50 protein-coding genes, 4 tRNA genes and 1 pseudogene (1 of these 55 running past the window's edge) are annotated in these 57671 nt (G+C 70.9%); 42 read left to right on the top strand and 13 right to left on the bottom strand.

What is annotated here, in order from left to right:
- The 11 genes and pseudogenes from AC02VZ_RS23730 to AC02VZ_RS23680 form a co-directional block, all read left to right on the top strand.
- A protein-coding gene (locus AC02VZ_RS23730; RefSeq protein ID WP_476476343.1) for an NADH-quinone oxidoreductase subunit B crosses the window boundary here: on the top strand, positions 1-664 show its 3' portion. 206 nt of this gene lie to the left of the window's left edge; 664 of the gene's 870 nt are visible here — the last part of the coding sequence; its start codon lies off the left edge, out of view; its stop codon occupies positions 662-664.
- The gene (locus AC02VZ_RS23725; RefSeq protein ID WP_476476342.1) at positions 661-2667 is read left to right on the top strand and encodes an NADH-quinone oxidoreductase subunit C; all 2007 of its coding nucleotides are present in this window, start codon (positions 661-663) and stop codon (positions 2665-2667) included. The genes AC02VZ_RS23730 and AC02VZ_RS23725 overlap by 4 nt, the downstream gene beginning before the upstream one ends.
- A complete protein-coding gene (locus AC02VZ_RS23720; protein WP_476476341.1) occupies positions 2664-3632 on the top strand; it encodes a complex I subunit 1/NuoH family protein in 969 nt (322 codons plus the stop codon). The genes AC02VZ_RS23725 and AC02VZ_RS23720 overlap by 4 nt, the downstream gene beginning before the upstream one ends.
- Positions 3632-4312, top strand: a pseudogene (locus AC02VZ_RS23715) (NuoI/complex I 23 kDa subunit family protein); the annotation flags it as partial. The gene AC02VZ_RS23720 and the pseudogene AC02VZ_RS23715, both read left to right, overlap by 1 nt.
- Positions 4313-4521: 209 nt before the next feature.
- Complete coding sequence (locus AC02VZ_RS23710) at positions 4522-5364, top strand: NADH-quinone oxidoreductase subunit J family protein (RefSeq protein WP_476476340.1); 843 nt, start codon at positions 4522-4524, stop codon at positions 5362-5364.
- Positions 5364-5795 carry an NADH-quinone oxidoreductase subunit NuoK gene (gene nuoK / locus AC02VZ_RS23705; RefSeq protein WP_432056029.1) on the top strand — a complete coding sequence of 144 codons (432 nt, stop codon included), beginning with the start codon at positions 5364-5366 and terminating at the stop codon, positions 5793-5795. The genes AC02VZ_RS23710 and nuoK overlap by 1 nt, the downstream gene beginning before the upstream one ends.
- On the top strand, positions 5792-7786 hold the full coding sequence (locus AC02VZ_RS23700; protein ID WP_476476339.1) for an NADH-quinone oxidoreductase subunit 5 family protein: 1995 nt from the start codon (positions 5792-5794) through the stop codon (positions 7784-7786). The genes nuoK and AC02VZ_RS23700 overlap by 4 nt, the downstream gene beginning before the upstream one ends.
- Positions 7787-7792: 6 nt before the next feature.
- Positions 7793-9367 (top strand): complex I subunit 4 family protein, encoded by a 1575-nt coding sequence (locus AC02VZ_RS23695; RefSeq protein WP_476476338.1) that lies wholly within the window; start codon positions 7793-7795, stop codon positions 9365-9367.
- Positions 9364-10863, top strand: a complete 1500-nt coding sequence (locus tag AC02VZ_RS23690) for an NADH-quinone oxidoreductase subunit N (protein ID WP_476476337.1) — start codon at positions 9364-9366, stop codon at positions 10861-10863. Before AC02VZ_RS23695 ends, AC02VZ_RS23690 begins: the two co-directional genes overlap by 4 nt.
- 273 nt (positions 10864-11136) lie before the next feature.
- Positions 11137-12000 carry a zinc metalloprotease HtpX gene (gene htpX / locus AC02VZ_RS23685; RefSeq protein WP_476476336.1) on the top strand — a complete coding sequence of 288 codons (864 nt, stop codon included), beginning with the start codon at positions 11137-11139 and terminating at the stop codon, positions 11998-12000.
- On the top strand, positions 11997-12392 hold the full coding sequence (locus AC02VZ_RS23680) for a YccF domain-containing protein (protein ID WP_432056034.1): 396 nt from the start codon (positions 11997-11999) through the stop codon (positions 12390-12392). The genes htpX and AC02VZ_RS23680 overlap by 4 nt, the downstream gene beginning before the upstream one ends.
- Before the next feature lie 112 nt (positions 12393-12504).
- Here the strand turns inward: AC02VZ_RS23680 and AC02VZ_RS23675 are convergent, their stop codons facing one another.
- Positions 12505-12939 (bottom strand): VOC family protein, encoded by a 435-nt coding sequence (locus tag AC02VZ_RS23675; RefSeq protein ID WP_476476335.1) that lies wholly within the window; start codon positions 12937-12939, stop codon positions 12505-12507.
- A gap of 476 nt (positions 12940-13415) precedes the next feature.
- Positions 13416-14666, bottom strand: a complete 1251-nt coding sequence (locus AC02VZ_RS23670) for an APC family permease (RefSeq protein WP_476476334.1) — start codon at positions 14664-14666, stop codon at positions 13416-13418.
- Between the two features lie 121 nt (positions 14667-14787).
- Between AC02VZ_RS23670 and AC02VZ_RS23665 the strand changes: the two genes are divergently transcribed.
- Entirely contained in the window at positions 14788-15054 is a 267-nt protein-coding gene (locus AC02VZ_RS23665; protein ID WP_432056037.1) for a GlsB/YeaQ/YmgE family stress response membrane protein, read from the top strand.
- Positions 15055-15243: 189 nt separating this feature from the next.
- Here the strand turns inward: AC02VZ_RS23665 and AC02VZ_RS23660 are convergent, their stop codons facing one another.
- Complete coding sequence (locus AC02VZ_RS23660; RefSeq protein ID WP_362090530.1) at positions 15244-15732, bottom strand: YajQ family cyclic di-GMP-binding protein; 489 nt, start codon at positions 15730-15732, stop codon at positions 15244-15246.
- A gap of 233 nt (positions 15733-15965) precedes the next feature.
- Here AC02VZ_RS23660 and AC02VZ_RS23655 point away from each other — a divergent pair.
- The 3 genes from AC02VZ_RS23655 to AC02VZ_RS23645 all read left to right on the top strand — a co-directional run bounded on the left by AC02VZ_RS23655 (position 15966) and on the right by AC02VZ_RS23645 (position 17248).
- Positions 15966-16047, top strand: a tRNA-Tyr gene (locus tag AC02VZ_RS23655).
- Between the two features lie 363 nt (positions 16048-16410).
- A complete protein-coding gene (locus AC02VZ_RS23650; RefSeq protein ID WP_432054983.1) occupies positions 16411-16815 on the top strand; it encodes a hypothetical protein in 405 nt (134 codons plus the stop codon).
- A 220-nt stretch (positions 16816-17035) separates the two neighbouring features.
- Entirely contained in the window at positions 17036-17248 is a 213-nt protein-coding gene (locus AC02VZ_RS23645; RefSeq protein ID WP_432054984.1) for a hypothetical protein, read from the top strand.
- Between the two features lie 364 nt (positions 17249-17612).
- On the opposite strand, the gene AC02VZ_RS23640 is transcribed toward AC02VZ_RS23645, so the two are convergent.
- A complete protein-coding gene (locus AC02VZ_RS23640) occupies positions 17613-18269 on the bottom strand; it encodes an NAD(P)H-binding protein (RefSeq protein ID WP_432054985.1) in 657 nt (218 codons plus the stop codon).
- A gap of 323 nt (positions 18270-18592) precedes the next feature.
- A complete protein-coding gene (locus tag AC02VZ_RS23635; RefSeq protein WP_432054986.1) occupies positions 18593-19855 on the bottom strand; it encodes an amidohydrolase family protein in 1263 nt (420 codons plus the stop codon).
- Between the two features lie 733 nt (positions 19856-20588).
- Here AC02VZ_RS23635 and AC02VZ_RS23630 point away from each other — a divergent pair.
- From AC02VZ_RS23630 to AC02VZ_RS23590, 9 genes are all read left to right on the top strand, one after another.
- A tRNA-Thr gene (locus AC02VZ_RS23630) sits at positions 20589-20661 on the top strand.
- A 46-nt stretch (positions 20662-20707) separates the two neighbouring features.
- Positions 20708-20780: transfer RNA gene (locus tag AC02VZ_RS23625), tRNA-Met, on the top strand.
- An 89-nt stretch (positions 20781-20869) separates the two neighbouring features.
- The gene (gene rpmG / locus AC02VZ_RS23620) at positions 20870-21034 is read left to right on the top strand and encodes a 50S ribosomal protein L33 (RefSeq protein ID WP_003948671.1); all 165 of its coding nucleotides are present in this window, start codon (positions 20870-20872) and stop codon (positions 21032-21034) included.
- A 130-nt stretch (positions 21035-21164) separates the two neighbouring features.
- A complete protein-coding gene (locus AC02VZ_RS23615) occupies positions 21165-21617 on the top strand; it encodes an FAS1-like dehydratase domain-containing protein (protein ID WP_432054987.1) in 453 nt (150 codons plus the stop codon).
- An 8-nt stretch (positions 21618-21625) separates the two neighbouring features.
- Positions 21626-22054, top strand: coding sequence for a MaoC family dehydratase (locus tag AC02VZ_RS23610; RefSeq protein ID WP_362092460.1), 429 nt, complete (start codon positions 21626-21628; stop codon positions 22052-22054).
- Between the two features lie 264 nt (positions 22055-22318).
- Positions 22319-22918 carry a TetR/AcrR family transcriptional regulator gene (locus AC02VZ_RS23605; RefSeq protein WP_432054988.1) on the top strand — a complete coding sequence of 200 codons (600 nt, stop codon included), beginning with the start codon at positions 22319-22321 and terminating at the stop codon, positions 22916-22918.
- Between the two features lie 252 nt (positions 22919-23170).
- The gene (locus AC02VZ_RS23600) at positions 23171-24607 is read left to right on the top strand and encodes a DHA2 family efflux MFS transporter permease subunit (protein ID WP_432054989.1); all 1437 of its coding nucleotides are present in this window, start codon (positions 23171-23173) and stop codon (positions 24605-24607) included.
- Positions 24608-24765: 158 nt separating this feature from the next.
- On the top strand, positions 24766-25146 hold the full coding sequence (locus tag AC02VZ_RS23595; RefSeq protein ID WP_432054990.1) for a DUF3291 domain-containing protein: 381 nt from the start codon (positions 24766-24768) through the stop codon (positions 25144-25146).
- Between the two features lie 84 nt (positions 25147-25230).
- Positions 25231-26286 (top strand): UDP-N-acetylmuramate dehydrogenase, encoded by a 1056-nt coding sequence (locus AC02VZ_RS23590; protein ID WP_432054991.1) that lies wholly within the window; start codon positions 25231-25233, stop codon positions 26284-26286.
- Positions 26287-26468: 182 nt separating this feature from the next.
- Here the strand turns inward: AC02VZ_RS23590 and AC02VZ_RS23585 are convergent, their stop codons facing one another.
- Both AC02VZ_RS23585 and AC02VZ_RS23580 read right to left on the bottom strand, forming a co-directional pair.
- Positions 26469-27512 (bottom strand): adenosine deaminase, encoded by a 1044-nt coding sequence (locus AC02VZ_RS23585; RefSeq protein WP_362090562.1) that lies wholly within the window; start codon positions 27510-27512, stop codon positions 26469-26471.
- Positions 27513-27737: 225 nt separating this feature from the next.
- A complete protein-coding gene (locus AC02VZ_RS23580) occupies positions 27738-28964 on the bottom strand; it encodes a pyridoxal phosphate-dependent aminotransferase (protein ID WP_362090564.1) in 1227 nt (408 codons plus the stop codon).
- Between the two features lie 271 nt (positions 28965-29235).
- On the opposite strand from AC02VZ_RS23580, the gene AC02VZ_RS23575 reads away from it, so the two are divergent.
- The 18 genes from AC02VZ_RS23575 (at position 29236) to AC02VZ_RS23490 (ending at position 50958) form a co-directional block, all read left to right on the top strand.
- Positions 29236-29308 (top strand) — tRNA-Trp (locus AC02VZ_RS23575).
- Positions 29309-29416: 108 nt separating this feature from the next.
- Positions 29417-29704 (top strand): preprotein translocase subunit SecE, encoded by a 288-nt coding sequence (secE, locus tag AC02VZ_RS23570; RefSeq protein ID WP_432054992.1) that lies wholly within the window; start codon positions 29417-29419, stop codon positions 29702-29704.
- An 80-nt stretch (positions 29705-29784) separates the two neighbouring features.
- Positions 29785-30630, top strand: a complete 846-nt coding sequence (gene nusG / locus AC02VZ_RS23565) for a transcription termination/antitermination protein NusG (RefSeq protein WP_432054993.1) — start codon at positions 29785-29787, stop codon at positions 30628-30630.
- 181 nt (positions 30631-30811) lie between these two features.
- A complete protein-coding gene (gene rplK / locus AC02VZ_RS23560) occupies positions 30812-31246 on the top strand; it encodes a 50S ribosomal protein L11 (protein WP_164334178.1) in 435 nt (144 codons plus the stop codon).
- Positions 31247-31331: 85 nt separating this feature from the next.
- A complete protein-coding gene (gene rplA / locus AC02VZ_RS23555; RefSeq protein WP_362090569.1) occupies positions 31332-32057 on the top strand; it encodes a 50S ribosomal protein L1 in 726 nt (241 codons plus the stop codon).
- A gap of 175 nt (positions 32058-32232) precedes the next feature.
- Positions 32233-33201 (top strand): SCO4651 family lipoprotein, encoded by a 969-nt coding sequence (locus AC02VZ_RS23550; protein WP_476476345.1) that lies wholly within the window; start codon positions 32233-32235, stop codon positions 33199-33201.
- A gap of 330 nt (positions 33202-33531) precedes the next feature.
- Positions 33532-34362, top strand: a complete 831-nt coding sequence (locus AC02VZ_RS23545; RefSeq protein ID WP_432054994.1) for an SCO4651 family lipoprotein — start codon at positions 33532-33534, stop codon at positions 34360-34362.
- A gap of 324 nt (positions 34363-34686) precedes the next feature.
- Positions 34687-35217 (top strand): 50S ribosomal protein L10, encoded by a 531-nt coding sequence (rplJ, locus tag AC02VZ_RS23540; RefSeq protein WP_432054995.1) that lies wholly within the window; start codon positions 34687-34689, stop codon positions 35215-35217.
- A gap of 114 nt (positions 35218-35331) precedes the next feature.
- On the top strand, positions 35332-35718 hold the full coding sequence (rplL, locus tag AC02VZ_RS23535) for a 50S ribosomal protein L7/L12 (protein ID WP_192229761.1): 387 nt from the start codon (positions 35332-35334) through the stop codon (positions 35716-35718).
- Between the two features lie 600 nt (positions 35719-36318).
- Positions 36319-39804, top strand: coding sequence for a DNA-directed RNA polymerase subunit beta (gene rpoB / locus AC02VZ_RS23530; protein WP_432054996.1), 3486 nt, complete (start codon positions 36319-36321; stop codon positions 39802-39804).
- A 111-nt stretch (positions 39805-39915) separates the two neighbouring features.
- The gene (locus tag AC02VZ_RS23525) at positions 39916-43827 is read left to right on the top strand and encodes a DNA-directed RNA polymerase subunit beta' (RefSeq protein WP_362090578.1); all 3912 of its coding nucleotides are present in this window, start codon (positions 39916-39918) and stop codon (positions 43825-43827) included.
- Between the two features lie 345 nt (positions 43828-44172).
- Complete coding sequence (locus AC02VZ_RS23520; protein WP_432054997.1) at positions 44173-44730, top strand: DUF1707 and DUF4190 domain-containing protein; 558 nt, start codon at positions 44173-44175, stop codon at positions 44728-44730.
- A 271-nt stretch (positions 44731-45001) separates the two neighbouring features.
- Positions 45002-45373 (top strand): 30S ribosomal protein S12, encoded by a 372-nt coding sequence (rpsL, locus tag AC02VZ_RS23515; protein ID WP_003948652.1) that lies wholly within the window; start codon positions 45002-45004, stop codon positions 45371-45373.
- Positions 45374-45375: 2 nt separating this feature from the next.
- Positions 45376-45846, top strand: a complete 471-nt coding sequence (gene rpsG, locus AC02VZ_RS23510; RefSeq protein WP_003998848.1) for a 30S ribosomal protein S7 — start codon at positions 45376-45378, stop codon at positions 45844-45846.
- Positions 45847-45884: 38 nt separating this feature from the next.
- Positions 45885-48011, top strand: a complete 2127-nt coding sequence (gene fusA / locus AC02VZ_RS23505) for an elongation factor G (RefSeq protein ID WP_432054998.1) — start codon at positions 45885-45887, stop codon at positions 48009-48011.
- A gap of 170 nt (positions 48012-48181) precedes the next feature.
- Positions 48182-49375 carry an elongation factor Tu gene (gene tuf / locus AC02VZ_RS23500; protein WP_476476333.1) on the top strand — a complete coding sequence of 398 codons (1194 nt, stop codon included), beginning with the start codon at positions 48182-48184 and terminating at the stop codon, positions 49373-49375.
- A gap of 193 nt (positions 49376-49568) precedes the next feature.
- On the top strand, positions 49569-50495 hold the full coding sequence (locus AC02VZ_RS23495; RefSeq protein WP_476476332.1) for a hypothetical protein: 927 nt from the start codon (positions 49569-49571) through the stop codon (positions 50493-50495).
- 58 nt (positions 50496-50553) lie between these two features.
- Complete coding sequence (locus tag AC02VZ_RS23490) at positions 50554-50958, top strand: hypothetical protein (RefSeq protein WP_476476331.1); 405 nt, start codon at positions 50554-50556, stop codon at positions 50956-50958.
- 93 nt (positions 50959-51051) lie between these two features.
- Here AC02VZ_RS23490 and AC02VZ_RS23485 read toward each other — a convergent pair whose 3' ends face one another.
- From AC02VZ_RS23485 to AC02VZ_RS23460, 6 genes are all read right to left on the bottom strand, one after another.
- Positions 51052-52440, bottom strand: a complete 1389-nt coding sequence (locus AC02VZ_RS23485) for an alpha-lytic protease prodomain-containing protein (protein ID WP_476476330.1) — start codon at positions 52438-52440, stop codon at positions 51052-51054.
- A 137-nt stretch (positions 52441-52577) separates the two neighbouring features.
- Positions 52578-53501 (bottom strand): LysR family transcriptional regulator, encoded by a 924-nt coding sequence (locus AC02VZ_RS23480; RefSeq protein WP_476476329.1) that lies wholly within the window; start codon positions 53499-53501, stop codon positions 52578-52580.
- Positions 53502-53593: 92 nt separating this feature from the next.
- Complete coding sequence (locus AC02VZ_RS23475; RefSeq protein WP_476476328.1) at positions 53594-54271, bottom strand: toxin glutamine deamidase domain-containing protein; 678 nt, start codon at positions 54269-54271, stop codon at positions 53594-53596.
- A complete protein-coding gene (locus tag AC02VZ_RS23470; RefSeq protein ID WP_432055070.1) occupies positions 54268-55344 on the bottom strand; it encodes an ADP-ribosylglycohydrolase family protein in 1077 nt (358 codons plus the stop codon). The genes AC02VZ_RS23475 and AC02VZ_RS23470 overlap by 4 nt, the downstream gene beginning before the upstream one ends.
- Positions 55345-55959: 615 nt before the next feature.
- Positions 55960-56580: a TetR/AcrR family transcriptional regulator gene (locus tag AC02VZ_RS23465; protein WP_476476327.1), complete on the bottom strand. Its 621-nt coding sequence runs from the start codon at positions 56578-56580 to the stop codon at positions 55960-55962.
- A gap of 205 nt (positions 56581-56785) precedes the next feature.
- On the bottom strand, positions 56786-56998 hold the full coding sequence (locus AC02VZ_RS23460) for a hypothetical protein (protein ID WP_476476326.1): 213 nt from the start codon (positions 56996-56998) through the stop codon (positions 56786-56788).
- Positions 56999-57671: the final 673 nt, after the last annotated feature.

Below are 57671 nucleotides of genomic sequence, written 5' to 3'. Positions count from 1 at the left end.
CCGCTACTCGCTCTGGGTCTTCAACTTCGGCCTCGCCTGCTGCGCGATCGAGTTCATCGCCGCGTCGATGGCCCGCCACGACTTCATCCGCCTCGGGGTCATCCCGTTCGCCCCGGGACCGCGCCAGGCCGACCTGATGGTGGTGTCCGGCACGGTCACGGACAAGATGGCGCCCGCCGTGAAGCGCCTGTACGAGCAGATGCCGGAGCCGAAGTACGTCATCTCCTTCGGCGCGTGCAGCAACTGCGGCGGCCCGTACTGGGACTCCTACTCCGTCACCAAGGGCGTGGACCAGATCATCCCCGTGGACGTCTACGTCCCCGGCTGCCCGCCCCGGCCGGAGGCGCTGCTCCAGGGCATCCTCAAACTCCAGGAGAAGATCGCCCGGGAGTCGCTGGGGGAGCGGTACGCGGCGCAGCGTCCCTCCGCGGCGGCCCTGCAGAGCGGGCTCGTACGGCCGCCCGCACCCGAACCGGGGGCGCCCGGAGCCACCGGATCGGCGGGGGCAGCGGAGGCCACGGGTGCGGTGGGGGCCACCGAGGCCACCGGTGCCGCGGGGGCTGCCGATGCCAGGGGTACGACGGGGGCTGCGGGCGCGTCGGGTGCTTCGGGCGGCGCGTCGGGTGGCGCGTCGGGCGCGACGGATGCGGAGGGTGACCGATGACGACGGTCGGCTGGCTCCCCGACGGCACCGAGGCGTTGTTCGGCGCGGACGCCACCGCCGAGGAGTCGTACGACGTCCTCACCGTCGACGTGCCGCCCGCATCCTGGATCACCGCGCTGGAGACGGCGCGCGACCGCCTCGGCTGCACCTACTTCGACTGGCTGAGCGCGGTCGACGAACCCGGCACGGGGTTCCGCGTCGCCGCCCACGTCGCCGCGCTGTCACCGGTGCGCCGACTGCTGCTGCGCACCACCGTCCCGCACGATGCCCCGGCCCTCCCGACCGCCGTGGACGTCTACGCGGGCGCCGCGTGGCACGAGCGCGAGACGTACGAGATGTTCGGCATCGACTTCACCGGCCACCCCGCCCTGGACCACCTGTTGCTGCCCGAGGGCTTCGAAGGCCACCCCCTCCGTAAGGACTTCGTCCTCGCCGCCCGGGTCGCCAAGGCGTGGCCGGGCGCGAAGGAGCCCGGCGAGTCCGAGCACGGTGGTCCGCGCCGCCGTCAGATGCTGCCCCCGGGCGTCCCCGACCCCAACGAGTGGGGCCCGCTGAAGGGCCGGCTCCCCGCGGCCCCGGCCCGCCCGGCCAGGGGAGCGGGCAGGGCTGCCGGTGCCACCGGTGCGACCGGTGCGGCCGGACGTGCGGCGGGCGACCGTCCGGTCCGCCGCACCCGCTCGGCCGCGGACGGCTCGGTCGGCCAGTCGCCCACCCCGCCGAGCAGCAGCACCGGCCGCGCCGTGGGCACGGGCACAGGCGCGAACGCGCAGGCGGACGCGGGGGCGCGTCCGGTCGAGGGGGCCCCCGCCGGTCCCGCCGGTCCCTCCGGGGGCGGCCGACGGCCCCGGCGGATGCGTTCCGCGGCGGAGGGATCGGTGAGCCAGTCGGCCGGACAGCCGTCGGCACCCCCCGGCGCGCCCCTCTCCGACACATCGTCACGCACCCCGTCCGAGGCACCCGGGACGTCGGAGGCACCCGGGACCTCCGAGGCACCCGGGACGTCCGAGGTATCCGGGACGTCCGAGGCATCCGGGGCAGGCGCCCGCCCGGCGCGGCCCGCCCGGCGGACCCGCAGCGCGTCCGAGGGCTCGGCGAGCCAGCGGGCGAGCCGGCAGCGCCAGGACGCCCCGGCCGAGAAGACCACCACCGAGAAGACCACCACCGAGAAGACCTCGGCCGAGGACGCCTCTGCCGAAAACTCCTCCGCCGAGGCACCTTCCGCTCAGGACAGCGGTGCCGGGCGGGGAACCGCACCCGTCACGGAGGCCAGGCCTCCCTCCGGTCCCCGCAGCCCGGACGCCCCCTGGCACCACGCCCGCCCCGCCTTCGAGGAGACCGACGACCCGGCCCAAGCCGACAACCGGACCGCACTCGGGGCCCAGGCCGAGCCCACCGAGCAGGCCGAACAGGCCGAGCGGGCCGGCCGAGGCAACGCAGGCCCTGACACGGACCCGGAGGCCCGCACCGAGGAGCCCGGCGCGGCCCAGGACAAGGCCGAGAACGACCGCGGCACCGGCCCCAGCACGGGCACCGCCACGGCCGACACGGGCACCGATGCTGCCGACGGCTCCGTCACGGGCGCCGGCGCTGCCGGCGGCCTTGGCACCGAAGGCAGCACGCGCGCGGAGAAGGGCCCCGGTACGGGGAGCCGCACCGGTACCGCCCCGGCCCTGGGACGAGTCCCCGCGCCGACTGGGCCGACCGACCACACGACCGATGGGTCCGGTGGGCCAGGCGCGCCCGCCGGATCGGACGGACCCGGCGAGGCCATCGGGCCAGCCGGAACCGACGAGCATGACGCACCAGGCGAAACCCACGGGCGTGACGGCTCAGGCGCATCGGACGGGTCCACCGACTCCGCCGGGTCTGACGGATCAACCGGGTCTGCCGACTCCGCCGGGTCCACCGACTCCGACGGGTCTGCCGACTCCGCCGGGTCCACCGACTCCGACGGGTCTGCCGGCTCCGGCGACGCCGATGACCATCGGGGAGGCCGACAGTGACCGACGTGCTCGACGTCGCCCTTCGACTCCTGATCGTCTTCGTCGTCTTCCTCACCTTCCCCCTGCTCGTCGGTCAGACCGAGCACAAGGTGATGGCCCACATGCAGGGCCGCCTGGGCCCGATGTACGCGGGCGGCTTCCACGGCTGGGCCCAGCTCATCGCCGACGGCGTGAAGTTCGCGCAGAAGGAGGACGTGGTCCCGGCCCGGGCCGACCGCTGCGTCTTCCAACTCGCCCCGGCCGTCGCGCTCCTGCCGTACCTGCTGGTGCTGCTGGCCATCCCGATCGGGCCGGGCGAGGGCGCGGTGGGCCAGGTGATCGACGCGGGCCTGTTCTTCGTCCTCGCGATCATGGGCGTCGGCGTGCTCGGTTCGCTCATGGCCGGTTGGGCCTCCGCCAACAAGTACTCCCTCCTCGGCGGCCTGCGCACCGCCGCCCAACTCCTCGCCTACGAACTGCCGATGCTGCTCACCGCCGCCTCCGTGGCGATGGCGGCCGGCACCGTCTCGCTCGTCGGCATCCTGGACGCCTTCGAGTGGTGGTGGCTGCCCTGGCAGATCACCGGCGCGCTCGTCTTCTTCGTCGCCGGGCTCGCCGAACTCCAGCGTCCGCCCTTCGACATGCCCGTCGCCGACTCGGAGATCATCTTCGGCGCGTACACCGAGTACACCGGTCTGCGCTTCGCCCTGTTCCTCCTCGCCGAGTACGCCGGGATCGTCGTCCTCTGCGCGCTGACCACCGTCCTGTTCCTGGGCGGCTGGCACGGCCCGTGGGGTGCCGACGGACTCGGCTGGTTCTGGACCCTGCTGAAGACCGCGGTCCTCGCCTTCGTGGTGATCTGGCTCCGCGTCACCCACCCCCGGCTGCGTGAGGACCAGTTGCAGAAGTTCGCCTGGACCGTCCTGGTCCCCCTCGCTCTCGCTCAGATTGCCCTCACCGGCATCGTCAAGGTGGTGATCGCGTAATGGCTCCCGTCCCCGGCAGCGGTCTGGCCAAGGGGCTGGCCGTCACCCTGCGGACCATGACGAAGAAGTCCGTCACCGCGCAGTACCCGGACACCCAGCCCGACCTGCCCCCGCGCAGTCGCGGGGTGATCGCGCTCTTCGAGGAGAACTGCACGGTCTGCATGCTGTGCGCCCGCGAGTGCCCGGACTGGTGCATCTACATCGACTCCCACAAGGAGACCGTCCCGCCCGCGGCTCCCGGTGGCCGGGAACGCCAGCGGAACGTCCTGGACCGCTTCGCCATCGACTTCTCCCTCTGCATGTACTGCGGTATCTGCATCGAGGTCTGTCCCTTCGACGCCCTGTTCTGGTCACCCGAGTTCGAGTACGCCGAGACCGACATCCGCGACCTCACCCACGAGCGCGACAAGCTCCGCGAGTGGATGTGGACCGTCCCGGCCCCGCCGGCCCTCGACCCCGGTGCCGAGGAACCCAAGGAACTCGCCGCGGCCCGCAGGACGGCCGACAAGCTGGCCGCCGCCCAGGCGGCCCAGGAGCCGGCGAGTGCCCCGGCGCCCGCGCCGACGTCCCCGGCTGCTGCCGCCGGAACCGTCTCGCACGCCGAAGAGCAGGCCCGCGCCGCCGAGTCCCCGACCCGCCCCGCCGGCGAGTCCAAGCAGCAGACGGACCAGCCGCGCGAGCCGGACCAGCCGCGCGAGCCGCACCAGCCGCGTCATCCGGACGGTTCGCGCGGGACGGGCGGTACGGACGGTCCGGGCGGGACGAGCGGCGCGGACCGGGCCGGCCACCCGGACCAGCCGAGCCGCCCGGACCGCACGGGCGAGGCGCGCGACGCGGACGACCAGCGGCAGTCACGGGATCCACGGCGCCCACGGCAGGAGGGCCGGGAATGACCCTCGCAGCGAGCGTCGCCGACCTGGCGATGCGCACCGGTGCTCCCCAGGCACCGCACCTGGCGGCCGAGTCCCACGGTTTCCTCTCGCCCACGGGCGTCGAGATCACCTTCCTCCTCGTTGGCCTGGTCACCTTCGGCGCCGCCGTCATCACCGTCACCACCCGCCAACTGGTGCACGCCGCCCTGTGGCTGGTGGTGGCCCTGGGCGGTCTCGCCGTCGAATACCTGCTGCTCACGGCCGAGTTCATCGCCTGGGTACAGGTCCTCATCTACGTCGGTTCGGTCATCGTCCTCATCCTGTTCGGTCTGATGCTGACCCGGGCCCCCATCGGGCGCTCCCCGGACGCCGACTCGGGCAACCGGTGGTTCGCGCTCGCCGTGGCGGTGGCCGCCGCGGGCACCCTGGTCTGGGTCGTCGTGGACGCCTTCCGCACCACCTGGATCGACCTGGACGGCGCCCCCGCCGGGTCCACCGAGGTGACCGGCGCGAGCCTCTTCCAGCACTGGGTCCTCCCGTTCGAGGCCCTCTCCGTCCTCCTCCTCGCCGCCCTCGTCGGCGCTATCGTCCTGTCCTGCAAGGCGAAGGCCGACCCGGCCAGGACCACCCCCGCCGGCGGCCCCGCCGGAAGCGCCCCGGGCACCGGGGCCACCACATCCACCAGGGGCGCCGGGGCCGCTGGAAGGACACCGCGCCCCGGCCGAGCCACGGCGACCGGGGCCGGAACCCGCCGGGACACCCCTGCCGCCGGGAACGCCGGCTCGTCGAAGCCAGGCGGCAGCACCACCCCGACCACCGGCCATGGGCACGGGCACGGCGACACGGAAGGGGACCGCTGATGCACCTCGCCTATCCCGCCGTGCTGTCCGTCCTCCTCTTCTGCACCGGCCTGTACGGGGTCCTCGCCCGCCGCAACGCGATCCTGGTCCTGATGTCGGTCGAGCTGATGCTCAACGCGGTCAACCTGAACCTGGTCGCCTTCGACGTGTGGCTCAGCCGCGCCGCCGAGGAGACCCTCCACTCCGGGCAGGCCCTCACCCTGTTCACCATCGCCATCGCCGCGGCGGAGATCGGCATCGGGCTGGCCATCGTCCTCGCCGTCCACCGCAACCGGGGCACCGCGGACATCGACAGGCTCCGCGACACCGCCGAGGGCCACGGCCCCGACGAACCCGACGGCCGCGACGGTTCCGACGGCGCATCCGACAGTGACGCTCCCGCGGCCCAGGCGACCGGGCCGGCCGCCGAGAAGGCTGAGGCCACCGCGTGACCACGACCACCCTCGCCGTCCTCGTCCCCCTGCTGCCCTTCCTCGGCGCGGTCGCCGGACTGCTCCTCGGCCGCACCGCCCCCGGCTTCGTGCGCCCGCTCGCGGTCCTGCCGACCCTCACCTCCCTCGTCCTGGCCGCGATCGTCGCCGGGCGGCAGGGCGGAGGCCGGGCGGTCGACGCCGCCACCGAGCTGGCCCCGACCGGGTCCGTCCCCATCGCCCTCGCCCTGCACATCGACGGCTTCGCCGCCCTCACCGCCGTGGTGGTCGGCGTCGTCGCCTGCTGCGTGCAGATCTACTCCATCGGCTACCTGCGCACCGACCCGCGCTATCCCTCCTACGCCGCGCTCGTCTCCCTGTTCACCTCCGCGATGTTCCTGGTCGTCTACTCCGGCGACCTGATGGTGCTCCTGGTCGGCTGGGAAGTGATGGGCATCTGCTCCTACTTCCTCGTCGGCCACTACTGGGAGACCGCCGAGGCCCGCGCCGCCTCCCTCAAGGCCTTCCTGGTCACCAAACTGGGCGACGTCCCCTTCCTCATCGGCCTGTTCGCCCTCGCCCACGAGGCCGGCTCCTTCCGCATCACCCGGGTCCTCGGCGCGGTGGCGAGCGGCGGCATCGAGCACCCCACGCTCATCGCGCTGCTCCTCCTGGCGGGCGTGGCCGGCAAGTCGGCGCAGTTCCCGCTGCACACCTGGCTGCCCGACGCCATGGCGGGCCCCACCCCCGTCTCCGCGCTGATCCACGCCGCGACGATGGTCGCCGCCGGCGTCTACTTCGTCGCCCGCCTCCTTCCCCTCTTCGAGGCGTCCGGGGCCGCGATGACCGTCCTCGCCGTCATGGCCGCCGTGACCATGGCCGGGTCGGCGCTGGCCGCGCTCGCCCAGGACGACATCAAACGCGTCCTCGCCTACTCGACCATCGGCCAGCTCGGCTACATGACCGGCGCCCTCGCCGTCGCCGACCGCGGTGCTGCCGTCTTCCACCTCCTGTCCCACGGCGCCTTCAAGGCGCTGCTGTTCCTCGCCGCCGGTGTGGTCATCCACGCCGCCGGCACCAACTCCCTGGCCGCCACGTCCCGCATGAGCCACCTGCGCGACCGCGTGCCCGACGCCTACTGGACGATGACCGTGGCCCTGCTCGCGCTCGCCGCCATCCCCCCGTTCAGCGGCTTCTTCTCCAAGGAGGCCGTCCTCGGCGCCGCCGAACACGTCGTCACCGGCCACAGCGACCGCACCCCCGCCGCGGCGGGATGGATCGTCCTCCTCGCCGGCCTGGTCACCGCCCTGCTCACCGCCGCGTACGCGACGCGTCTGTGGCTGCTGGCCTTCCGCGGCCACGGCGCCGAGGCGCCCGACCACGGCCGGCAGCCGCTGACGATGACCGCCGTGCTCTGGGTCCTCGCGGTCCCGTCCCTCGCCCTGGGCGGCCTCGCGTTCCGCGCGCTACCGGACTGGTTCGACGGGCACGGCCTCACACCCACCCTCACCACCTCCGTCCTCGGCACGGGCGTGGCCCTGGTCGGCGGCATCGTCACCTACGCCACCTGGCGGCACACCACCGCCCACGCGGCCCGCGTACCGCTCGGCGCCGTGGCCGCCCACCCCGAGGCGGACCCGGGGGACGTGGAGGCGGAAGCCATCGCCGGCCACCGGCCCGCCTACGGCGACATCGCGAGCGCCCCCGACCCGGCCGACCCGGGACGGCTGCTGCTCGGCCCCCTGCACCGGCACGCGGCCGCCGGCTTCCACCTGGACGCCGTGTACACGGCCCTCTTCGTCCGCCCGGTGCGGGCCGGCGCCGCACTGGTCCGGTTCCTCGACCGGGAGGTCGTCGACACCTACGTCCGCGGCGCCGGCACGCTGCCCCGCTGGCTCGGGACCGCCGTGCGCCGCGCCCAGACCGGCAATGTGCAGACCTATGTGAGCGCGCTGCTCGCCGGCACCGTCGTCCTCGCGGTCGCCGCCGTCCTCGTCGCCACGGGAGCGTGAGCAGGCGTGATCGATATCAGCGAGTCCGTGATGCAGTTCCTTCTGGCGTTTCTCGTCGTCGGCCCGCTCCTCGGTGCCGCGACCGCCCTGCTGCCCGCGCCGCCCGGGCTGAAGGGGAAGTCACCCGAGCAGGCCGTGCTCCGGCACGGCGTCACGGTCACCGGAGCCGTCCTCCTCGCCGCGGTCGTCCTCGCGGCCGGCTTCGACCACGACCAGCCGTCCAGGATGCAGGCCACGACCGACATCAGCTGGATCCCCGCACTCGACGTGCGCATCCACCTCGGCACCGACGGCATCTCCCTCCCCCTTCTGGTCCTGACCGCCCTGCTGACCTTCCTGAGCGCCCTCTACTCCTACGTCAAGCCGCCCGCGGGGCCGTCCCCGAAGGCGTTCGTCGCCCTGCTGCTCGTCCTCGAGTCCGGCACCCTGGCGACCTTCGCCGTCCTCGACCTGATCCTGTTCTTCCTGGCCTTCGAGATGGTCCTCGTCCCGATGTACTTCCTCATCGCCCGCTGGGGCGGCGAGGGCCGGGCCGAGGCCGCCTGGAAGTTCATCCTCTACACGCTGCTCGGCTCCGTGGTCATGCTGCTCGGCCTGCTCCTGATCGGCATCGAAGCGGGCACATTCGACATATTGGCACTCGCCACTGACAACGGCCGCTCCCTGACCACATCCGTGCAGGTCACAGCCGTTCTGGCGATCGGGATCGGGCTCGCCGTCAAGACCCCGCTGTGGCCCCTGCACAGCTGGCTGCCCGACGCCCACACCGCCGCCCCGACCGTCGGATCGGTCCTGCTGGCCGGTGTCCTGCTCAAGATGGGCACCTACGGGTTCGTCCGGATCCTGCTGCCCGCCGCCCCCGACGGCTTCCGCACCTTCGCCCCCTACCTCGCCGCGTTCGCCGTCGTCGGCATCATCTACGGGTCCCTGGCCTGCCTGGCCCTCGCCCGGCCCGGCGCGAACGGCGACCTGAAGCGGCTCATCGCCTACTCCTCCGTCGGCCACATGGGCTTCGTCGTCCTCGGCATCGCCACCATGACCCCGACCGGCGTCAACGGCGCCCTGTTCGCCAACATCGCCCACGGCCTGATCACCGGCCTGCTGTTCTTCCTCGTCGGCGGGCTCAAGGAGCGCACCGGAAGCACCGACCTCGACACCCTGGCCCAGCGGACCGGCGCCGCCCTCTACGGCAGGGCCCCCCGCCTCGGCGGCCTCCTCGCCTTCGCCGCCGTCGCCTCCCTCGGCCTGCCCGGCCTGGCCGGGTTCTGGGGCGAGATGCTCGCCCTGTTCGGCGCCTTCGACCCCGCCGAGGGCCTCAGCCGGCCCGCCTTCCTGACCTTCATGTCGATCGGCGCGTTCGGCACCCTGCTGACCGCCGCCTACCTGCTCGTCGTGGTCCGCCGCGTCTGCATGGGCGCCGCTCCGCAGGACGCGCCGGCCCTCACCGACGTGCGCGGCCACGAGTTCGCGGCCTGGACACCCCTCGTCGTCCTCACCGTCGTCGCCGGGCTCTGGCCGGGAGCCCTGCTGAGGCTCACCGACCCCGCCGTCCAGCAGCTCCTCGCAGGAGGCATCCGATGAGCTCCCTCGTCCAGTCCGTCGACTGGCTGGCCATCGCCCCGCCCACCCTTGTGGCGGTCACCGGACTCCTCGTCCTCGTCGCGGACCTGTTCGTCGCCGAACACCGCAAACCGCTGCTGGGCGGCATCGCCGTCGCCGGGCTCGCCGCCGCCACCTTCCTGCTGCTGCCGCTCCTCGACGCCGACCGCAGCACCTTCTGCCTGGTCGGCGACCCCGGCACGTGCAGCTACACCGCCGACCGCTTCACCCTCGTCATCCAGTTCCTGGTCCTCGGCGGCGCCCTCCTGACCGCCCTGCTGTCCGTCACCGCCCTCGACGACGACCGCGGGCGGCTCCCCGACGGCGAGTACTGGTTCCTGCTGCTGTCCTCCGCCGCGGGCGCCGCCCTGCTGCCCGCCGCCCGCGACCTCGCGACGCTCGTCGTCGCCCTGGAAGTGGCCTCCCTGCCCGCCTTCGCCCTGGTCGGCCTCCGGCACGGCGACCGCAGGTCCTCCGAGGCCGCGCTGAAGTTCTTCCTGTCGTCCGTCACCGCCACCGCGGTCACCCTGATGGGCGTCAGCTTCCTCTACGCCGCCACCGGAAGCCTCCACCTCACCCGCATCGCCGCCCGCATCCAGGACGTCGACGGACAGCTCCACACCCTTGCCCAGACCGGCGTCGTCCTCACCCTGGTCGGCTTCGCCTTCAAGACCGCCGCCGCCCCCTTCCACTTCTGGGTGCCCGACACCTACGTCGGGGCGCCCCTGCCGATCGCCGCCTACCTGTCGGTCATCGGCAAGGCGGTCGGCTTCACCGGCCTCATCCTCGTCACCGTCGTCGCCCTGCCCTCCTACGCCGACGTGTGGGGGCCCGCGCTCGCCGTGCTCGCCGCGCTCACCATGACCGTCGGCAACGTCGGCGCGCTCCGGCAGGGGACGACCCGCGCGTACAGCGCCGTACGCCTCCTCGCCTGGTCGTCCATCGGGCAGGCCGGCTTCCTCCTCGTCCCCATCGCGGCCGCCGCGTACTCCGGCGACGCCGAGAAGTCCATCGGCTCCACCGTGGCCTACGCCCTCATGTACGCCGCCGTGAACCTCGGCGCGTTCGCCGTCGCCGCCCTCGTCGGCCGCGGCCACCGCCTCAACCGTGTCGCCGACTACCGCGGCCTCTACGCCGCCAACCCGCTCACCGCCCTCCTCATGGGCTTCTTCCTGCTCTGCCTGGCCGGACTGCCACCCGGCATCATCGGCCTCTTCGCCAAGGTCACCGTCTTCGCCGCGGCCGTCGACGCCGGACTCGGCTGGCTCGCCGTCGTCATGGCCGTCAACGTCGTCATCGCGCTCGTCTACTACCTCCGGTGGGCCGCCCTGCTGTTCCGCGCCCCCGACGGCACACCGGCCCGGCACCGCCTCCCCGCCCCGCTCACCGCCGCCCTGGCCCTCACCGGCGTCCTCGGCGTCGCCCTGTCGGGGGCGCCCCAGCTCATCCTGCGCTTCACCGGCACCGGCCTCTTCTGACCCCCGGCCGGGCATCCGACGGTCGGCGCCGGGCATCCGACGCCCGGCGCGGGGCACCCGGCGCGCACGCGTCCGCCGTCGGGACCCCACCTCACCCGGACGGCTGACACGCGCCACCACGGGGCCCTGGGAACTCGTGCCCCCCGCCTGGCGTTGACCGAAAGGGAAGGGTCCACTGGACGTGACAGCACACACCCGTGCCGTCACAGGTCGGACGGAAGATCAGCGAGCAAGCGCAAGGGTCCCCCTGCCGCACGACTTGGAGGGCGTACCGTGCACCGCCGGCACAACGGGCTCAGGACCGCGGTCCTCCTCGGGGGACTGTCCGCAGTCATCATCGTCATCGGCAGTTTCTTCGGCCGCACGGGCCTCGTCGTCGCCGTCGTGGTCGCCCTGGCCACCAACGCCTACGCGTACTGGAACAGCGACAAGATCGCCCTGCGCGCGATGCGGGCCCGCCCGGTCAGCGAGTTCGAGGCCCCCGGGCTGTACCGCATGGTCCGCGAGCTCTCCACGCAGGCCCGCCAGCCCATGCCCCGGCTGTACATCTCGCCCACCGAGGCACCCAACGCCTTCGCCACCGGCCGCAATCCACGGAACGCCGCCGTGTGCTGCACGGAAGGCATCCTGCGCCTGCTCGACGAGCGCGAACTGCGCGGCGTCATCGGCCACGAACTCAGCCACGTCCACAACCGCGACATCCTGATCTCGTCGGTCGCCGGAGCCCTCGCCTCCGTGATCATGTTCCTGGTGAACTTCGCCTGGCTGATCCCGATCGGACGCTCCAGTGACGACGACGGCCCCGGCATCCTTGGCATGCTGATGATCCTGATCCTGGGCCCCCTCGCCGCCAGCCTCATCCAACTCGCCATCAGCCGCTCCCGCGAGTACGAGGCCGATGCCTCCGGCGCCCAGCTCACCGGCGATCCACTCGCACTCGCCGCCGCCCTGCGCAAACTGGAGATAGGCACCAAGCAGCTCCCGCTGCCCCCCGAGCCCCGGATCGAGACGGCCAGCCACATGATGATCGCGAACCCGTTCCGGCCGGGCCAGGGGCTGTCGAAGATGTTCTCCACCCATCCGCCGATGGCCGAACGCATCGCCCGGCTCGAGAAGATGGCAGGTCGCCCCCAGTGAAGACCATCCTGAACGTCATTTGGCTCGTCCTCAGCGGCTTCTGGCTCTTCCTCGCCTATCTGCTCGCAGGCGTGCTGCTGTGCATCACCATCATCGGCATCCCCTTCGGGATAGCCGCGTTCCGCATCGGCGTCTACGCCCTGTGGCCCTTCGGATACGAGGCCGTCGAACGCCGGGACGCGGGCGCGCCGTCCTGCGTGGGCAACGTCCTGTGGCTGCTCCTCGCCGGCTGGTGGCTGGCCCTCGGCCACATCGCCACCGGCATCGCCCTGTGCGTCACGATCATCGGCATCCCGCTCGGCATCGCCAACTTCAAGCTGATCCCGGTCTCCCTGCTCCCCATGGGCCGCGAGATCGTCCGCACGGACCGGCCGTTCACACCGGCGTACTAGGAGCAGGCCGGTGCCGCGTCTCCGCTGTCGCCGGGATTGCCGGGGGTGCTGGGGCCTTGGGGGCCTTGGCGTCCCTGGGGTCCAGGCGGATCGTAGGGGCTGCGAAGCGGCCTCAGCCCGCCGTGTCCGGTGTCTCGACAGCCGTCAGCGTCACGGTGCCGTCGTCGGCGACCGACCAACCCGGGTTGTGGCACACCTCCCAGCGGTGACCGTCGGGGTCGGCGAAGTAGCCGTGATAGCCGCCGAACGCCGCGCGTTGCGGCTCTTTGAGCACCGTCGCTCCCGCCGCGCGGGCCCGCTGCACGGCCCGGTCCACATCGGCGGGTGAACCGAGATTCTGCGCCAGCGTGAACGGTGTACCGGCCGTTGCGGGGAGCCCGGTGTCGGCACCGAGGGCGTCCAGGGGAAAGAGCGCGAGAGCCAGCCCCTTGCCGATCTGGTAGAAGACGATCTCGTCCAGGTCGAGCAGCGGTGTCCAGCCCAGGCCACCGCTGTAGAACTGGCGGCTGACCTGTAGGTCTTCGACCCCCAAGGTCACCAGATTCACGCGCTGGTTCATACATCGCCCCACAGTGCCCGGTAGCAGATCGGCATCCGGCGGCAACGCTACCGCCGTGGCAGGGCGAACGGGGGCTCATTGGGGCCCGCCCGGCGCGGGGCAGGCCGACCCGGTTTCGCGCCGGGCGGCGCCGGAGCGCACCCGAGCGGGTGCCGAAGCGCACCGTGGGCCGGCGGTCCACGAAAACCGGAGCTGCGCGAACCGTGCACCGTCCACCAGCCGTCGGCTGTCCACAAGCGTCGGCTGTCCGTCAGGCAGTCGTCAGTTGTCCACAGGCCGTCGGTTCTCCACAAGCCGTCGGTTGTCCACAGGCTTCCCCGAACACCGCCAACCGGCCCCACGATGGACGCATGACCACACCGCATCCACCGCGTACCCCCGCACACCGCACGCCCGGCGACCACGCCCCGACCCGCTCCCGACCCCGCCCGGGCCACGGGAGGGCCCGATGGCCGACCGCCGGCCTACCGCAGAGCAGCCGTCCCCCGCCGCGCCCCGTACACCAGCGCACCCACCGCCAGCACGCCCGCACCGGCCATCACCGAGCCGACCGGCAGGGAGAAGGCCAGCACGGCACACCCGACGAGCCCGACGGCCGGCACCACGCGCGCCGCCACCCCGGGGCGCAGCGTCCAGGCAGAGGCGTTGGCCACCGCGTAGTACACCAGCACCCCGAAGGAGGAGAACCCGATGGCGCCCCGCACGTCCCCCGTCGCGGCCAGGACGGCGACCACGGCACCCACGGCCAGCTCGGCCCGGTGCGGCACCTGGAAACGCGGGTGCACGTCCGCCAGAGCGGCCGGAAGATGCCGGTCCCGTGCCATGGCCAGCGTCGTCCGTGACACCCCCAGGATCAGCGCGAGCAGCGATCCGAGCGCCGCCAGGGCCGCACCGGTCCGTACCACGGGCACCAGCCAGGGCACTCCGGCCGCCCCCACCGCGTCGGCCAGCGGAGCCGTGGCCTGGGCCAGCCGGTCGGGCCCCAGCACGGAGAGGACGGCGACAGCGACGGCCGCGTAGACGACCAGGGCGATCCCCAGCGCGAGCGGGATCGCGCGGGGGATGGTGCGTGCCGGGTCGCGGACCTCCTCGCCGAGCGTCGCGATGCGTGCGTACCCGGCGAAGGCGAAGAACAGCAGCCCCGCCGCCTGGAGGATCCCGCCGACTCCGCCCGGCGCTCCGAGGGACAGGTGCCCGGCCTCGGCCTGCCCGGACGACAGCGAGGCCACCACGACACCCGCGAGGACGGCGAGGACGACGGCCACGATCACCCGCGTCAGCCGCGCGGACCTCTGGACGCCGCCGTAGTTCACCGCGGTCAGCGCCACCACCGCGGCCACCGCCACGGCATGCGCCCGGTCCGGCCAGACGTAGGCGCCCACGGTGAGTGCCATCGCCGCGCAGGAGGCCGTCTTCCCGACCACGAAGGCCCAGCCGGCGAGGTACCCCCAGAACGCGCCGAGCTGCTCACGTCCGTACACGTAGGTGCCGCCGGAAGCGGGGTGGCGGGCGGCCAGCCGTGCCGAGGACGTCGCGTTGCAGTACGCGACCACGGCGGCGACGGCGAGCCCGAGCAGCAGCCCCGAGCCGGCCGCCTGGGCGGCGGGCGCGAGCGCGGCGAAGATCCCGGCGCCCACCATCGAACCGAGGCCGATGACCACGGCGTCGCCGACACCGAGGGTGCGGCGGAGACCGGGGCCCGAGGAGGCTGTCATGAGCTGCACGTTACTGATCACCGCAACCACCCGGCGCCCCCGAGGCGTCCTCCACACCACAAAGGCATGAACACCCCGGGACGGGAGGGTGTGGCACGGCAGGAAAGGGCAGGGACGAGGTATGACGATCATCAGTTGGATCATCCTGGGGCTGCTGGCCGGGGCGATCGCGAAGTTCCTGCTGCCGGGCCGCGACCCGGGCGGCCTCATCGGCACGACCCTGATCGGCGTCGCCGGCGCGTTCCTCGGCGGCTGGATCTCGTCCCGTTGGCTCGACCATCCGATCACCAAGGACTTTTACGACGGCACCACCTGGGTCGCCGCGATCGGAGGCTCTCTGGTGCTCCTGATCGCCTACCGCCTGCTCTTCGGCCACTCACGCGACTGACACCGCCCGACACACCGCGGCCGGACACGACGAAGTGTGGATACGACGAAGGGTGGACACCGCCGGTGCCCACCCTTTTCGTCCTGCCGTCGTACCGCTCCGTCAGCTCGTATCGCCGCGCGCAGGCACGCGGCTGCCGCCGCTCCGGCCCGACCTCACGGTCGTCCCACTTCGCGGGGCACCCGGCGGCTACCGGTAGTTGACGAACTGCAGCGCGAAGTCGAAGTCCTTGCCCTTCAGCAGCGCGATGACCGCCTGCAGGTCGTCGCGGCTCTTGGAGGTGACCCGCAGCTCCTCGCCCTGCACCTGGGCCTTCACGCCCTTGGGGCCCTCATCGCGAATGATCTTCGCCACCTTCTTGGCGTTCTCCTGGGAGATGCCCTCCTGGATCGTGGCGAAGATCTTGTACTCCTTGCCGGAGAGCTGCGGCTCACCGGCGTCCAGGGCCTTCAGCGAGATGCCACGCTTGATCAGCTTGGACTGGAAGACGTCGAGGACAGCCTTCACCCGGTCCTCGGAGTTGGCCTCCATGAGGATCTTGTCCCCGGACCAGGAGATCGAGGCACCCACGCCCTTGAAGTCGTAGCGCTGCGAGATCTCCTTGGCGGCCTGGTTGAGGGCGTTGTCGACCTCCTGCCGCTCGACCTTCGAGACGATGTCGAAACTGGAGTCGGCCATGTCCTGTGGCTCCTTGTATCAGGGTGCGCATCGGCTGCGAACCGCATCCGTACCGGCGAACGTGAGCGGTCGTCGGGCCCCGTGCCGGTCCCGCGCCGCATCCGCCCAAGCCTAGCCACCCCCGGCCCGCCCGGCGGCGATCAATCGGGTGGCGAAGCACCCCTGCCCATCGGGTATTGTTTACGTCGTTGCCACGGAGCAGCGCCGCAAGGCGGTGCATCGGCAGCAAACCCGGCGGTGTGCCCGAGCGGCCAAAGGGAGCAGACTGTAAATCTGCCGGCTCAGCCTTCCCAGGTTCGAATCCTGGCGCCGCCACACGACCGAAAGGGTCTGTGATCAGCAGCAATGCTGATCACAGACCCTTTCGTCGTTTCCGTATCGAGTCCGGTTGCCCCCTCCCACCCAGACCCAGATGCGAGCGCTGGTCAGCTGTGTGGGGCAGACGTGGGGCAGCTTGGGGCGGGGGCCGACTGTCGTCCCGCTGTCGGCTCGGTCGGTGTCAACCCGATCAAGCCCTCGCCCTGGAGGACCGCCGCCGCGACTCTGCTCGCGGGCGCGGGCGCGGGCGCGGGCGCGGGCACGGACACGCATTCACGCGGTGGACGTCAGCGCCCCGATCGCCGAAAGAGTCCTGTCGGGACGTTGGGAACGGACGCCGAGTGTTGCTTGACTGTCGCGGTGATCCAACTTCTGGTTGTGCTCGCGACAGGCGGGCTGACGACGTGGTTGCTGCTCAGAAAGGCGGAGCAGCGTGCGGCGAGGGCGGCGCGGGGGCATGAGATCCGGGTCCCCTGCCTGTTGCGGCATCCCGCGGTCGAGGGCCGGTGGCTGCGAGGACGGATGGTGATCGGCCCCTCAGCGATGACGTGGGAGCCCCGCACCAGAGTCGGAGCGGCGACAACGCTTCCCTCGGGACTGCGTCAGGTCGGCCTGCGGTCACCTTCGTGGCGTGAAGCGCTGCGGTTCAACGGTGGTTCGAGGATCGTCGAGTGCACCTCGTCCGAGGGGGACGTCCACATCGCCGTGATGCCGCGGGACCTGGGGTACGTGCTCGTGGCCTTGGAGGAGAGCGAGACGCCATGACCCGTGGGGCACCGCGACCAGGGGGGCGGCTTCCCGCCGGGCTCGGGAGGCGGCCGGGGCCGTGGAGCGCTTCCGCCCGGAGACACTTCGGTGTCGGGCGGTTGTGGGACGAAGGCGCCTGCGCCGACCGCTGCGGGCGCGGGAGTGAGGGAGTGACGAGTACGGGGCGCGAAAGGGCACGCTGATGCCGAGCGGGATGGGGCCCGGGCAGACTGGCGGTATGTCGTCCCGTCGCAGAACGTGTCCCGAGTGCCGTCGCGAGATCGCTGTCGTCGCCGGCCGGTACGCGCGTCACGATCCGCCCGGCGCGCGGCAGAGCGGGGAGCTGACGTCGTGCCCCGGTTCCCGTCGGCAGGCCCGGCTGGGGGCCGAGCAGCCCGCACTGGACGGGTACGTCGTGCCCGAGTTCCCCGGGCAGATGCCCTTGTTCTGACCGGGAACCGGTCCTCGCCGTCCGGTTCCGGCCCGGTTCACCAGCCCTGGGACGACCCGTCCGCCTCCGGAACGGCGACAGGGCAGGGCTGGTCAGGCCCAGGCCGAACGGTCGGGCCCCGTCGGTGACTTCGGCAACGGCTGCGGTTCAGGCCACGGCTCCGGCTCGGACCACGGCTCCGGCTCGGGCAACGGCTCTGGTTCGGACGCCGGTCCGCAGGGCAGTGCGGCCGTCCACAGCGGTGGGGGGACGGCTGCCCCGGTGGTGAGCGGACGGCCCGTCCCCCCCGGCGGTGAGCAGACAGCAGACGGCCGTCCCCCGCGGTGGGGAGACGGCCGTTCGCTGCTCGGCCGGTCGGTCGGACTCAGTTGCCCGCCACCGACTTCACCGCCACCGACACCGGGGCCGGCCCGCTGATCAGTTCCAGGGTCAGCCCGGCCGTCGCCGGGGTGTCCACCAACTCCGCCAGGACGGCGGCCACGTCGTCGCGGGGGATCGGACCGCGGCCGGTGTGGGCCTCCAGGCGGACCAGACCGGTCCCCTCGTCGTCGGTGAGCATGCCGGGCCGCAGGATGGTCCAGTCGAGGGCGTCCAGACCGCGCACGTAGTCGTCCGCCTCACCCTTGGCACGCTGGTAGACGTCGAACACCTCGTCGCCCTCGTGCGAGGCGTCGGCGCCCATGGACGACACCACGACGAAGCGGCGCACGCCCGCGCGGACGGCCGCGTCGGCGAAGAGGATCGCCGCTGCCTTGTCGACCGTCTCCTTGCGTGCGGCTCCGCTCCCCGGGCCCGCACCGGCCGCGAACACCGCCGCGTCCGCTCCCTCCAGCGCCTGGGCGACCTCCTCCACGCTCGCCGACTCCAGGTCGAGGACGATCGGTTCGGCGCCCAACCGCCGTAGTTCGTCCGCCTGCTCGGGCTTGCGGATGATGCCCGCCGCCTCGTCTCCGCGCGCCGCGAGCAGCCGCTCCAGCCGCAGCGCGATCTGACCATGACCACCAGCGATGACAATGCGCATGTCTTCGACCGTACGCCCGGCGGGCCGCGTTCGCCGCACCACTCGCCGTCCGCCACTCCACACCGGCCGGTGTCCGGCACGCGGAGGAGGCGTCCGCTGCGTGGGGAGGTGTCCGCTGCGCGGACCGGTGGCCGTCCGATCCGCTCCGGACTCCCGTTCCGATCCGTTCCTCCCGCACTTCCTCGGTACGGCGTGGTCAAGGCAACCGGGGGAGTGGAGCAAGTGCCGCTCGGGTGACGGGAAGCGAGCATGCCGCGGCTCCGGTGAGCCGCCGGGATGCCTCCCGGCGGCTCACCGCGAGGCGTCGTCGGTCAGGTCGTCGGTCACGTGGTTCCGCCACGCCCCTGGCGCGGCAGGCCCCACTCCGTCGTCGTCGCCGAACCGCGGTACTCGCGGACGGCGCTGGTGCGGGCCACCACCCGCCCCCGGTGCACCACGACGCGGCTGTACGCCAGGGACAGCGCGCCCGGCAGGCTCTCCCCGCGGACCGCGAGCAGCTCGGCCGGGAAGCCCGCCTCCACGCGCACCTCGGGCAGGCCCAGTGCCGCCCGCGCCGAGGTGCTCACCGCGGCGTAGGCGTCGCCGGGCGTCAGCCCGTGAGCGGAGGCCAGCAGGTACGCCGCCTCCAGCGGGTCGCCACGGCCGACGGGGTTCGACACGTCCCGCAGAGCGCCGCTGCCCGCCGCGAGCCGCACCCCGGCCGCGCGCAGCACACTCACCGGTGCGTTCCCGCGGTGGTCCGCGCCGGAGGCCCCGCAGCCGCCCTGGGGCAGGCACACCACCGTCACGCCCGCCGCGGCCAGCCGGTCGGCGGCGCGGGCGGCCTGGTCGCCGGGGATCCGGGCGAGGCCGGTGCACGGACTGAGGGTCACGCCGGGGCGCAGTCCGCCGACCATCGCCGCCAGCCGGGTGAGCCGGGCGGGGTCGGCGGCGTCGGTGTGCAGGTCGAGCGGGCAGCCGTGCTCGGTGGCGACCTCCAGCACGGCCTCCACGTACCCCGTGGGATCCGGGTCGAGGTCCGGACAGCCACCCACCACCGTGGCCCCCATCTTCACCGCGTCCCGCAGGACCGCCCGGGCCTCCGCCCCGGCCACTCCGGTCAGCACCCGAGGCATCGCCACCGTCGTCAGCTCGGCGAGCCCGCGCAGCGCACGCGCCGCCTCCAGCACCGCCGTCAGGGCCCCGAGCCCGGCCACGTCCCCCACTCTCACGTGGGCCCGCACCGCGGTCGCCCCGTGTCCGAGCTGGAGCAGCACGGCCTCGGTCACCCGGCGCTGGACGGCGTCGGGGGCGTAGGAAACGGGGCCCCCGGAGTCGGCGGACAGGGCGGTGACGGGGTGGGCGTGGGGCTCGGCGGGGGCGGGGAGGAGGAGATGGCCGGTGAGGTCCACCCGTGTGCCGCCGGTGCGGGTGCCGTCGGCCGTGAGGCTGCCGGCCGTTCCGACCGCCTCGATGCGCCCGCCGGACAGCCGGACGTCCACGGTCCGGCCGTCGGTCAGCCGGGCGCCGCACAGCAGGAGCGGGGGCTGGGCAGCCGGGCCGGAGGACGAGGGCGAGGACGGTGGCTGCGGCTGGCTGTCGGGCATCGCACTCCAGGGGCTCGGGCTGCGCGCGGAGGGCCTGCGGATCGCACGGTGGCACCGGCCACGCTGCGGCAAGATCACGCAGAGTGGGTCGAGCCTAGGACGGCGGCCAGGTCCCCGCCGGGAGGAGCGCAATAGTCGTACCGGCGTGGTGGTGCGGGGGCGGAGAGTGCGCCGGTGGCGGACCGATACCCGGGGAGCCGTCGTGGCCTCGAAGGGTCGTGGAGGCCGGGTGTACGGATGCTGTGCACGGGTCCTCTGTACGGGTCTGTGGGGCTTGTACATGGGCCCTGTGATGGAGCCCCGTGTAGGGAGAGAGGGAGGCGCGCCGCCGGGAACGGACCGGGACGGCGCGACCGCTCGGGCCGCCTCGTTGCGAACCTCCTCAAGGCCTTCTGTGACCGGCGAACTCTCTCAGGCCTTCGGCGACCTGGCTGACTCCCTCGGGCCTTCGGCCATCCGGACAACCTCCGCCCGTGCCGCCGGCGAACTCTCGCTCGGGTCCCCCCAGGGCCGGCTCGGGGGCCTGCTCGGACCCGCCCGGGCCCCCTCGCACCCCCCTCGCACCCCCCTCGGATTCGGCTTGGGCGGTCAGGTCCGAGTCGATCAGACTGTCGGCTCCGCGTGGCCCGAGGCGTCGGAACCGAGGGGAGCGAAGCCGTCGGATCCGAGTGGATCGGACCCGCGAATCGGATTTGGGCGATCGGCCGCGGAGCGTGTAATGTCTTCCTCGCTCGCCCCAATAGCTCAGTCGGCAGAGCGTCTCCATGGTAAGGAGAAGGTCAACGGTTCGATTCCGTTTTGGGGCTCTGGTGTGTGAGGTTCCCGTCGCGAGGCGGGGTCCGACCGCATCTCAGCGGTGTAGCTCAGTCGGTAGAGCAAGCGGCTCATAATCGCTGTGTCACCGGTTCAAGTCCGGTCACCGCTACAGACAGTAGCCGATTGCGGGGTCGGTCCTTCGATCGGCTACTCTTTCTGCGTTAATTCAAGTCAATCCGTTCGTCAAGGAGCACTCACGTGGCTGCCACCGACGTCCGCCCGAAGATCACGCTGGCCTGCGTGGAGTGCAAGGAGCGGAACTACATCACCAAGAAGAACCGGCGTAACAACCCGGACCGTCTTGAGATGAAGAAGCACTGCCCGCGTTGCAATGCGCACACCGCGCACCGCGAGACGCGATAAATCAGGCTCGTACGCGAGGCCGTCCCCGAACCACTGGGGGCGGCCTCGCGTCGTTTCCCCCTTGTTCGTCGACTTCCCCACTGCCTGTCGACGACGCTCGTCAACACCCGACACAGGAGGTGCCGCGCGCATGGCGCTGGACCAGTCCTTCGTGGGGCGGACGTATCCGCCCACCGAGCCCTACGAGGTGGGCCGGGAGAAGATCCGTGAGTTCGCCGAGGCGGTCGGGGACGACAACCCCGCCTACACGGACGTCGAGGCCGCCAAGGCGCTGGGACACCCGGACGTGATCGCCCCGCCGACCTTCGTCTTCTCGATCACCTTCAAGGCCGCGGGGCAGGTCGTGGCCGACCCGCAACTCGGCCTGGACTACAGCCGGGTGGTGCACGGCGACCAGAAGTTCGCCTACACCCGCCCGGTCAGGGCCGGCGACCGGCTCTCCGTCGTCTCCACCATCGAGGGCATCAAGTCGATGGCGGGCAACGACTTCCTGGACATCCGCGGAGACGTCTACGACGAGGCCGGCGAGCACGTCGTGACCGCCCGCACCAAGCTGGTGGCCCGCGCGGCCGAGGGGGCGTGACGAACACCATGACGGCGAAGATCGCCTATGCGGATGTCGAGGTCGGCACCGAGCTGCCCGCCCGCACGTTCCCTGTGAACCGCGCCACTCTCGTCCAGTACGCGGGTGCCTCCGGGGACTTCAACCCGATTCACTGGAACGAGAAGTTCGCCAAGGAGGTCGGTCTGCCCGACGTCATCGCGCACGGCATGTTCACGATGGCCGAGGCGGTGCGCGTGGTGACCGACTGGACCGGGGACCCCGGCGCGGTCGTCGAGTACGGCGTGCGGTTCACCAAGCCCGTCGTCGTCCCGAACGACGACCAGGGGGCCACCATCGAGGTGAGCGGCAAGGTGGGGGCCAAGCTCGACGACAACACGGTCCGCGTGGATCTCACGGTGACCAGTGCGGGGCAGAAGGTGCTCGGCATGTCCCGCGCGGTCGTGCGACTCGCCTGAGGCGGTCGCGCGGCGACCGATCGGTCCGGCGATTCGATCGGCCACGAACGAGGGGGGCGTTCTCACGGAGAACGCCCCCTCGCGTTGCGGCGCGGTCGTGCGGAACGCACACAACGCACACCTCGTGCAGAGATCGCGCACGGGCGCACACGTCGCGCCCCTCACCCCTCCCCGGTCGTCCCCCGCCCGGCGTGCGATGCCGGTGTTCGCTCCCGGCACCTTCCCCCTTGACATGGTTAGTGATTGAGCACTAACTTCATTTGCATGGCCAGGATGAGTGCAGAAGAGCGTCGGCGGAGCGTCATCCGCGCGGCGACGGCCGAGTTCGCGCGTGGTGGGTATCACGGCACGTCGACGGAGGTCATCGCCCAGCGGGTCGGTGTCTCGCAGCCGTACCTCTTCCGGCTCTTCCCCAGCAAGAAGGCCATCTTCCTCGCGGCGGCCGAGCACTGCGTGGAAGGCACCATCCGCAGCTTCGAGGAGGCGGCCGAGGGTCTTTCGGGCGAGGACGCCCTGCGTGCCATGGCGCAGGCGTACAACAGGACGATCGCCGAACAGCCGGAACAACTGCAGATGCAGATGCAGATGTACCTCGCGGTGGCCGCCGCCGAGCGGGAGGGCGACCACGAGTTCGGCGCCAGGGTGAGAGACGGCTGGATGCGTCTGTGGGACACCGCCCACGTCGCTCTCGGGGCGGAGGTCCGTGAGACGACGACCTTCATGGCCTACGGCATGCTCATCAACTGCCTGGCAGCCATGGGGTTCCCGCCGGAGCACCGGGTCTGGGAAGGGCTCGCCCTGCCCGACCCGGAGCAGGCGGAACAGGACGACTCGGAGCCCGCGCCGGAGGGGCCGCCGGCCTAGCGGGTCTGTTGCCCCGGCCGGGCGGACCGGACGCCCGCGCGTCGACGTGCACGGCAGAACTGCAGAGAACCGCACGATCGAGCAGTCACGCCTGAGGGTCACCTCCGGCGGTCGCGTACCAACGAGCAGAGGGTTCAAGGGCCGGTGGGCCACCCCGCCCGGTCGGTACCGGGGGATCGGGATCGGTTTTTTCTGGCCTCAGAAGTTAGTCATCAATTACTAATCAACGAGCGAGCACCTCCTGGGGGAGCGATGTCACCTCGATCCGAACGTCGCGGGGAAGCCGTCTGGGCCCTCGTCATCACCAGCGTCGCCGGCTTCATGGCGGCCCTGGACAACCTCGTCGTCACCACCGCGCTGCCCTCCATCCGCGAGGACCTCGGCGGCGCCCTGCACGACCTCGAATGGACCGTGAGCGCCTACACGCTCACCTTCGCCGTACTGCTGATGTTCGGCGCCGCCCTCGGTGACCGCTTCGGGCGCCGGCGTCTCTTCATGGTCGGCCTCGGCATCTTCACCGCGTCCTCCTCCGCCGCGGCCATGGCTCCCGGCATCGACTCCCTCATCGCCGCCCGCGCGGTCCAGGGAGCGGGTGCGGCGGTGATGATGCCGCTGACGCTGACCCTGCTCACGGCCGCCGTGCCCGAGGCCCGGCGCGGGGCGGCGTACGGCATCTGGGGGGCGGTCAACGGACTCGCCGTGGCCTCCGGGCCCCTGGTGGGCGGCAGCCTCACCGAGCACATCGCCTGGGAGTGGATCTTCTGGCTGAACGTTCCGCTGGGCCTCGCCCTCATCCCGCTCGCCCGTCTGCGCCTCACCGAGTCCTATGGGACCGGAGCCCCGCTCGACGTTCCCGGCACCCTGCTCGCCAGTGGCGGCCTCTTCGGCATCGTCTACGGCCTGGTCCGCGGCCCCGCCGACGGCTGGACCGGCGGCCTCGTCCTCACCGGCCTGTTCGCCGGCGTGGCACTGCTCGTCGGGTTCGTCCTCTACAGCACCCGCGCCAGGAACCCCATGCTGCCCATGCGGCTGTTCCGCTCCCGGGCCTTCTCCGGCATCAACGCGGCCAGCCTGCTGATGTTCTTCGGGATGTTCGGCTCGATCTTCCTGCTCGCCCAGTACCTCCAGAACGTGCTCGGCTACTCGCCCACCGAGGCGGGCCTGCGGATGCTGCCCTGGACCGGTATGCCCATGCTGGCCGCGCCCCTCGCCGGCATCCTCTCCGACCGCATCGGCGGACGCCCGGTCGTCGCCGTCGGACTGTTCCTGCAGTCCCTGGGCCTCGCCTACTTCGCCGTCGTGGTCACCACCGACGTCTCCTACGCCGCCCAGTTGCCCGCACTGATCATCAGCGGGATCGGCATGGGCCTGTTCTTCGCCCCGGCCGCCAACCTGGTGATGTCCAGCGTCCGCAAGGAGGAGCAGGGCATCGCCTCCGGTTCGAACAACGCGCTGCGTGAGGTGGGCGGTGCCCTCGGCATCGCGGTGATGGCCTCCATCTTCGCGGCGCGCGGCGGCTACGAGACCGGCCAGGCGTTCGTCGACGGCATGCGGCCGGCGCTCGTGGCGGGATCCGCGGCCGTCGCCCTCGCCGGAGTCGCCGCCCTGCTCATCCCGGCCCGCCGACGGCCGGAGGGCCCCTCGGGAGCACCGGAGGCGGCCGCCCCGGCCCTCGAAAAGGTCTCGTGACCGCCCGGCCCCGGCCGCCCTCGACCAGCCCCGGGAACAGCCCACCGAACTCGGTCGAGCATCCCCGGAGCAGTCCACCGCCCCCCACCGAACCCGCCCTCCGAACACCCACCGAGTACGCCACCGGAACCCACCGAGACCCAAGGAAGGACCCGGTCATGCCCACCCTCCCCTGGACCGTCCCGCACACCCCGCCGGCCCGCACCGAGGTGCACGTCTTCGCCTCCCGTTTCGAGACCCGCAGCCTGTGGGGGGCCCTGCGGTTCTTCCTGAGGACCCCGGCCGTCTGGTGGCAGGTGAGCAGGGCACCCGGCGCGTACGGCGCCACCCTCAGGGCCGAACCGTTCCGCCGCACCTTCTGGACCCTCTCCGCCTGGGAGTCGCCGAGGGCGCTCTCCGCCTTCGCCCGGAGCCGTCCGCACGAACCCACGGCCCGGGGCCTCGCCCGGCACATGCGGGACGCGAAGTTCGTCTCCTGGACGGCGACGAGCGACGACCTGCCGGTGGAATGGACCGAGGTGCGCCGCCGCCTGACCTGACACCGCGGCCGTCCCGTGCATGGACACGGTGACGTCCGCACGGCCCCCGCCGGCCCGGCCGGCGGGGGCCGTAGTCTTGGGCCCGTGCAGGAACTCCACGACGCCCCCCTCGCCCCGCTGACCACCTTCCGGCTGGGCGGTCCCGCGACCCGGCTGGTCACCGCGACGACGGACGACGAGGTGATCTCCGTCGTCCGCGAGGCCGACGACACCGGCACCCCGCTGCTGGTCATCGGCGGCGGCTCCAACCTCGTCATCGGCGACAAGGGCTTCGACGGCACCGCCCTCGTCATCGCCACCCGCGGCTTCCACCTGGACGGCACCCGCCTCGAACTGGCGGCCGGCGAGGTCTGGACGGACGCCGTCGCCCGCACCGTGGAGGCCGGGCTGGCCGGGGTCGAGTGCCTGGCCGGCATCCCCGGTTCGGCGGGGGCGACCCCCATCCAGAACGTCGGCGCGTACGGCCAGGAGGTCTCCTCCACCATCACCGAGGTGATCGCCTACGACCGCACCGTCCGCGAGACGGTCACCCTCGCCAACGAGGACTGCGCGTTCTCCTACCGCCACAGCCGCTTCAAGGCCGACCCCGAGCGCTACGTCGTGCTGCGCGTCCGGTTCGCCCTGGAGGACGCGGGCGGCCTCTCCGGACCGCTCAGGTACGCCGAGACCGCCCGGGCGCTCGGTGTCGAGGCGGGCGACCGCGTCCCGTTGGAGGCGGCGCGCGAGACCGTGCTGAAGCTCCGCGCGGGCAAGGGGATGGTGCTGGACCCCGAGGACCACGACACCTGGTCGGCGGGCTCGTTCTTCACCAACCCGATCCTCGACGCCGACGCCTTCGAGGCGTTCCGCGCGCGGGTGCGGCAGCACCTGGGCCCCGACGTGGAACCCCCCGCCTACCCCGCCAGTGAGGGCAAGGCCAAGACCTCCGCCGCCTGGCTGATCGACAAGGCCGGGTTCACCAAGGGCTACGGCACCGGACCCGCCCGCATCTCCACCAAGCACACCCTCGCGCTGACCAACCGCGGCGACGCGACCACGGAGGACCTGCTGGCCCTCGCCCGCGAGGTGGTCGCCGGGGTGCACCGCACCTTCGGCATCACCCTCGTCAACGAACCGGTCACGGTCGGCGTGAGCCTCTGACCGGAGCCTCCGACGGGTGACCGGAGCGGGCGGGCCGACGCCCCGGAGCCCGACGATCCGACCGCCTCGGACCCCGCGCCTCCGCGGCCACGTCGGAGCCCGGAACAGGGACGGAGCCGGGACCACGACGCGGGTACCTGGGCCAGGCCCCGGACCGGCAAGGGCGGGCCGTCCACCCGCCCTCAGCCCGTCACCGGCTCCGCCAGCCACGCGTCCACGCCCGCCAGCAGTTCCTTCTTGACGTCCTCCGGTGCCGCCGACCCGCGCACCGACTGCCGGGCCAGTTCCGCCAGTTCCGCGTCCGAGAAACCGTGGTGCTGCCGGGCGATCTCGTACTGGGCCGCCAGCCGGGACCCGAACAGCAACGGGTCGTCCGAGCCCAGGGCCAGCGGCACTCCCGCCTCGAACAGCTTCCGCAGCGGCACGTCCTCGGGCTTGTCGTAGACGCCCAGCGCCACGTTGGACGCCGGACACACCTCGCAGGTCACCTGGCGGTCCGCCAGCCGCTTCAGCAGCCGCTCGTCCTCCGCCGCCCGGACCCCGTGCCCGATCCGGGTGGCGCCCAGGTCGTCCAGGCAGTCCCGCACCGACGCCGGGCCGGCCAGCTCACCGCCGTGCGGCGCCGACAGCAGTCCGCCGTCGCGCGCGATGGCGAACGCCCGGTCGAAGTCCCGGGCCATCCCGCGCCGCTCGTCGTTGGAGAGCCCGAAACCGATCACGCCCCGGTCCGCGTACCGCACCGCGAGGCGGGCCAGCGTGCGGGCGTCCAGCGGGTGCTTCATCCGGTTCGCGGCCACCAGCACCCGCATCCGGAGCCCGGTGTCCCGCTGCGCCGTCTCCACGGCGTCCAGGATGATCTCCAGCGCCGGGATCAGGCCGCCCAGCCGGGGCGCGTACGACGTGGGGTCCACCTGGATCTCCAGCCAGCCCGAGCCGTCCCGCAGCTCCTCCTCCGCCGCCTCCCGCACCAGCCGCCTGATGTCGTCCGGTTCCCGCAGGCAGGAGCGGGCGGCGTCGTACAGCCGCTGGAAGCGGAACCAGCCCCGCTCGTCCGTGGCGCGCAGCTGGGGAGGCTCGCCGCTGGTCAGTGCGTCGGTCAGCGTCTCCGGGAGACGGACACCGTGCTTGTCGGCCAGCTCCAGGACGGTCGTCGGGCGCATCGACCCGGTGAAGTGCAGGTGCAGATGGGCCTTCGGCAGCCGGGAGACATCACGTACACGTTCCATTGCCCGATCGTGCCGCACCCGCGGTCCGAGCCGGTAGCGCTTTCCCGGAACGTGGTCTTGCTCGCACGTGAGTGCGCCGGCCCGCGCTGAACGCGGGGGACGGTGCCGCCGGGCCGTTCCCCAGGGGGGACGACGGAGCGGGCCGCCCCCTGGGGGACGGCCCGCCCGGTGCGGTGTTCCGCGGGTACCGGATGCCGGGCCGGATCCGGCGTCAGGGCACCCGGATCAGTCGCGGGCCTCCGCCAGCAGCTTCTGGATCCGGCTCACGCCCTCCACCAGGTCCTCGTCACCGAGGGCGTAGGACAGCCGCAGGTACCCCGGCGTGCCGAACGCCTCACCCGGGACCACCGCGACCTCGACCTCCTCCAGGATGAGCGCGGCCAGCTCCACCGAGCTCTGCGGGCGCTTGCCCCGGATCTCCTTGCCGATCAGCGCCTTCACCGACGGGTAGGCGTAGAAGGCGCCCTCGGGCTCGGGGCAGACCACGCCGTCGATCTCGTTCAGCATCCGCACGATGGTGCGGCGGCGCCGGTCGAAGGCCTCCCGCATGGTCGCCACGGCGTCCAGGTCGCCCGAGACCGCGGCGACGGCGGCCGCCTGGGCGACGTTGGACACGTTGGACGTGGCGTGCGACTGGAGGTTGGTGGCCGCCTTGACGACGTCCTTCGGACCGATGAGCCACCCGACCCGCCAGCCGGTCATCGCGTACGTCTTGGCCACGCCGTTGACCACGATGCACTTGTCGCGCAGCTCGGGCAGGACGGCCGGCAGCGAGGTGAACGTGGCATCGCCGTAGACGAGGTGCTCGTAGATCTCGTCGGTGAGCACCCACAGCCCGTGCTCGACGGCCCAACGGCCGATCGCCTCGGCGTCCTCGGCGCTGTAGACGGCGCCGGTCGGGTTCGACGGGGACACGAAGAGGACGACCTTCGTCCGCTCGGTGCGGGCCGCCTCCAGCTGCTCCACGCTCACCCGGTAGCCGGTCGTCTCGTCGGCCACCACCTCGACCGGCACACCGCCGGCCAGCCGGATCGACTCCGGGTAGGTGGTCCAGTACGGGGCGGGGACGATGACCTCGTCGCCCGGGTCGAGGATCGTGGCGAACGCCTCGTAGATGGCCTGCTTGCCGCCGTTGGTGACCAGGATCTGGGAGGCGTCCACCTCGTAGCCCGAGTCGCGCAGCGTCTTGGCGGCGATCGCGGCCTTCAGTTCGGGGAGGCCGCCGGCCGGCGTGTAGCGGTGGAACTTCGGGTTCTTGCACGCCTCGACGGCGGCCTCGACGATGTAGTCCGGCGTCGGGAAGTCCGGTTCACCGGCACCGAAGCCGATCACCGGCCGCCCGGCGGCCTTGAGGGCCTTGGCCTTGGCGTCCACCGCGAGGGTGGCGGACTCGGAGATCGCGCCGATGCGGGCGGAGACCCGGCGCTCGGAGGGAGGGGTTGCAGCGCTCATGCACCCATCGTTCCAGACCGGAAACCCGCCCGGCACAGGGGTTTCACAGACTGAACAGGTCCGGGCAGACCCCTGAACACCAGTCCGGACCACCCCCGGGCCGGCCCGTCCGAGCAGGTCGATCTTCGGCCGGTGACGCCCCCACGGGCGCTTTCTGTTCGACGCCCGGGCCAGGACCACGTACACTCTCACCTCGTTGGCCTCCGACGGCCCGCGCCGACCGGTGCACACCAGGCGACGAGTGGGATGCGGTACGTTGGGGAACACACAAAGGGTCGTAGCTCAATTGGTAGAGCACTGGTCTCCAAAACCAGCGGTTGGGGGTTCGAGTCCCTCCGGCCCTGCTCCACACACCTTCGCCAGGATGTGTGCGCATGTACGTACAGCAATGCACCGCCGTGCGGCTCAAACCGGGCGCGGCACGGCCACGACCCGGAATCAGGTGAGGACGAGTGACGGACGCCGTGGGCTCCATCGACATGCCTGATGCCGAAGACGAGGCTCCGGACTCCAAGAAGAAGACCCGCAAGGGCGGCAAGCGGGCCAAGAAGGGTCCGCTGGGGCGCCTCGCGCTCTTCTACCGGCAGATCATCGCGGAACTCCGCAAGGTGGTCTGGCCGACCCGCAACCAGCTGACGTCGTACACGACGGCTGTGATCATCTTCGTCATCCTCATGATCGGACTGATCACCGGGATCGACTATGGATTCAGTCACGCCGCCAAATACGTCTTCGGCTGAGCCGCAAGCGAAGAGCGCCGAGGTACCCGGCGCTCCTTTCGCATGTTCCACCCCTATGTATCCAGGAAGAAGCAGCCACCGTGTCTGACCCGAACGTGAACGACGCCGTTGAGCCTCGGGGCGAAGGGGCCGAGTCCGTCGAGGACGAGCTCGCCACCGTCGACGGCGCGGACAGCGCGGACACCGAGGCCTCCGCCGAGGTCGAGGCTGCCGACGCCGCCCCGGACGAGGCCGGCGCCGCCGCGGGCGAGGAAGCCGCCGCCGCGGACGAGGAGGCCTCCGAAGAGGCCGAGGAGGCCGAGGACGAGCGCGACCCGGTCGAGAAGCTCCGCGAGGAGCTGCGGACGCTGCCCGGCGAGTGGTACGTCATCCACACCTACGCGGGCTACGAGAAGCGCGTGAAGACCAACCTGGAGCAGCGCGCCGTCTCGCTGAACGTCGAGGACTACATCTTCCAGGCCGAGGTGCCCGAGGAAGAGATCGTCCAGATCAAGAACGGCGAGCGCAAGACGGTCCGGCAGAACAAGCTGCCCGGCTACGTCCTGGTCCGGATGGACCTCACCGACCAGTCCTGGGGCGCGGTGCGGCACACGCCCGGCGTCACGGGCTTCGTCGGCGACGCCTTCAACCCGTACCCGCTGACGCTGGACGAGATCGTCAAGATGCTCGCCCCGGAGGCCGAGGAGAAGGCGGCCCGCGAGGCCGCCGAGGCCGAGGGCAAGCCGGCTCCGCAGCGCAAGGTCGAGGTCCAGGTGCTGGACTTCGAGGTCGGCGACTCGGTCACCGTCACCGACGGCCCGTTCGCGACGCTGCAGGCGACCATCAACGAGATCAACCCCGACTCCAAGAAGGTCAAGGGCCTGGTGGAGATCTTCGGCCGCGAGACGCCGGTCGAGCTCTCCTTCGACCAGATCCAGAAGAACTAGCGCCCCGCGCCGGTTCCCTCCGGCACACAGCTTCCGGGCAGGTCAGTCGAGCGCTCACGCCCTCGGCTGACCTGCTCGGTTTTTGGCCGCGCATACATACCCGCTATCGTTGTGCGGTATGCCTGCGTCCGGGTGGTTTCCCGGTCGCGGGCAGGACCCGAATGAAAGGACCCGGAGAGCCATGCCTCCCAAGAAGAAGAAGGTCACGGGGCTCATCAAGCTCCAGATCCAGGCCGGTGCCGCGAACCCGGCCCCGCCGGTCGGCCCCGCGCTGGGTCAGCACGGCGTCAACATCATGGAGTTCTGCAAGGCCTACAACGCCGCGACCGAGTCGCAGCGCGGCTGGGTCATCCCGGTGGAGATCACGGTCTACGAGGACCGCTCCTTCACCTTCATCACGAAGACGCCGCCGGCCGCCAAGATGATCCTCAAGGCCGCGGGCGTGGACAAGGGCTCCGGCGAGCCGCACAAGAACAAGGTCGCGAAGATCACCCGTGACCAGGTTCGCGAGATCGCCACCACCAAGATGCCCGACCTGAACGCCAACGACCTGGACGCCGCCGAGAAGATCATCGCCGGCACCGCCCGTTCCATGGGCGTCACGGTCGAGGGCTGACCTCCACCCCCGCAACCCGAAGCAGAAGTGTGGCAGGGCCTGCTCGGCCCGCACCACGACTCCTAAGAACCCACAGGAGCAAGTAGTGAGCAAGCGCAGCAAGTCTCTCCGCGCTGCGGACGCCAAGGTCGACCGGGAGAAGCTCTACGCCCCGCTCGAGGCCGTCCGTCTCGCCAAGGAGACCTCCACGACCAAGTTCGACGGCACCGTCGAGGTCGCCTTCCGCCTGGGTGTCGACCCGCGCAAGGCCGACCAGATGGTCCGTGGCACCGTGAACCTCCCGCACGGCACCGGTAAGACCGCCCGGGTCCTGGTCTTCGCGACCGGTGACCGTGCCGAGGCCGCGCGTGCCGCGGGCGCCGACATCGTCGGCGCCGACGAGCTGATCGACGAGGTGTCGAAGGGCCGCCTGGACTTCGACGCCGTCGTCGCCACCCCGGACCTCATGGGCAAGGTCGGCCGCCTCGGCCGCGTGCTCGGTCCCCGTGGTCTCATGCCGAACCCCAAGACCGGCACCGTGACCCCGGACGTCGCCAAGGCTGTCAACGACATCAAGGGCGGCAAGATCGAGTTCCGCGTCGACAAGCACTCGAACCTGCACTTCATCATCGGCAAGACGTCCTTCGACGACTCCAAGCTGGTGGAGAACTACGGCGCCGCGCTGGAGGAGATCCTCCGTCTGAAGCCGTCCGCCGCCAAGGGCCGGTACATCAAGAAGGCCGCCATCACCACCACGATGGGCCCCGGCATCCCGGTCGACCCGAACCGCACCCGCAACCTCCTCGTCGAGGAGGACCCGGCCGCGGTCTGAGCCCCACGGCTCACCTCAACCGGTCCACGGGCCCCGCACCTGCTCAGGTGCGGGGCCCGTCCCCGTTCGGGCCCGTCCCCGTTCCGGCCCGCCCACCGGCCGTCTGCGCTACGGTGCCGACACGGGGTTCGCACGGAGGGACGGGGGCACAGGGGTGGGACCGGGACCGACGACGATCATCTCGGTGCGCCGCACCGGTCTCGCGCTGGCGGCGGCCGCCGCGCTCACCGGCCTCACCGCGATGTCCGCCTGCACGACGACCGGTTCCTCCGGGGACACCAGCTCCTCCGGGCCGACCACGTCCCCCTCCCGCGCCGCCGGCGGGGGCGACGCCTCCCGGGGCCGGGAGAGCACGGCGGACCCGGCGGCCGTCGCCGCCCTGCAGGCCGCCGAGCGCGCCACCGGCCGCGCGCACTCCGCCCGGGTCGAGTCGACGACCACCATGGGCGCCCTGATGTCGATGAAGGCCACCGGAGTGCTGTCCTGGCGCGACGGCCTGACCGGCACCCTCACCCTCACCTACACCGGCGGCAGCGTCGCCGAGGCCATGCGCCGGCTCGGCAGCACCTCGATGGAGGCCCGCTACCTCCCCGACGCCTACTACGCCCGCATGGGCGACGCCTTCGCCGCGCAGACGGGCGGCCGGCACTGGATCCGGTACGCCTACCGGGACCTGGACGGGCTCGCCGACGGGGCCGGGGCGCGGTTCGGCGACCAGATGCGCGACACCGCCCCCCACCACTCCGTGAAGCTGCTGCTGGCCTGCGGGGACGCCCGGCGGGTCGGTGACGAGCGGGTGCGCGGCGACCGGGCCACCCACTACCGGGGGTCCGTGAACGTGGCCGCCCTCGACGGCGCGGACAGCCGGGGCTCCGGACTCGATCCCGCCGAGCTCGCCGACCTCAGGGACCGGCTCACCCGCGCCGGGGTCACCACCCAGACCGTCGACGTCTGGGTCGACGACCGGGACCTGCTGGTGAAGAAGGTGGAGCGGGCCAGCACGGCATCGGGCGAGCTGACCCAGACCGCGTACTACTCCGGGTACGGGGTGGGCGTCACGACCGTGGCGCCGCCCGCCGCGGACACCAGGGACGTCAAGGACCTGGTGGGCGACGGCGGCGGGCCGTCCGGCGGGCACTCGTAGGCACGGGCGTCACCTTCCCGTCGTCCGCTCGAAGGGCGGGCCGTGCGGCGCCGGGTGCGCCGCGAGCACGTGGCGGGCGTCGTGACGGGGCGGACCTCGCCTGTCGGGCACCAGCCACCGCCCACCCCGGACGGGATGTACGGCGGGCGGCTGTCCCGGCCCCCGGCCCCCGGCCCCCGGCCCCCGGCCCCCGGCCTCGGCCCCGGTCCCCGCCCCGGAAAATCGAACACTTCCGCCGTTCCGGTGGGGTAGCCTCCCCACTCATCGAGCGCGCCAACCATGCGTTCCCCGGGGGGAGTTGCGTCGGGGGGCGACATGCTGGGGGATTCCGTGAAGTCATCCGCACCCGTTGCCGGACTGGCCGCACTCCTGCTCGCCGCAGGGGCCGTCGGCTGTTCCCAGAGCACCGACTCGCCCGCCATGACCCCGGCCGCCGCCGTCGCCAGGGCGGCGAAGAGCACCGGGGACCTGACCTCGTTCCGCTACACCCTGACCGGCGAGGTGCCCGAGCAGGGCCGGGTCGAGGGGGAGGCCGTGATGCGGCTCGAGCCCGAGCCGGCCATGGGCATGAAGATGACGGCGCTGGACCAGGGCGCGGACGGCACCGTCGAGATCCGGCTGGTCGACGAGGTCATGTACATCGGCGGCGGCGCCGGCATGGCCGAGGAGTTGGACGGGAAGAAGTGGATGAAGTTCGACCTGGCCGCGACGGGCGCCGACGGGGCGCTCGCCGACCGGGGTGCCGCGGACCGGGCCCGGCAGGACCCGGCGGCCGAGGCCGGGTTCCTCACCAGTGCCAAGGACGTGGAGAAGACCGGCACGGAGGAGATCGACGGCGTCGGGACCACCCGGTACTCCGGCACCGTCACGCTCGACGACCTGCGCGCCTCGCTGAAGAAGAAGGACGCGGCGGCCGCCGAGCGCGGTGAGCAGAACATCGAGCGGTACGCGGCCATGGGCGTGGACGAGCTCACCATGGACCTGTGGGTGGACGGTGAGGACCGCACCAAGCGGTTCCGGATGCGCGGCGACGCTGCCCAGGGACCGCTGGACATGACGATCACCTTCCACGACGTGAACAAGCCCGTCACCGTCGAGGCACCGCCGGCCGGCGAGACCGCCGACCTGGAGGAGCTGCTGGAGGGCCTCGGGGAGGGCTGATCGCGTCGGCCCGCACCCGGCCGCGGGGCAGTACGGGAGCGGATTTGCCTCCCGGTGAGCCGTTCCCGTACCCTCCTGAGGAAGCCAAAGACCGCTGGTCGTTGCCGTGCGCTCGCGAGAGGGCGCGGTGGCCGAAGGATCCGCTGAACTGCGGACGACCCGCGCAGGTGACTGTGGAAGAACTCCCGGATGTCGACGCTGCCGCAAGGCGGTGCCGGAACCGGTCGAGCCTCGCCCCGTGCGCCTGCGCCGGGGCGTTTCGTTTTCCCCAGTCCTCCTTCGGGTCCGCGCGGTCCGAATCACCCGGAAGGAGGCCGAGGCTCTATGGCGAGGCCCGACAAGGCTGCCGCAGTGGCCGAGTTGACGGACCAGTTCCGCAACTCCAGCGCTGCCGTGCTGACCGAGTACCGCGGTCTCACCGTGGCCCAGCTCAAGCAGCTGCGCCGTTCGCTCGGTGAGAACGCCCAGTACGCCGTGGTGAAGAACACGCTGACCAAGATTGCGGCCAACGAGGCCGGGATCTCGACGCTGGACGACCTGTTCAACGGTCCGACGGCAGTCGCCTTCGTCACCGGTGACCCGGTGGAGTCGGCGAAGGGTCTTCGTGACTTCGCCAAGGACAACCCGAATCTCGTCATCAAGGGCGGTGTCCTTGACGGCAAGGCGCTGTCCGCCGACGAGATCAAGAAGCTCGCGGACCTCGAGTCCCGCGAGGTTCTGCTCGCCAAGCTGGCGGGTGCCTTCAAGGGCAAGCAGACCCAGGCTGCCCAGGTGTTCCAGGCGCTCCCGTCGAAGCTGGTCCGCACCGTGGACGCGCTTCGTGCCAAGCAGGACGAGCAGGGCGGTGCCGAGTAATTCGGCTCGCTGACCGATCCTCACCGCGTGTGGTGGGGGTCGTTGCGGGCCCGACGTACGCCCGCCTCACCCAGTACATCCGGCACCTGCCGATTTAGTGGAAGGACCGCCATCATGGCGAAGCTCACCCAGGACGAGCTGCTTGCCCAGTTCGAGGAGATGACCCTCATCGAGCTCTCCGAGTTCGTGAAGGCCTTCGAGGAGAAGTTCGACGTCACCGCCGCCGCCGCGGCCGTGGCCGTCGCGGGCCCGGCCCAGGGTGGCCCGGCTGCCCCGGCCGAGGAGGAGAAGGACGAGTTCGACGTCATCCTCACCGGCGCCGGCGACAAGAAGATCCAGGTCATCAAGGTCGTGCGTGAGCTGACCTCGCTGGGTCTGAAGGAGGCCAAGGACCTCGTCGACGGCACCCCGAAGCCGGTCCTCGAGAAGGTCAACAAGGAGCAGGCCGAGAAGGCCGCCGAGTCCCTCAAGGGCGCCGGCGCCTCGGTCGAGGTCAAGTAGGACCTCGCGGATCCGGCAGGATCCGCAGCACGTCCCACGGGATGTGTAACGCGTCAGCACGGAAGAGCGATCATCCATCCGGGTGGTCGCTTTTCCGTGTCTGAGGGGCCCGGCGGCGGCTGCCTTGCCCCCGGGACGGCGGGGGGTATGGTGATCTTTGATGTGCCTCGACGGGCCGCCAGGGGTCGCCCGGTGGACGACGGCCCGGGCAAGGGGGGCCTTGACGAACCGCACGCAGCGCGCAATTCTCAGGACGCGTCGTCACAAGGATCCGAATCCGAGGCATGGATCGACGGCGAAGAGGGCAGTATCACCGTGCGTTGAGGGCAGCGCCTTGTCGCAGGAGTTGAGAACAACGAGGGCCTCCGAGGGTCTCGAAAACCCGCACTGGACATCAGTGTGCCAAGTGGCTACACTGACCCTTTGCGCTGCCTGTTAGCTGTCCCCTGCCCGTCACCAGGGGCATGCCCTCGCTCGAGCACAGACGATGGGACCATCTCTGACCTGGCCTTTCCGGGCCTCATCAGAGGGCTCCAGGTCCGTGCACAGTGGGGGGCCGGTACGCGCGTAGTGAGTCCGAGCCCTCGGAAGGACCCCCTCTTGGCCGCCTCGCGCACTGCCTCGACCGCGAATACGAACAACGGCGCCAGCACCGCCCCGCTGCGCATCTCCTTTGCAAAGATCAAGGAGCCCCTCGAGGTTCCGAACCTTCTCGCGCTCCAGACCGAGAGCTTCGACTGGCTGCTCGGCAACGATGCCTGGAAGGCTCGCGTCGAGCAGGCTCTGGACAACGGTCAGGACGTCCCCACCAAGTCCGGTCTGGAGGAGATCTTCGAGGAGATCTCCCCGATCGAGGACTTCTCCGGGTCGATGTCGCTGACCTTCCGCGACCACCGCTTCGAGCCGCCGAAGAACTCCATCGACGAGTGCAAGGAGCGCGACTTCACGTACGCCGCCCCGCTCTTCGTCACCGCCGAGTTCACCAACAACGAGACCGGCGAGATCAAGTCCCAGACCGTCTTCATGGGCGACTTCCCGCTCATGACGAACAAGGGCACCTTCGTCATCAACGGCACCGAGCGTGTCGTGGTGTCGCAGCTCGTCCGTTCGCCCGGCGTGTACTTCGACTCCAGCATCGACAAGACGTCCGACAAGGACATCTTCTCCGCCAAGATCATCCCGTCCCGGGGTGCCTGGCTGGAGATGGAGATCGACAAGCGCGACATGGTCGGCGTCCGCGTCGACCGCAAGCGCAAGCAGTCCGTCACCGTCCTGCTCAAGGCGCTCGGCTGGACCACCGAGCAGATCCTCGAGGAGTTCGGCGAGTACGAGTCGATGCGCGCCACCCTGGAGAAGGACCACACCCAGGGCCAGGACGACGCGCTGCTCGACATCTACCGCAAGCTGCGTCCGGGCGAGCCCCCCACGCGTGAGGCCGCGCAGACGCTGCTCGAGAACCTCTACTTCAACCCCAAGCGCTACGACCTGGCCAAGGTCGGCCGCTACAAGGTCAACAAGAAGCTGGGCACCGACACCCAGCTCGACGCCGGTGTGCTGACCGTCGACGACATCATCGCGACGATCAAGTACCTGGTGAAGCTGCACGCCGGTGAGATCGAGACCGTCGGCGACAACGGCCAGCCGGTCGTCGTCGAGACCGACGACATCGACCACTTCGGCAACCGCCGCCTGCGCAGCGTCGGCGAGCTGATCCAGAACCAGGTCCGCACCGGTCTGGCGCGCATGGAGCGCGTCGTCCGCGAGCGCATGACCACCCAGGACGTCGAGGCGATCACGCCGCAGACCCTGATCAACATCCGGCCGGTCGTCGCCTCCATCAAGGAGTTCTTCGGCACCAGCCAGCTGTCGCAGTTCATGGACCAGAACAACCCGCTGTCCGGGCTGACGCACAAGCGTCGTCTGTCCGCGCTCGGCCCGGGTGGTCTCTCCCGTGAGCGGGCCGGCTTCGAGGTCCGTGACGTGCACCCCTCGCACTACGGCCGCATGTGCCCGATCGAGACGCCCGAAGGCCCGAACATCGGTCTGATCGGCTCGCTCGCCACCTACGGCCGGGTCAACGCGTTCGGTTTCGTCGAGACCCCGTACCGCAAGGTCTTCGAGGGCCAGGTCACCGACCAGGTGGACTACCTGACCGCCGACGAGGAGGACCGCTTCGTCCTCGCCCAGGCCAACGCGCCGCTCACCGACGACCTGCGCTTCGCCGAGGCCCGCGTCCTGGTCCGCCGCAAGGGCGGCGAGGTCGACTACGTCAGCCCCGAGGACGTCGACTACATGGACGTCTCGCCGCGCCAGATGGTGTCGGTCGCGACCGCCATGATCCCGTTCCTCGAGCACGACGACGCCAACCGTGCCCTCATGGGCGCGAACATGATGCGCCAGGCCGTGCCGCTTATCAAGAGCGAGTCCCCGCTCGTCGGCACCGGCATGGAGTACCGCTCCGCCGTCGACGCCGGCGACGTGGTCAAGGCCGAGAAGGCGGGTGTGGTCCAGGAGGTCTCCGCGGACTACATCACCACCGCGAACGACGACGGCACGTACATCACGTACCGCCTGCACAAGTTCGCCCGCTCCAACCAGGGCACCTCGGTCAACCAGAAGGTCATCGTCAGCGAGGGCGACCGGATCATCGAGGGCCAGGTCCTGGCCGACGGTCCGGCCACCGAGAACGGCGAGATGGCGCTCGGCAAGAACCTGCTCGTGGCGTTCATGCCGTGGGAGGGCCACAACTACGAGGACGCGATCATCCTGTCGCAGCGCCTCGTGCAGGACGACGTCCTCTCCTCGATCCACATCGAGGAGCACGAGGTCGACGCCCGGGACACCAAGCTCGGCCCCGAGGAGATCACCCGGGACATCCCGAACGTCTCCGAGGAGGTCCTCGCCGACCTCGACGAGCGCGGCATCATCCGCATCGGTGCCGAGGTCATCGCCGGAGACATCCTCGTCGGCAAGGTCACCCCCAAGGGTGAGACCGAGCTGACCCCCGAGGAGCGCCTGCTGCGCGCGATCTTCGGTGAGAAGGCCCGTGAGGTCCGTGACACCTCGCTGAAGGTGCCGCACGGCGAGACCGGCAAGGTCATCGGCGTGCGCGTCTTCGACCGCGAGGAGGGCGACGAGCTTCCCCCCGGTGTGAACCAGCTGGTGCGCGTCTACGTCGCGCAGAAGCGCAAGATCACCGACGGTGACAAGCTCGCCGGCCGTCACGGCAACAAGGGCGTCATCTCCAAGATCCTGCCGATCGAGGACATGCCGTTCCTGGAGGACGGCACCCCGGTCGACATCATCCTCAACCCGCTCGGCGTCCCGTCCCGCATGAACCCGGGACAGGTCCTGGAGATCCACCTCGGCTGGCTCGCCAGCCGCGGCTGGGACGTCTCCGGTCTCGCCGAGGAGTGGGCGGAGCGGCTCCAGGCCATCGGCGCCGACCGCGTCGAGCCCGGCACCAACGTCGCCACCCCCGTCTTCGACGGTGCGCGCGAGGACGAGCTGGCGGGTCTGCTGCAGCACACCATCCCCAACCGCGACGGCGAGCGCATGGTGCTCCCGTCCGGCAAGGCGAGGCTGTACGACGGCCGCTCCGGCGAGCCGTTCCCGGAGCCGATCTCCGTCGGCTTCATGTACATCCTCAAGCTGCACCACCTGGTCGACGACAAGCTGCACGCCCGCTCGACCGGCCCCTACTCCATGATCACCCAGCAGCCGCTGGGCGGTAAGGCTCAGTTCGGTGGCCAGCGGTTCGGCGAGATGGAGGTGTGGGCACTCGAGGCGTACGGCGCCGCCTACGCGCTCCAGGAGCTGCTGACCATCAAGTCCGACGACGTCACCGGCCGCGTGAAGGTCTACGAGGCCATCGTCAAGGGCGAGAACATCCCCGAGCCCGGCATCCCCGAGTCCTTCAAGGTGCTCATCAAGGAGATGCAGTCCCTGTGCCTGAACGTGGAGGTGCTGTCCAGCGACGGTATGTCCATCGAGATGCGTGACACCGACGAGGACGTCTTCCGCGCTGCGGAGGAGCTCGGCATCGACCTGTCGCGGCGCGAGCCGAGCAGCGTCGAAGAGGTCTGACGGGAGCCGCGGTCCGGAGGTTCAGCGATGAATTCCCCTGAACCTCCGGGCCGGCCCCAGGACCCCGTTTCAGACCCCACGACTTACGACCCTGAGAGGGATTGACGCATAGTGCTCGACGTCAACTTCTTCGACGAGCTCCGGATCGGCCTGGCCACCGCTGACGACATCCGTCAGTGGAGCCACGGCGAGGTCAAGAAGCCCGAGACCATCAACTACCGCACACTCAAGCCGGAAAAGGACGGACTCTTCTGCGAGAAGATCTTCGGTCCGACCCGGGACTGGGAGTGCTACTGCGGCAAGTACAAGCGCGTCCGCTTCAAGGGCATCATCTGCGAGCGCTGTGGCGTCGAGGTCACGCGCGCCAAGGTGCGCCGTGAGCGGATGGGCCACATCGAGCTCGCCGCGCCCGTCACGCACATCTGGTACTTCAAGGGTGTCCCGAGCCGGCTGGGCTACCTGCTCGACCTGGCTCCCAAGGACCTCGAGAAGGTCATCTACTTCGCCGCGTACATGATCACGTACGTGGACGAGGAGCGCCGCACCCGCGACCTGCCCTCGCTGGAGGCCCACGTCTCCGTCGAGCGCCAGCAGATCGAGAACCGCCGCGACGCCGACCTGGAGGCCCGCGCCAAGAAGCTCGAGACGGACCTCGCCGAGCTGGAGGCCGAGGGCGCCAAGGCCGACGTGCGCCGCAAGGTGCGCGAGGGCGCCGAACGCGAGATGAAGCAGCTGCGCGACCGCGCGCAGCGCGAGATCGACCGCCTCGACGAGGTGTGGAACCGGTTCAAGAACCTCAAGGTCCAGGACCTGGAGGGCGACGAGCTGCTCTACCGCGAGCTGCGCGACCGCTTCGGCACCTACTTCGACGGCTCGATGGGTGCCGCGGCGCTGCAGAAGCGCCTGGAGTCCTTCGACCTCGACGAGGAGGCCGAGCGCCTCCGCGAGATCATCCGCACCGGCAAGGGCCAGAAGAAGACCCGTGCCCTCAAGCGGCTGAAGGTCGTCTCCGCGTTCCTGCAGACCTCCAACAGCCCCAAGGGCATGGTGCTGGACTGCGTGCCGGTCATCCCGCCGGACCTGCGTCCGATGGTGCAGCTGGACGGTGGCCGCTTCGCGACCTCCGACCTGAACGACCTGTACCGCCGTGTCATCAACCGCAACAACCGCCTGAAGCGGCTTCTCGACCTCGGCGCGCCCGAGATCATCGTGAACAACGAGAAGCGCATGCTCCAGGAGGCCGTGGACGCGCTCTTCGACAACGGCCGTCGTGGCCGCCCGGTGACGGGCCCCGGCAACCGTCCGCTGAAGTCGCTGTCCGACATGCTCAAGGGCAAGCAGGGCCGCTTCCGCCAGAACCTGCTCGGCAAGCGCGTGGACTACTCCGCGCGTTCCGTGATCGTCGTCGGTCCGCAGCTGAAGCTCCACCAGTGCGGTCTGCCGAAGGCGATGGCGCTGGAGCTGTTCAAGCCGTTCGTGATGAAGCGCCTGGTCGACCTGAACCACGCGCAGAACATCAAGTCGGCCAAGCGCATGGTCGAGCGCGGCCGCACGGTCGTGTACGACGTGCTGGAAGAGGTCATCGCGGAGCACCCGGTTCTGCTGAACCGTGCGCCCACGCTGCACCGCCTCGGCATCCAGGCCTTCGAGCCGCAGCTGGTCGAGGGCAAGGCCATTCAGATCCACCCGCTCGTGTGCACCGCGTTCAACGCGGACTTCGACGGTGACCAGATGGCCGTGCACCTGCCGCTGTCCGCGGAGGCGCAGGCCGAGGCCCGCATCCTGATGCTGTCCTCGAACAACATCCTCAAGCCCGCGGACGGCCGTCCGGTGACGATGCCGACCCAGGACATGGTCCTCGGTCTGTTCTTCCTCACCACCGACGGCGAGATGCGCGAGCTGAAGGGCGAGGGCCGGTCGTTCGCCTCGGTCGCCGAGGCGATCATGGCCTTCGACGCGGGCGAGCTGTCGCTCCAGTCGAAGATCGACGTCCGCTTCCCGGTCGGCACCATCCCGCCGCGCGGCTGGACCCCGCCGGTGGGCGAGGACGGCGAGCCCGTCGGCGGTGCCGAGTGGCAGCAGGGCGACCCGTTCCGGCTGACGACGACCCTGGGCCGCGCGCTCTTCAACGAGCTGCTGCCCGAGGACTACCCGTTCGTCGACTACGAGGTGGGCAAGAAGCAGCTCTCCGAGATCGTCAACGACCTCGCCGAGCGCTACCCCAAGGTCATCGTGGCGGCCACGCTCGACAACCTGAAGTCGGCCGGCTTCTACTGGGCCACCCGCTCCGGCGTCACCGTCGCGATCTCCGACGTCGTCGTCCCCGAGGCGAAGAAGGAGATCGTCCGCGGCTACGAGGCGCAGGACGAGAAGGTCCAGAAGCAGTACGAGCGCGGTCTGATCACCAAGGACGAGCGCACGCAGGAGCTCATCGCGATCTGGACCAAGGCGACCAACGAGGTCGCCGAGGCGATGAACGACAACTTCCCGAAGACCAACCCGATCTTCATGATGGTGAACTCGGGTGCACGAGGCAACATGATGCAGATGCGTCAGATCGCCGGTATGCGTGGTCTGGTGTCGAACGCGAAGAACGAGACGATCCCGCGTCCGATCAAGGCGTCGTTCCGTGAGGGCCTGTCCGTGCTGGAGTACTTCATCTCCACGCACGGTGCCCGTAAGGGTCTGGCGGACACCGCCCTGCGGACCGCCGACTCGGGTTACCTCACCCGTCGTCTGGTCGACGTCTCCCAGGACGTCATCATCCGCGAGGAGGACTGCGGCACCGACCGCGGCCTCAAGCTGCGGATCGCCGACCGCCTCGAGGACGGTTCGCTGCGCAAGACGGAGAACGTCGAGACCTCCGTGTACGCGCGCTGCCTCGCCGAGGACATCGTGGTCGACGGCTCGGTGCTGGCCCCGGCCGGCACGGACCTGGGCGACGTGCTCATCGAGGAGCTCGTGGGCCGCGGCGTCGCGGAGGTCAAGACCCGCTCGGTCCTGACCTGCGAGTCCGCCGTCGGCACCTGCGCCATGTGCTACGGCCGTTCGCTGGCCACCGGCAAGCTGGTCGACATCGGTGAGGCGGTCGGCATCATCGCCGCCCAGTCCATCGGTGAGCCCGGCACCCAGCTGACGATGCGTACCTTCCACACCGGTGGTGTGGCCGGTGACGACATCACCCAGGGTCTGCCGCGTGTCGTCGAGCTCTTCGAGGCCCGTACCCCGAAGGGTGTCGCCCCGATCTCCGAGGCGGCCGGCCGCATCCGGATCGAGGAGACCGAGAAGACCAAGAAGATCGTCGTCACGCCCGACGACGGCAGCGACGAGACGGCCTACCCGATCTCCAAGCGCTCCCGTCTGCTGGTCGGCGAGGGCGACCACGTCGAGGTGGGCCAGAAGCTCACCGTGGGTGCCACCAACCCGCACGACGTGCTGCGCATCCTGGGTCAGCGTGCCGTCCAGGTCCACCTGGTCGGCGAGGTCCAGAAGGTCTACAACTCGCAGGGCGTGTCGATCCACGACAAGCACATCGAGATCATCATCCGGCAGATGCTGCGCCGGGTGACGATCATCGAGTCGGGCGACGCGGAGCTGCTGCCCGGCGAGCTGGTCGAGCGGTCGAAGTTCGAGACCGAGAACCGTCGTGTGGTCCAGGAAGGCGGTCACCCGGCCTCGGGTCGTCCGCAGCTGATGGGTATCACCAAGGCCTCGCTGGCGACGGAGTCCTGGCTGTCGGCCGCCTCCTTCCAGGAGACGACCCGGGTGCTGACGGACGCGGCGATCAACGCCAAGTCCGACAGCCTCATCGGCCTCAAGGAGAACGTCATCATCGGTAAGCTCATCCCGGCCGGTACGGGCCTGTCCCGCTACCGCAACATCCGGGTCGAGCCGACCGAGGAGGCCAAGGCTGCGATGTACTCGGCCGTCGGCTACGACGACATCGACTACTCGCCGTTCGGCACCGGCTCCGGCCAGGCCGTTCCGCTGGAGGACTACGACTACGGTCCGTACAACCAGTAAGCGAGCCGCTTGATCCGAGGGGCGGTCACTCCGTACGGGGTGGCCGCCCCTCGGCGTGTCCCGGGGGGCGGGACGTCGGGGGCGGGCGGGACGGACGTTCGGGGCCGGAGCCGGCCCTCGGCGGGGCCCGGGAGGGCCGGGGCGCGCAGGCCCCCCGGAAGCTGGTCGGAGGCTCCCGGGGGCGCCCGATTCCCCCGCGCACGCCGGGGTGTGGCCCCGCTCACGCCGGGCGCGCGGGGGCGCCGGGAACCGTCCGGCCCACGGTTTCCGTCCGTAACAGTGCCGGAAACGTCCGCTCCAGCGCATCATGGAGGGACCCGGTGTCAACGGGGGAGATGGTGCTCGGTGTCGCATTCGCCGTATCCGCAGTGGCAGCCCTGGCAGCAGGGGCCCGGCGTTCCGCAGCCATGGGCCGGCCAGGCCGGCTCCCCGATGCTGGCCTCGCACGCCGACCGGGAGCGGGCCGTCGACGTGCTCCGGTCCGGGTACGGCGAGGGCCGGCTGGAGAAGTCCGAGTTCGACCGGCGCGTGGCACGGGCCTACGCGGCCCGTACGGTGGGCGAACTGGCCCTGCTGGTGGCCGACCTGCCCCAGGGGCCGGTGGCGCACCCGGCGCCCCCGGTGGGCGTTCCTCCGGCCTTCCTGCCGGTGCCGCCGAGGCCGCGGACGAACGGCAAGGCGGTGGCGGCGGCCGTCTGCGGCGGGCTGTGCCTCTTCACGGCCGGGCTCACCGGCATTCCGGCGGTCATCCTCGGCCATTCGGCGCGCTCCGAGATCCGGCGGACCGGTGAGGAGGGCGACGGGTTCGCGCTCGTCGGACTGGTGCTCGGCTGGCTGTCCACGGCCGGCTGGGTCCTGCTGTTCATGGTGTCGTTCGCGCTGGCACTCACCTCGGCGGGCTGAGACGCGGACGGGCCCTTGACGAGGTCGGGGGCATGGCCCATTTGTTTTGACCGCAGCGAATGCGATAGGTACGCTCAGACCTTGTGCCTGGGGTGTGCCCTGGCCTTCGTGCGTGCCTTTCCACCGCACTGAGGGCTGTGAACGGCCACCGCAATCTGCGCATTCTTTCTGCCTTGCGGCGGGAGTCCGCGTGATTCGACACACCCGACCGCGTGGGTCGGTGACGTTCCAGGTTAGCTGTACCCATCGGCACACAGAAACCGGAGAAGTAGTGCCTACGATCCAGCAGCTGGTCCGCAAGGGCCGGCAGGACAAGGTCGAGAAGAACAAGACGCCCGCACTTGAGGGTTCGCCCCAGCGTCGTGGCGTCTGCACGCGTGTGTTCACCACCACCCCGAAGAAGCCGAACTCGGCCCTGCGTAAGGTCGCGCGTGTGCGTCTGACCAGCGGCATCGAGGTCACGGCCTACATTCCGGGTGAGGGACACAACCTGCAGGAGCACTCCATCGTGCTCGTGCGCGGCGGCCGTGTGAAGGACCTGCCGGGTGTTCGCTACAAGATCATCCGTGGCTCGCTCGACACCCAGGGTGTCAAGAACCGCAAGCAGGCTCGCAGCCGTTACGGCGCCAAGAAGGAGAAGTAAGAATGCCTCGTAAGGGCCCCGCCCCGAAGCGCCCGGTCATCATCGACCCGGTCTACGGTTCTCCTCTGGTGACCTCCCTGATCAACAAGGTGCTGCTGAACGGCAAGCGCTCCACCGCCGAGCGCATCGTCTACGGCGCCATGGAGGGCCTGCGCGAGAAGACCGGCAACGACCCGGTCATCACGCTGAAGCGCGCTCTCGAGAACATCAAGCCGACCCTCGAGGTCAAGTCCCGCCGTGTCGGTGGCGCCACCTACCAGGTGCCGGTCGAGGTCAAGCCCGGCCGTGCCAACACCCTGGCGCTGCGCTGGCTGGTCGGTTACTCCCGCGCCCGTCGCGAGAAGACCATGACCGAGCGTCTGCTGAACGAGCTCCTCGACGCCTCCAACGGCCTGGGTGCCGCTGTGAAGAAGCGCGAGGACACGCACAAGATGGCCGAGTCCAACAAGGCCTTCGCCCACTACCGCTGGTAGTCGAAACCCCTTCGAAACCGAGAGAAGACTGAAGCCTTATGGCTACCACTTCGCTTGACCTGGCCAAGGTCCGCAACATCGGGATCATGGCCCACATCGACGCGGGCAAGACGACCACCACCGAGCGGATCCTGTTCTACACGGGCGTCTCCTACAAGATCGGTGAGACGCACGAGGGCTCCGCGACCATGGACTGGATGGAGCAGGAGCAGGAGCGTGGCATCACGATCACCTCTGCTGCGACCACCTGTCACTGGCCGCTTGAGAACATCGACCACACCATCAACATCATCGACACCCCGGGCCACGTCGACTTCACCGTCGAGGTGGAGCGCTCGCTGCGCGTCCTCGACGGTGCCGTCACGGTGTTCGACGGCGTGGCCGGTGTCGAGCCGCAGTCCGAGACGGTGTGGCGTCAGGCGGACCGCTACGGCGTTCCGCGTATCTGCTTCGTGAACAAGCTCGACCGCACCGGTGCCGAGTTCCACCGTTGCGTCGACATGATCTCCGACCGTCTGGGTGCGCAGCCGCTGGTCATGCAGCTGCCCATCGGCGCCGAGGCCGACTTCAAGGGCGTCGTCGACCTCGTGACGATGAAGGCCTTCGTCTGGTCCGCCGAGGCGACCAAGGGCGAGATGTACGACACCGTCGACATCCCGGCCACGCACACCGAGGCCGCCGAGGAGTGGCGCGGCAAGCTGCTCGAGGCCGTCGCGGAGAACGACGAAGAGCTGATGGAGCTGTACCTGGAGGGCACCGAGCCCACCGCGGAGCAGCTCTACGCGGCCATCCGTCGGATCACCATCGCGTCCGGCAAGGGCGGCGGCACCACCGTCACCCCCGTGTTCTGCGGCACCGCGTTCAAGAACAAGGGCGTGCAGCCCCTGCTCGACGCGGTCGTGCGCTACCTGCCCTCCCCGCTCGACGTCGAGGCCATCGAGGGCCACGACGTCAAGGACGCGGAGAAGGTCATCGAGCGCAAGCCGTCGGACGAGGAGCCCCTCGCCGCCCTCGCGTTCAAGATCATGAGCGACCCGCACCTCGGCAAGCTCACCTTCGTCCGTGTGTACTCCGGCCGTCTGGAGTCCGGCACCCAGGTGCTGAACTCCGTGAAGGGCAAGAAGGAGCGCATCGGCAAGATCTACCGCATGCACGCCAACAAGCGTGAGGAGATCGAGTCGGTGGGCGCCGGCGACATCGTCGCCGTCATGGGCCTGAAGCAGACCACCACCGGTGAGACGCTGTCCGACGACAAGAACCCGGTGATCCTGGAGTCCATGGACTTCCCGGCGCCGGTCATCCAGGTCGCCATCGAGCCCAAGTCGAAGGGCGACCAGGAGAAGCTCGGCGTCGCGATCCAGCGCCTGGCCGAGGAGGACCCCTCCTTCCAGGTCCACTCGGACGAGGAGACCGGCCAGACCATCATCGGCGGCATGGGCGAACTGCACCTCGAGGTGCTGGTCGACCGCATGCGCCGTGAGTTCAAGGTCGAGGCCAACGTCGGCAAGCCGCAGGTCGCGTACCGCGAGACCATCCGCAAGTCGGTCGAGAAGGTCGAGTTCACCCACAAGAAGCAGACGGGTGGTACCGGCCAGTTCGCCCGCGTCATCATCGCGATCGAGCCGATCGAGGGCGGCGACGCCTCGTACGAGTTCGTCAACAAGGTGACCGGTGGCCGCGTGCCGAAGGAGTACATCCCTTCGGTCGACGCCGGTGCGCAGGAGGCCATGCAGTTCGGCATCCTCGCCGGCTACGAGATGACCGGTGTCCGCGTGACGCTGCTCGACGGTGCCTACCACGAGGTGGACTCCTCCGAGCTCGCGTTCAAGATCGCCGGTTCGCAGGCCTTCAAGGAGGCCGCGCGCAAGGCCAGCCCCGTGCTCCTCGAGCCGATGATGGCCGTCGAGGTCACCACGCCCGAGGACTACATGGGTGAGGTCATCGGCGACATCAACTCCCGCCGCGGCCAGATCCAGGCCATGGAGGAGCGCGCCGGTGCCCGCGTCGTGAAGGGCCTCGTGCCCCTGTCGGAGATGTTCGGCTACGTCGGAGACCTCCGCAGCAAGACGTCGGGTCGCGCAAGCTACTCGATGCAGTTCGACTCCTACGCCGAGGTTCCGCGGAACGTCGCCGAGGAGATCATCGCGAAGGCCAAGGGCGAGTGACGGGCTCCGTTTAACGGACGGCGTCCCCACGCCTTAGGCTTGACCCCGGAGCTTGCAGGTGGGTGTCCCGCCGCCATCCTGGCGGGACACCCCGGGCCCGGGTTTCCCAGCACAGATCACCTGGCGCCGATGAAGTAAGGCGTACAGAACCACTCCACAGGAGGACCCCAGTGGCGAAGGCGAAGTTCGAGCGGACTAAGCCGCACGTCAACATCGGCACCATCGGTCACATCGACCACGGTAAGACGACCCTCACGGCCGCCATTACCAAGGTGCTGCACGACGCGTACCCCGACCTGAACGAGGCCTCGGCCTTCGACATGATCGACAAGGCGCCGGAAGAGCGCCAGCGTGGTATCACGATCTCGATCTCGCACGTCGAGTACCAGACCGAGTCGCGTCACTACGCCCACGTCGACTGCCCCGGTCACGCGGACTACATCAAGAACATGATCACCGGTGCCGCCCAGATGGACGGCGCGATCCTCGTGGTCGCCGCGACCGACGGCCCGATGCCGCAGACCAAGGAGCACGTGCTCCTGGCCCGCCAGGTCGGCGTTCCGTACATCGTGGTCGCCCTGAACAAGGCCGACATGGTGGACGACGAGGAGATCCTGGAGCTCGTCGAGCTCGAGGTGCGCGAGCTCCTCTCCGAGTACGAGTTCCCGGGCGACGAGGTTCCGGTCGTCAAGGTCTCCGCTCTGAAGGCCCTGGAGGGCGACAAGGAGTGGGGCAACTCGGTCCTCGAGCTCATGAAGGCCGTGGATGAGTCCATCCCCGAGCCCGAGCGTGACGTCGACAAGCCGTTCCTGATGCCGATCGAGGACGTCTTCACCATCACCGGTCGCGGTACGGTCGTCACCGGCCGCATCGAGCGTGGTGTCCTCAAGGTCAACGAGACCGTCGACATCATCGGCATCAGGCCGGAGAAGACCACCACCACGGTCACCGGCATCGAGATGTTCCGCAAGCTGCTCGACGAGGGCCAGGCCGGTGAGAACGTCGGTCTGCTGCTCCGCGGCATCAAGCGCGAGGACGTCGAGCGCGGCCAGGTCATCATCAAGCCGGGCTCGGTCACCCCGCACACCGAGTTCGAGGCCCAGGCCTACATCCTGTCGAAGGACGAGGGTGGCCGCCACACCCCGTTCTTCAACAACTACCGCCCGCAGTTCTACTTCCGCACGACGGACGTGACCGGCGTGGTGACCCTCCCCGAGGGCACCGAGATGGTCATGCCGGGTGACAACACCGAGATGAAGGTGGAGCTCATCCAGCCCGTCGCCATGGAGGAGGGCCTGAAGTTCGCCATCCGTGAGGGTGGCCGGACCGTGGGCGCCGGCCAGGTCACCAAGATCAACAAGTGAGCTTGCTGATCTGACCTGGTAGCTCCACTGCGAGCACCTGGGAAGGCCCGCACGACTTCGGTCGTGCGGGCCTTCTGCGTGCGTGCGGGCCCTCCTGTGTTGTGGCGTCAGCTCCGGCGGTGTCGGTCACTCGTTCGGGGGGAGTCCGGGCATCTGCGCGAGGCTGACCCGTCGGCGTCCATAGTTTGGCGCCATGGTCAGCTCATCCCATGAGGCACTGCACCGGATCTTCCAGCAGGAACCGGGCCTCTTCGCCCGCGCCGCCAGGCATCTGGGCGTCGCCTTCCCCCCACCCCTGTCCGCGTCCGAACTCTCCACCGACCTCACGGAGACGCGGCCCTTGGAGCGTCGGGTGGACACCTTGCTGCGCATGGAGACCGAGGACGGCAGTTTCGTGCTGGCGGTCGAGTCGCAGAGCGCGCCCAGCGCGGACAAGCCCGCCAGCTGGGCCTACTACCTCTCCCACGTGTACGCCAAGTACGGCATCCCCCCGGTGCTGCTCGTCGTGTGCCCGGACCGGAAGACGGCTGCATGGGCCGCCCAGCAGTTCGACATCGGCCCCCGACAGTGGCCCTCCCTCACCCTGCGGCCGCTGGTCCTGGGGCCGAATGACGTGCCGGTGATCGACAGCCCCGACGAAGCCGCCCGGGACATTCCGCTCACGATCCTCTCGGCTGCTCTTCACCGTTGCGAGCCGGAAGCCGATGCCATACTGAACGCGTTGGCAAAGGCGCTGAAAAGCCTGTCGGCCGACGACGAGACCACCGCCGGCACCTTCATCGAACTCACGGAACAAGGCCTCGGCACGTCCCGGGCCGCGGATCTCTGGAGGCATCTCATGGCCGTCGACCTCTCCTTCTTCCAGTCGCAGACAGCACAGAAGCTCCGGCAGGAGGGGCGCGAGGAGGGCCGTGAGGAGGGTCGAGCCGAGGGGCAGGCGAACGCGCTCCTTCTGCTGCTGCGCCATCGGGGCGTCGAGGTGACCGACGGGGACCGGGAGCGCATCGAGAGCTGTGACGACCTCGACGTGCTGGATCTCTGGCTCACCCGGGCCATCGCCGCCACCTCGATGGCGGAGGTCTTCGCACCAGCCGGAGAGACGTCGGGAACCGCTGACTGACAGGGCGTTCTGCACGGCCGTGCGGCTGCGGGGGCGTCGCACCGGGTGGCGGTGGGGGATGGTGGGCGACGGCGGGGAGCAGCCCGCGGAGCGCGTCGGCTGCACGGACGAACAAGGCCTCGGCACGTCCCGGGCCGCGGATCTCTGGAGGCATCTCATGGCCGTCGACCTCTCCTTCTTCCAGTCGCAGACAGCACAGAAGCTCCGGCAGGAGGGGCGCGAGGAGGGGCGTGAGGAGGGCCGTGAGGAGGGGCGGGCCGAGGGGCGGGCCGAGGGGCGGGCGAGTGCGCTCCTTCTGCTGTTGCAGCATCGGGGTGTCGAGGTGACCGAGGGGGACCGGGAGCGCATCGAGAGCTGTGACGACCTCGAGGTGCTGGATCTCTGGCTCACCCGGGCCATCGACGCCACCTCGATGGCGGAGGTTTACGCAGCGGGCGGGGAGACGTCGGGCACGGCTGACTGACCGGCCGGTTCTGCACGGCCGAACGGCCCCGGGCGCGTCGTCAGGACGTGCCCGGGGCCGGTCCGTTCCCCCGTCGAGATGGTCAGCCGGTGGTCACACGCGCTGCCACAGTGCCGGGACGTTCGGGGGCTCCCAGCCGGTCTGGGCCTGGTGGCCCTGGAGGCAGCGGTAGGTGGCGCCGCCGTAGGTGACCGTGTCGCCGGCCCGGTAGACGCTGCCGGCCGCCCAGGTGCCGCCCGGCTCCTCACCGGGGGGCTCCTCGTCGTCCCCGCCGGTCGTCTTCAACGTCAGGCCGTAGTTCTGCAGCAGCGGGTTGAGCGGCTGGTAGTACGTCGTGCCGCCGCTGCTGCAGTTGCCCGAGCCGCCCGAGGTGACGCCCTGGGCCTGGCTGCCGGAGATGTAGGAGCCGCCGGAGTCGCCCGGCTCCGCGCACACCGAGGTGCGGGTGACGCCGGTGATGGTGCCCTCGGGGTAGGTCACGCTGGTGTTGTGCTGCTGGATCACGCCGCAGTGCCAGCCGGTGGTGGAGCCGGAACGGCAGATCGAGGCACCGACCGGGGCCTGCGTGGAGCCGGTGACCTGGACGTTCTGGCCGCTGGAGCCCTTCACGTACGGCGTGGCCGTCCAGGAGGAGTTGGTGGCCACCCAGGCCATGTCGCGGCCCGGGAAGACGGAACCCTGGAAGGTGCCCTGGGCGACCCGGTTGTGGCCGCTGGTGGCGGCGCCGGTCCGGCCGCAGTGGCCGGCGGTGGCGTAGCCCTGCTGGGTGCCCTTGGTGACGGGGAAGCCGATGGAGCAGCGCCCGCTGTTGTTGATGTAGTACGCCTCGCCGCCGCGCAGGTCGTAGAGCGGGCGGGGCTGCTCGGCGGACTTCTCCACGCGGGCGAGCGAGCTGCTGACGCCGGCTGCGGAGAGCAGGGAGCGGGCTGCGGATGGGCGTACGGCCTGCACGACGACCTGGTTGCTGCGGACGTCGACGTACCAGACGGGGGCCCCGGTGGTGTCGCGGCCGGTGGCGGCCTTGTCGAGTCGGGCCTTGGCGGCGTCCAGCTCGGCGAGGGAGTGGCGGACGACGGCGGCTTCGGCGCCCCGTGCCTCGATGGCCGGCACGTCGCGGGTGTCCGTGGTCGCCACGGTCAGGGTGCCGGAGTCGGCGCCGGACACCCACGCGCCCGCGAAGTCGGCTCCGAGTGCCAGGCTCAGCCGGCCCGCGGTGGCTCCGGCCTCGGCCTCGTTCACCAGCCGCCGTTCCGCCTGCTTCCGGTCGATGCCGAGGTCGCGTTCCATGGACTTCAGCAGGGCGGGCGGGGCGGCGTCGGTGCGCAGGGTGTCGGCGGCCGAGGGTGCGTCGCCGGGCCGGGCGTCGGAGGGGGTGCCCGCGTTCGCGGAGCCGCTGAGCCCGGCCACGAGCAGGGCGGCCGTCGCGGCCAGCGCGGCGCCTGCGGCACCGGCCCGGGGGTGTCGTCTGAGCAGGGAGGACATGGGGCATCTCCTCGGTGTCTCGGGTGGGGAGGTGCCGAAACCGTAGGGAGGGTCAGCGGGCCGCCATAAGACGTCGGCCGACCCCCTGCACGGCGTTATGGGAGGGCCGGGGGCGCCGGGTCGCGGCGGGCGGAGAGCTAGGCGGTGTAGCTGTCGCAGCGCGCCGCCACTCCCGCGTGCGCCATCCGCGCCTGGGCCAGGACGGTCGTGGCGAGGACGTCCCGCTGGGCCACGGTGTGCCAACCGAGGAGGTGCCGCCAGGTGAGGGGAGTGCCGGTGAGCGGGCGGGTGATGATGCCGGGCGTGGTGGGGAAGGTGGCGCGGCACATCCCGAGCGCGCGGCCCACCTGGACGAGGTGCACCAGGGCCGCCGTGTCGGTCTCGTACATGCGCCGGGGGGTGAACCCGGCGCGGGCGCAGGCCGCCGTGAAGCAGTCCCCGAAGCAGCCGTCGCCGGGGACGACAGCCCACTCCGCGTCGGCCAGTTCGGCCAGGTCCAGCTCCGCGCGGTGGGCGAGCGGGTGGCCGTCGGCGAGCATCACGAACACCGGGTCGACCGCGACCTCGCGCCACTCCAGTCCGTCGGCGGCGGGCGGGGGAGCGGAGCCGCAGGTCCCGGCGAGCGCGAAGTCCAGCCGGCCCTCGACCAGCAGCCGGGCCAGCTCCCGGTCGGACCAGGAGGTGCAGGTGCTGACCCGGGCCTCGGGCACCGCGTCGGCCAGCCGGTCCACGAGCGCGCCCAGCAGCGGACCGTGTGTGCCGCCCAGCCGGAGGTGGGCGGTGGTCCGTGGCGTACGGGCGAACCGGGCCGCCTCCTGCTGGAGTTCGGTCACCGCGGGCAGGACGACCCGGGTGCGTTCCAGCACGAGTTCGCCCAGCGCCGTGACCCGCACGCCGTGGCGCCCGCGCTCGAACAGCGCGCCGCCCAGGGCCCGTTCGATCCGCTTGAGCTGGGCGCTCAACGCGGGCTGGGCCAGCCCCAGTTCGGTCGCTGCCCGGGTGAGGCTGCCCGCGTCCGCGATCGCCCTGATCGTCTTCAGATGCCGCAACTCCAGCTCCATGAGGGGAGCTTGCGACGTGCCGGGGCCGGGGGCAAGGGGTTGGTACGTACCAGAACCGGGGAAGGGGTGCGGGCCCGACGGAAGCGGCCGGGTCAGGCGTTCCCGCCGCCGGGCGGTGCGAGCAGCAGACGGAGCTCGCGCACCCCGCCGGTCTCCAGCTTGGCCGGCGATGCGGTCATGGCGTCGAGGAGGACCACGCGGCCGTCGTTGTTGTGCGCGTGGACGAGGTGGCCGGTGATTTCCTGGCCGCCGAGTTCCCGCCGGACCCAGATCAGGCCCCGGGCGTCGGGCCCGGCCCCGGTGAGCGCGCGGACGACGTCGTCCCAGTCGCCGGCCGGGGTCTCCCGGAACCCCGGGAAGTAGCGCCGGACGAGTCTTCCCCACCAGCCCGGGGCCTCGTGGCCGGGAGCCCACGGCAGCGGACTGGCCTTGGTTCCGTCGATCCGGTGGTGCAGGGCCACCGCCCGGCCGCGGATGTTGAGCCGCTTGGGCTGGGACACCAGCCGGTCGGCGAGTACCCAGGCCGGTGCGGAATCGAGGTCGGCGAGCGGGGCGCTGGGGGAGGGGTGGAAGGGGAGCCCGCTGTACCGGGGGACGACGACCGACGCCGCCAGCATGGGCGTGCGGGGGAAGCCGGGCTGTGTCACGGACCGGCAGGCGAGCAGCCAGGCCGTCGGGGTCTCGTGCACGGGGTCGGGCGCGCTCAGCTCGACCAGACCGCCGTACGTCTGCCGGAGCCATTCGGTGGCCGGCCGCGCGGGCCGGTTCACGCGCGGCGCCCCGGCGCGGTCCCGCGCCCCGGGGCGCCCCAGCGGGCGTGGGTGTGGCCCGCGTCCCACGGGGTGACCAGCGGCCGCACGCGGTCCCCGTACTCCAGGGCGCGCACCCAGTCGGCGGGCCAGGCCGGGCCGCCGACCGAGGCCCCGGCCAATGCTCCGGCCAGGGCCGCGATGGAATCGGAGTCGCCGGAGGAGAACGCGGCCCGCTGGACGACGGCGACGGGCTCCTCGGGGAAGAGCAGGAAGCAGTAGAGGGCGGCCGCCAGCGCCTCCTCGGCGATCCAGCCGCCACCGGCCACCTCGCACGGGTCGCGCTCCGGGTCCGGCTGTGCGAGGGCGGCGGCGACCGTGTCCAGGGCCGCCAGGGTCTCGTCCCAGCCGTGGGCGATGAACGCGACGGGGTCGGAGGCGCCGGCCCGTTGGGCCAGGTCACCGAGCCAGTCGCCGTGGTAGGTCCGGCGTGCCGACCGGCCGTAGTGGCGCAGGCGCGGCAACAGCTCCGACGGGTGGCAGTTGTGGGCGAGCAGCCACACCGCGTGCGCCGTCAGGTCGCCGGCGGCCAGCGCGGTGGGGTGGCCGTGGGTCAGCGCCGCCTGCAACTGGGCCGTCCCGGCCCGCTGTTCGGCCGTCAGACGGGGCAGCAGGGCGACGGGCGCGACCCGCATGTTGGCCCCGCACCCCTTGGAGGGCAGCACGGTGGCCTCCTGCCACGGCACGCCGCGTTCGAGGGCCGCACAGGCGTCGAGGCAGGTCCGGCCCGGGGCCCGGTTGTTGTCGGGGGAGCGCAGCCAGGCCACGAAATGCTTGCGCAGGGCCGGTTCGACCGTCGCCGCCGTCACGGAGGAGACGCCGTCCAGCGAGGCCTCCGCGAGGGCCTCGACCACGGCCAGTGTCATCTGGGTGTCGTCCGACACCCGGGCCACCCCGTCCTGCACGGGCAGCTCCAGCTGCCGCCAGGAGCCGTAACGCCGGGTGAGCGTCGCGAGGTCGAGGAACTCGGTCGGACAGCCCAGGGCGTCGCCGATGGCGAGGCCGTAGATCGAGGCCACCGCTCCGCCCTTGATCGTGTCCTGGCGCCACCTACGTCCCGTGAGGTCGTCGAGGACGGCGATGCTCTCGGCCTCGGCGAGGGAGCCGGCGACGATGTGGGAACCGCCCGCGGAGGACGGGTTCCTCAGCATCTCCTCCAGCACGTGGGTGGGCCGTTCGCCGCGTTCCTTCGCGCGGTGCAGGCGGAAAACCCATGCGCCGGCCATGTTGGACTCCGCAGGGCTCGCCGTGCTGTGCACCAGCACGCCGGCGGCGTCGTCCTCGTCGTTGCCCCATACGTAACCGATCACCCGGTTCTCCGGGTTGGCGATCGCCACGTAACGCACCGGGCGTCCCGTGTGCCGGGAATAGCGCGGTGGTCCTCCCGGAACGATGAAGCCGCCGACGCTTTCGGCGAAGCGGGGGTTGGGTCCGCGGTCATGGTCCTCGGTTGTCACGGCGGGTGATTCTCCCTGAGGGGAAGTGCCGTGAAGCACCCGGCGGGGCGGACACCGGCGACCCCGGGGGCGTGCGGGACCGACGGGCCCCGGCCAGTCGTCGGCCGGGGGGATTGCAGGGGCGTGCGAGGGGCGGGCCTCTGTGGCACAGGTCGTGCCAGCCCCGGTCACCGCTTTCGTGCCCTCCCGAATTCAGCCCCGCCGCAGCCCCGTGATCAGCAGCTCGACCAGTCGGCGGGGGTCGTAGTCGGGGTCGTTCTCGCCGCCGATGCAGAGGTTTCCGACACCCCGCAGGAGGGCGAACGGCTCGATGGAGGCGCGGAGTTGGCCCGCCTCGGACGCGGCGTCGAGAAGCCGGCCGCAGACCGGGACCAGGCGGTCCAGGAAGTAGGTGTGCAGGGCCTCGAAGCCGGCCTGGTCGGAGCGGAGGACGTCGGCGAGGCCGTGCTTGGTGACCAGGAAGTCGACGAACAGGCCGATCCACTGACGCAGGGCCTCGAACGGTGAGGCGCTGCTCTCCAGCAGGGCCGGACCCGCCTCCGCGCAGGCCTCCACCTGGTGCCGGTAGACGGCGATGATCAGGTCGGAGCGGGTGGGGAAGTGCCGATAGATGGTGCCCAGCCCGACGCCCGCCCGGGCCGCGATGTCCCGCACCGGGGCGTCCACGCCCGAGGCGACGAAGGCCGCGGCGGCCGCGTCGAGCAGCGCGGCCTTGTTGCGCCGCGCGTCCTTGCGCCGGGAGCCGCCGGCCGCACCCTCCGTGCTGCCGACGCTGTTTCCGACGCCACCGTCGCCCTGGCTGCTGTGGCTCACCGCGCCGCTCCTTCCGTCCCAGTCGTCGGAACATTGTTCCGTTTGCGCATGATGGCAGAACGGAAGCGCGGCACCAAGGTGTGCGTGCGGTGGCGGGCGGTGGACGGGCCGACGGAGACTCCTGTCATCGGTACCCCCGGTGGAGGGAACGGGAGCGGGGGAGCCCTGACTGCGACTCCTCCCGAAGGCGGGGAACGCGTCCGGATCAGCGTGCGAGGGCCTGGACACTCACGAACCAGCGGACTGAGCCCTCCGCATTCACCGTGAAGTCGGCCTTCTGCGCGGCCTCCAGGTTCCACTGGTGCCCCACCCTCTTCACGGACGCGCCGGAGCAGCCGACGGTGAATCCGCCGAGCTTTTCGAGAGTGAGCTCGATGTCCACCGACTTCGAGACGGAGCTGCAGTTCACCTTGATCACGACCTCCCCCCTTCGGCAGTTCGACCGTGCCGAATCGCATGACGCCGGGCCGGGGGCCCGCCGAGAATATCTCCTCGAACTCGGGCTCGCGCTCGGGGGCTGTCAGTTTCTCCTGGGGAGGGGGTGCGATGGTCGATGGGGACGTGGAGGGAAAGGGAGGGGCGGGTCCGTCGGAATCTCCCTTTCCCGTGCAGGCGGCCAGTGCGCCGCACAGGAGGATCACGGAGCTGAGCGCCGCACGTCGTGGTGTTGTCAGAAGTTCGTCCCCCATGCGTGAACCCGGTGGTCGTGGTCTTGTTCTCCGTGCTCGCAGTTCTCCGTGAGACCCGTGTTTTCTTGTGGTGGGACAGCTGGTGGTGCTGTTTCGCTCAACGTCGTTCCCCCGATAAAGGTGATAGGAAGTGAGGATGGTCGGCCCTCGACCGGTCAGGTCGTGGGCACATCATGAAATGAGTTCGCTGCGTGGGGATTCTGAGCGGCGTTATGCATTCGTGATGCCTTGGGTATTTCTTGAGGTGCCGAAAGGTGCTCCCTTTCGGCGGGGATCACCTGTGCCATGAATGGGGGGTGCCCCTATCTCTTTCGTCAAGGGGCGGGTCGGTTGATTGGTGATGTTTCAGGTGGCTTGGGGGGCGGTGTGAGGTTGGAAGAACGTGCCGTCGCGGAGCATGGC

The sequence above is a fragment of the Streptomyces sp. 3-6 genome (assembly GCF_056323165.1).
This window is presented reverse-complemented; position numbering and strand designations above follow the sequence as displayed.

Bases quoted from the DNA above. Each gene is read 5' to 3' on its own strand.
- AC02VZ_RS23615 (WP_432054987.1), top strand. From the start codon at position 21,165: ATGGCGCTGGACCAGTCCTTCGTGGGGCGGACGTATCCGCCCACCGAG.
- nuoK (WP_432056029.1), top strand. From the start codon at position 5,364: ATGCACCTCGCCTATCCCGCCGTGCTGTCCGTCCTCCTCTTCTGCACC.
- AC02VZ_RS23640 (WP_432054985.1), bottom strand. From the start codon at position 18,269: ATGCGCATTGTCATCGCTGGTGGTCATGGTCAGATCGCGCTGCGGCTG.
- AC02VZ_RS23665 (WP_432056037.1), top strand. From the start codon at position 14,788: ATGACGATCATCAGTTGGATCATCCTGGGGCTGCTGGCCGGGGCGATC.
- AC02VZ_RS23585 (WP_362090562.1), bottom strand. From the start codon at position 27,512: ATGGAACGTGTACGTGATGTCTCCCGGCTGCCGAAGGCCCATCTGCAC.
- AC02VZ_RS23600 (WP_432054989.1), top strand. From the start codon at position 23,171: ATGTCACCTCGATCCGAACGTCGCGGGGAAGCCGTCTGGGCCCTCGTC.
- AC02VZ_RS23610 (WP_362092460.1), top strand. From the start codon at position 21,626: ATGACGGCGAAGATCGCCTATGCGGATGTCGAGGTCGGCACCGAGCTG.
- rplL (WP_192229761.1), top strand. From the start codon at position 35,332: ATGGCGAAGCTCACCCAGGACGAGCTGCTTGCCCAGTTCGAGGAGATG.
- AC02VZ_RS23710 (WP_476476340.1), top strand. From the start codon at position 4,522: ATGACCCTCGCAGCGAGCGTCGCCGACCTGGCGATGCGCACCGGTGCT.
- AC02VZ_RS23670 (WP_476476334.1), bottom strand. From the start codon at position 14,666: ATGACAGCCTCCTCGGGCCCCGGTCTCCGCCGCACCCTCGGTGTCGGC.
- AC02VZ_RS23690 (WP_476476337.1), top strand. From the start codon at position 9,364: ATGAGCTCCCTCGTCCAGTCCGTCGACTGGCTGGCCATCGCCCCGCCC.
- rpsG (WP_003998848.1), top strand. From the start codon at position 45,376: ATGCCTCGTAAGGGCCCCGCCCCGAAGCGCCCGGTCATCATCGACCCG.
- AC02VZ_RS23660 (WP_362090530.1), bottom strand. From the start codon at position 15,732: ATGGCCGACTCCAGTTTCGACATCGTCTCGAAGGTCGAGCGGCAGGAG.
- AC02VZ_RS23605 (WP_432054988.1), top strand. From the start codon at position 22,319: ATGGCCAGGATGAGTGCAGAAGAGCGTCGGCGGAGCGTCATCCGCGCG.
- AC02VZ_RS23490 (WP_476476331.1), top strand. From the start codon at position 50,554: ATGGTGGGCGACGGCGGGGAGCAGCCCGCGGAGCGCGTCGGCTGCACG.
- AC02VZ_RS23480 (WP_476476329.1), bottom strand. From the start codon at position 53,501: ATGGAGCTGGAGTTGCGGCATCTGAAGACGATCAGGGCGATCGCGGAC.
- rplK (WP_164334178.1), top strand. From the start codon at position 30,812: ATGCCTCCCAAGAAGAAGAAGGTCACGGGGCTCATCAAGCTCCAGATC.
- fusA (WP_432054998.1), top strand. From the start codon at position 45,885: ATGGCTACCACTTCGCTTGACCTGGCCAAGGTCCGCAACATCGGGATC.
- AC02VZ_RS23635 (WP_432054986.1), bottom strand. From the start codon at position 19,855: ATGCCCGACAGCCAGCCGCAGCCACCGTCCTCGCCCTCGTCCTCCGGC.
- AC02VZ_RS23495 (WP_476476332.1), top strand. From the start codon at position 49,569: ATGGTCAGCTCATCCCATGAGGCACTGCACCGGATCTTCCAGCAGGAA.
- AC02VZ_RS23485 (WP_476476330.1), bottom strand. From the start codon at position 52,440: ATGTCCTCCCTGCTCAGACGACACCCCCGGGCCGGTGCCGCAGGCGCC.
- AC02VZ_RS23595 (WP_432054990.1), top strand. From the start codon at position 24,766: ATGCCCACCCTCCCCTGGACCGTCCCGCACACCCCGCCGGCCCGCACC.
- rplJ (WP_432054995.1), top strand. From the start codon at position 34,687: ATGGCGAGGCCCGACAAGGCTGCCGCAGTGGCCGAGTTGACGGACCAG.
- AC02VZ_RS23725 (WP_476476342.1), top strand. From the start codon at position 661: ATGACGACGGTCGGCTGGCTCCCCGACGGCACCGAGGCGTTGTTCGGC.
- AC02VZ_RS23580 (WP_362090564.1), bottom strand. From the start codon at position 28,964: ATGAGCGCTGCAACCCCTCCCTCCGAGCGCCGGGTCTCCGCCCGCATC.
- AC02VZ_RS23645 (WP_432054984.1), top strand. From the start codon at position 17,036: ATGTCGTCCCGTCGCAGAACGTGTCCCGAGTGCCGTCGCGAGATCGCT.